General features: G+C 67.7%; 54 protein-coding genes and 1 tRNA gene. 31 read left to right on the top strand and 24 right to left on the bottom strand.

Translation table 11 applies throughout. The annotated features are described in order from the left end of the window. Positions 1-295: 295 nt before the first annotated feature. On the bottom strand, positions 296-1,813 hold the full coding sequence (locus tag G154_RS00585; RefSeq protein WP_023985988.1) for a bifunctional NAD(P)/FAD-dependent oxidoreductase/class I SAM-dependent methyltransferase: 1,518 nt from the start codon (positions 1,811-1,813) through the stop codon (positions 296-298). Positions 1,814-1,860: 47 nt separating this feature from the next. Here G154_RS00585 and G154_RS00590 point away from each other — a divergent pair, with 47 nt between their 5' ends. Then, a complete protein-coding gene (locus tag G154_RS00590) occupies positions 1,861-2,430 on the top strand; it encodes a helix-turn-helix domain-containing protein (protein ID WP_019513363.1) in 570 nt (189 codons plus the stop codon). A 4-nt stretch (positions 2,431-2,434) separates the two neighbouring features. On the opposite strand, the gene G154_RS00595 is transcribed toward G154_RS00590, so the two are convergent. Genes G154_RS00595 through cobC form a run of 4 tightly spaced genes read right to left on the bottom strand, consistent with a single transcriptional unit; the run spans position 2,435 to position 6,298 of the window. Next, the gene (locus tag G154_RS00595) at positions 2,435-3,493 is read right to left on the bottom strand and encodes a bifunctional RNase H/acid phosphatase (RefSeq protein ID WP_019513362.1); all 1,059 of its coding nucleotides are present in this window, start codon (positions 3,491-3,493) and stop codon (positions 2,435-2,437) included. Next, a complete protein-coding gene (locus G154_RS00600; RefSeq protein ID WP_019513361.1) occupies positions 3,490-4,218 on the bottom strand; it encodes a zinc ribbon domain-containing protein in 729 nt (242 codons plus the stop codon). Before G154_RS00600 ends, G154_RS00595 begins: the two co-directional genes overlap by 4 nt. Next, positions 4,215-5,345, bottom strand: a complete 1,131-nt coding sequence (locus G154_RS00605) for a Nif3-like dinuclear metal center hexameric protein (protein WP_019513360.1) — start codon at positions 5,343-5,345, stop codon at positions 4,215-4,217. Before G154_RS00605 ends, G154_RS00600 begins: the two co-directional genes overlap by 4 nt. Then, positions 5,342-6,298: an Rv2231c family pyridoxal phosphate-dependent protein CobC gene (gene cobC / locus G154_RS00610; RefSeq protein WP_234713150.1), complete on the bottom strand. Its 957-nt coding sequence runs from the start codon at positions 6,296-6,298 to the stop codon at positions 5,342-5,344. Before cobC ends, G154_RS00605 begins: the two co-directional genes overlap by 4 nt. A 107-nt stretch (positions 6,299-6,405) precedes the next feature. Here cobC and G154_RS00615 point away from each other — a divergent pair, with 107 nt between their 5' ends. Genes G154_RS00615 through G154_RS00625 form a run of 3 tightly spaced genes read left to right on the top strand, consistent with a single transcriptional unit; the run spans position 6,406 to position 8,454 of the window. Then, the gene (locus tag G154_RS00615; protein ID WP_019513358.1) at positions 6,406-7,092 is read left to right on the top strand and encodes an HAD-IA family hydrolase; all 687 of its coding nucleotides are present in this window, start codon (positions 6,406-6,408) and stop codon (positions 7,090-7,092) included. Next, positions 7,085-7,573: a low molecular weight protein-tyrosine-phosphatase gene (locus tag G154_RS00620; RefSeq protein WP_019513357.1), complete on the top strand. Its 489-nt coding sequence runs from the start codon at positions 7,085-7,087 to the stop codon at positions 7,571-7,573. The genes G154_RS00615 and G154_RS00620 overlap by 8 nt, the downstream gene beginning before the upstream one ends. Beyond that, the gene (locus G154_RS00625; RefSeq protein ID WP_019513356.1) at positions 7,570-8,454 is read left to right on the top strand and encodes an SURF1 family protein; all 885 of its coding nucleotides are present in this window, start codon (positions 7,570-7,572) and stop codon (positions 8,452-8,454) included. Before G154_RS00620 ends, G154_RS00625 begins: the two co-directional genes overlap by 4 nt. On the opposite strand, the gene G154_RS00630 is transcribed toward G154_RS00625, so the two are convergent. Continuing rightward, complete coding sequence (locus tag G154_RS00630) at positions 8,390-9,364, bottom strand: cobalamin biosynthesis protein (RefSeq protein ID WP_019513355.1); 975 nt, start codon at positions 9,362-9,364, stop codon at positions 8,390-8,392. The two genes, G154_RS00625 and G154_RS00630, sit on opposite strands and share 65 nt — an antisense overlap. A gap of 247 nt (positions 9,365-9,611) precedes the next feature. On the opposite strand from G154_RS00630, the gene G154_RS00635 reads away from it, so the two are divergent. Both G154_RS00635 and G154_RS00640 read left to right on the top strand, forming a co-directional pair. Then, positions 9,612-9,896 carry a hypothetical protein gene (locus G154_RS00635; RefSeq protein ID WP_019513354.1) on the top strand — a complete coding sequence of 95 codons (285 nt, stop codon included), beginning with the start codon at positions 9,612-9,614 and terminating at the stop codon, positions 9,894-9,896. 17 nt (positions 9,897-9,913) lie between these two features. Then, entirely contained in the window at positions 9,914-10,483 is a 570-nt protein-coding gene (locus tag G154_RS00640) for a heme-binding protein (RefSeq protein WP_019513353.1), read from the top strand. A gap of 7 nt (positions 10,484-10,490) precedes the next feature. Here the strand turns inward: G154_RS00640 and G154_RS00645 are convergent, their stop codons facing one another. Both G154_RS00645 and G154_RS00650 read right to left on the bottom strand, forming a co-directional pair. Further along, a complete protein-coding gene (locus tag G154_RS00645) occupies positions 10,491-10,769 on the bottom strand; it encodes a hypothetical protein (protein WP_059180859.1) in 279 nt (92 codons plus the stop codon). Then, positions 10,766-11,371 carry an MspA family porin gene (locus G154_RS00650; RefSeq protein ID WP_031601591.1) on the bottom strand — a complete coding sequence of 202 codons (606 nt, stop codon included), beginning with the start codon at positions 11,369-11,371 and terminating at the stop codon, positions 10,766-10,768. The genes G154_RS00645 and G154_RS00650 overlap by 4 nt, the downstream gene beginning before the upstream one ends. A 691-nt stretch (positions 11,372-12,062) precedes the next feature. Here G154_RS00650 and G154_RS00655 point away from each other — a divergent pair. The 3 genes from G154_RS00655 to G154_RS00665 all read left to right on the top strand — a co-directional run bounded on the left by G154_RS00655 (position 12,063) and on the right by G154_RS00665 (position 15,173). Then, positions 12,063-12,962, top strand: a complete 900-nt coding sequence (locus G154_RS00655) for a polyphosphate polymerase domain-containing protein (protein WP_019513350.1) — start codon at positions 12,063-12,065, stop codon at positions 12,960-12,962. A gap of 40 nt (positions 12,963-13,002) precedes the next feature. Beyond that, positions 13,003-13,680 carry a DUF4956 domain-containing protein gene (locus G154_RS00660; protein ID WP_023985990.1) on the top strand — a complete coding sequence of 226 codons (678 nt, stop codon included), beginning with the start codon at positions 13,003-13,005 and terminating at the stop codon, positions 13,678-13,680. A 101-nt stretch (positions 13,681-13,781) separates the two neighbouring features. Further along, the gene (locus G154_RS00665; protein ID WP_234713152.1) at positions 13,782-15,173 is read left to right on the top strand and encodes a CotH kinase family protein; all 1,392 of its coding nucleotides are present in this window, start codon (positions 13,782-13,784) and stop codon (positions 15,171-15,173) included. A gap of 20 nt (positions 15,174-15,193) precedes the next feature. Here G154_RS00665 and G154_RS00670 read toward each other — a convergent pair. From G154_RS00670 to G154_RS00685, 4 genes are all read right to left on the bottom strand, one after another. Further along, positions 15,194-15,268, bottom strand: a tRNA-Val gene (locus G154_RS00670). A gap of 86 nt (positions 15,269-15,354) precedes the next feature. Further along, positions 15,355-15,810, bottom strand: a complete 456-nt coding sequence (locus tag G154_RS00675; RefSeq protein WP_019513347.1) for a peroxiredoxin — start codon at positions 15,808-15,810, stop codon at positions 15,355-15,357. A gap of 2 nt (positions 15,811-15,812) precedes the next feature. Continuing rightward, positions 15,813-16,244 carry a DUF3052 domain-containing protein gene (locus G154_RS00680; RefSeq protein WP_019513346.1) on the bottom strand — a complete coding sequence of 144 codons (432 nt, stop codon included), beginning with the start codon at positions 16,242-16,244 and terminating at the stop codon, positions 15,813-15,815. Between the two features lie 155 nt (positions 16,245-16,399). Then, positions 16,400-16,978: a hypothetical protein gene (locus G154_RS00685; protein WP_234713147.1), complete on the bottom strand. Its 579-nt coding sequence runs from the start codon at positions 16,976-16,978 to the stop codon at positions 16,400-16,402. Positions 16,979-17,103: 125 nt separating this feature from the next. Here G154_RS00685 and aceE point away from each other — a divergent pair, with 125 nt between their 5' ends. From aceE to G154_RS00720, 7 genes are all read left to right on the top strand, one after another. Further along, positions 17,104-19,893, top strand: coding sequence for a pyruvate dehydrogenase (acetyl-transferring), homodimeric type (gene aceE, locus G154_RS00690; RefSeq protein ID WP_023985993.1), 2,790 nt, complete (start codon positions 17,104-17,106; stop codon positions 19,891-19,893). A 72-nt stretch (positions 19,894-19,965) separates the two neighbouring features. After that, positions 19,966-21,249 carry a CdaR family transcriptional regulator gene (locus G154_RS00695; RefSeq protein WP_019513343.1) on the top strand — a complete coding sequence of 428 codons (1,284 nt, stop codon included), beginning with the start codon at positions 19,966-19,968 and terminating at the stop codon, positions 21,247-21,249. Between the two features lie 131 nt (positions 21,250-21,380). Next, a complete protein-coding gene (locus G154_RS00700; RefSeq protein ID WP_023985994.1) occupies positions 21,381-22,289 on the top strand; it encodes an ACP S-malonyltransferase in 909 nt (302 codons plus the stop codon). Between the two features lie 71 nt (positions 22,290-22,360). Next, positions 22,361-22,657, top strand: coding sequence for a meromycolate extension acyl carrier protein AcpM (acpM, locus tag G154_RS00705; RefSeq protein WP_019513341.1), 297 nt, complete (start codon positions 22,361-22,363; stop codon positions 22,655-22,657). Continuing rightward, positions 22,654-23,904, top strand: coding sequence for a 3-oxoacyl-ACP synthase KasA (gene kasA, locus G154_RS00710; RefSeq protein WP_023985995.1), 1,251 nt, complete (start codon positions 22,654-22,656; stop codon positions 23,902-23,904). The genes acpM and kasA overlap by 4 nt, the downstream gene beginning before the upstream one ends. Positions 23,905-23,973: 69 nt before the next feature. Further along, complete coding sequence (gene kasB, locus G154_RS00715; protein ID WP_023985996.1) at positions 23,974-25,227, top strand: 3-oxoacyl-ACP synthase KasB; 1,254 nt, start codon at positions 23,974-23,976, stop codon at positions 25,225-25,227. 56 nt (positions 25,228-25,283) lie between these two features. Then, positions 25,284-26,705: an acyl-CoA carboxylase subunit beta gene (locus G154_RS00720; RefSeq protein ID WP_019513338.1), complete on the top strand. Its 1,422-nt coding sequence runs from the start codon at positions 25,284-25,286 to the stop codon at positions 26,703-26,705. An 87-nt stretch (positions 26,706-26,792) separates the two neighbouring features. On the opposite strand, the gene G154_RS00725 is transcribed toward G154_RS00720, so the two are convergent. Further along, positions 26,793-27,542: an SDR family oxidoreductase gene (locus G154_RS00725; protein WP_019513337.1), complete on the bottom strand. Its 750-nt coding sequence runs from the start codon at positions 27,540-27,542 to the stop codon at positions 26,793-26,795. A gap of 83 nt (positions 27,543-27,625) precedes the next feature. Between G154_RS00725 and G154_RS00730 the strand changes: the two genes are divergently transcribed. Continuing rightward, positions 27,626-28,495, top strand: a complete 870-nt coding sequence (locus tag G154_RS00730) for a LysR family transcriptional regulator (protein WP_019513336.1) — start codon at positions 27,626-27,628, stop codon at positions 28,493-28,495. A 1-nt stretch (position 28,496) separates the two neighbouring features. On the opposite strand, the gene G154_RS00735 is transcribed toward G154_RS00730, so the two are convergent. Then, positions 28,497-30,026: a glycerol-3-phosphate dehydrogenase/oxidase gene (locus G154_RS00735; RefSeq protein WP_023985997.1), complete on the bottom strand. Its 1,530-nt coding sequence runs from the start codon at positions 30,024-30,026 to the stop codon at positions 28,497-28,499. After that, positions 30,023-30,598, bottom strand: coding sequence for a TetR/AcrR family transcriptional regulator (locus tag G154_RS00740; protein ID WP_019513334.1), 576 nt, complete (start codon positions 30,596-30,598; stop codon positions 30,023-30,025). Before G154_RS00740 ends, G154_RS00735 begins: the two co-directional genes overlap by 4 nt. Before the next feature lie 50 nt (positions 30,599-30,648). On the opposite strand from G154_RS00740, the gene G154_RS00745 reads away from it, so the two are divergent. Beyond that, on the top strand, positions 30,649-32,217 hold the full coding sequence (locus tag G154_RS00745) for an FAD-binding oxidoreductase (protein ID WP_023985998.1): 1,569 nt from the start codon (positions 30,649-30,651) through the stop codon (positions 32,215-32,217). Continuing rightward, entirely contained in the window at positions 32,217-33,104 is an 888-nt protein-coding gene (locus G154_RS00750) for a diacylglycerol kinase (protein ID WP_023985999.1), read from the top strand. Before G154_RS00745 ends, G154_RS00750 begins: the two co-directional genes overlap by 1 nt. Before the next feature lie 43 nt (positions 33,105-33,147). On the opposite strand, the gene G154_RS00755 is transcribed toward G154_RS00750, so the two are convergent. From G154_RS00755 to G154_RS00765, 3 genes are all read right to left on the bottom strand, one after another. After that, a complete protein-coding gene (locus G154_RS00755; RefSeq protein ID WP_019513331.1) occupies positions 33,148-33,468 on the bottom strand; it encodes a PASTA domain-containing protein in 321 nt (106 codons plus the stop codon). A 122-nt stretch (positions 33,469-33,590) separates the two neighbouring features. Continuing rightward, complete coding sequence (locus tag G154_RS00760) at positions 33,591-34,103, bottom strand: DUF3145 domain-containing protein (protein WP_023986000.1); 513 nt, start codon at positions 34,101-34,103, stop codon at positions 33,591-33,593. Positions 34,104-34,213: 110 nt separating this feature from the next. Continuing rightward, the gene (locus G154_RS00765) at positions 34,214-35,038 is read right to left on the bottom strand and encodes a serine hydrolase (RefSeq protein WP_023986001.1); all 825 of its coding nucleotides are present in this window, start codon (positions 35,036-35,038) and stop codon (positions 34,214-34,216) included. A gap of 73 nt (positions 35,039-35,111) precedes the next feature. On the opposite strand from G154_RS00765, the gene G154_RS00770 reads away from it, so the two are divergent. From G154_RS00770 to G154_RS00785, 4 genes are all read left to right on the top strand, one after another. After that, complete coding sequence (locus G154_RS00770) at positions 35,112-36,197, top strand: S-(hydroxymethyl)mycothiol dehydrogenase (protein WP_019513328.1); 1,086 nt, start codon at positions 35,112-35,114, stop codon at positions 36,195-36,197. Further along, entirely contained in the window at positions 36,197-36,820 is a 624-nt protein-coding gene (locus G154_RS00775) for an MBL fold metallo-hydrolase (RefSeq protein WP_019513327.1), read from the top strand. The genes G154_RS00770 and G154_RS00775 overlap by 1 nt, the downstream gene beginning before the upstream one ends. 177 nt (positions 36,821-36,997) lie before the next feature. Beyond that, positions 36,998-38,137, top strand: a complete 1,140-nt coding sequence (locus G154_RS00780) for a beta-mannosidase (protein ID WP_081649895.1) — start codon at positions 36,998-37,000, stop codon at positions 38,135-38,137. An 83-nt stretch (positions 38,138-38,220) separates the two neighbouring features. Then, positions 38,221-39,582, top strand: a complete 1,362-nt coding sequence (locus G154_RS00785; protein WP_019512266.1) for a styrene monooxygenase/indole monooxygenase family protein — start codon at positions 38,221-38,223, stop codon at positions 39,580-39,582. Here the strand turns inward: G154_RS00785 and G154_RS00790 are convergent. Then, entirely contained in the window at positions 39,571-40,314 is a 744-nt protein-coding gene (locus G154_RS00790) for an SHOCT domain-containing protein (RefSeq protein WP_023986003.1), read from the bottom strand. The two genes, G154_RS00785 and G154_RS00790, sit on opposite strands and share 12 nt — an antisense overlap. Positions 40,315-40,395: 81 nt before the next feature. Here G154_RS00790 and G154_RS00795 point away from each other — a divergent pair, with 81 nt between their 5' ends. Beyond that, the gene (locus G154_RS00795) at positions 40,396-41,469 is read left to right on the top strand and encodes a hypothetical protein (RefSeq protein ID WP_019512264.1); all 1,074 of its coding nucleotides are present in this window, start codon (positions 40,396-40,398) and stop codon (positions 41,467-41,469) included. A gap of 10 nt (positions 41,470-41,479) precedes the next feature. On the opposite strand, the gene G154_RS00800 is transcribed toward G154_RS00795, so the two are convergent. Genes G154_RS00800 through G154_RS00810 form a run of 3 tightly spaced genes read right to left on the bottom strand, consistent with a single transcriptional unit; the run spans position 41,480 to position 44,668 of the window. Beyond that, positions 41,480-43,033: an acetolactate synthase large subunit gene (locus G154_RS00800; RefSeq protein ID WP_019512263.1), complete on the bottom strand. Its 1,554-nt coding sequence runs from the start codon at positions 43,031-43,033 to the stop codon at positions 41,480-41,482. After that, positions 43,033-44,115: a dihydrodipicolinate reductase gene (locus G154_RS00805; protein WP_019512262.1), complete on the bottom strand. Its 1,083-nt coding sequence runs from the start codon at positions 44,113-44,115 to the stop codon at positions 43,033-43,035. Before G154_RS00805 ends, G154_RS00800 begins: the two co-directional genes overlap by 1 nt. A gap of 10 nt (positions 44,116-44,125) precedes the next feature. Continuing rightward, on the bottom strand, positions 44,126-44,668 hold the full coding sequence (locus G154_RS00810; RefSeq protein WP_019512261.1) for a hypothetical protein: 543 nt from the start codon (positions 44,666-44,668) through the stop codon (positions 44,126-44,128). Positions 44,669-44,732: 64 nt separating this feature from the next. Between G154_RS00810 and G154_RS00815 the strand changes: the two genes are divergently transcribed. Together G154_RS00815 and G154_RS00820 are read left to right on the top strand one after the other, a co-directional pair. Further along, positions 44,733-45,473 carry an SDR family NAD(P)-dependent oxidoreductase gene (locus G154_RS00815; RefSeq protein ID WP_019512260.1) on the top strand — a complete coding sequence of 247 codons (741 nt, stop codon included), beginning with the start codon at positions 44,733-44,735 and terminating at the stop codon, positions 45,471-45,473. Beyond that, positions 45,473-45,880 carry a hypothetical protein gene (locus tag G154_RS00820; protein WP_019512259.1) on the top strand — a complete coding sequence of 136 codons (408 nt, stop codon included), beginning with the start codon at positions 45,473-45,475 and terminating at the stop codon, positions 45,878-45,880. Before G154_RS00815 ends, G154_RS00820 begins: the two co-directional genes overlap by 1 nt. A gap of 29 nt (positions 45,881-45,909) precedes the next feature. Here G154_RS00820 and G154_RS25425 read toward each other — a convergent pair whose 3' ends face one another. Then, complete coding sequence (locus G154_RS25425) at positions 45,910-47,604, bottom strand: hypothetical protein (RefSeq protein WP_019512258.1); 1,695 nt, start codon at positions 47,602-47,604, stop codon at positions 45,910-45,912. A 287-nt stretch (positions 47,605-47,891) separates the two neighbouring features. Between G154_RS25425 and G154_RS00830 the strand changes: the two genes are divergently transcribed. The 4 genes from G154_RS00830 to G154_RS00845 are packed head-to-tail and all read left to right on the top strand — an operon-like array spanning position 47,892 to position 53,186. Beyond that, a complete protein-coding gene (locus G154_RS00830) occupies positions 47,892-50,210 on the top strand; it encodes an AAA family ATPase (protein ID WP_045546626.1) in 2,319 nt (772 codons plus the stop codon). A 10-nt stretch (positions 50,211-50,220) separates the two neighbouring features. Then, on the top strand, positions 50,221-51,633 hold the full coding sequence (locus G154_RS00835; protein WP_019512256.1) for an NCS2 family permease: 1,413 nt from the start codon (positions 50,221-50,223) through the stop codon (positions 51,631-51,633). Next, a complete protein-coding gene (locus tag G154_RS00840) occupies positions 51,630-52,334 on the top strand; it encodes a TVP38/TMEM64 family protein (protein WP_019512255.1) in 705 nt (234 codons plus the stop codon). Before G154_RS00835 ends, G154_RS00840 begins: the two co-directional genes overlap by 4 nt. 48 nt (positions 52,335-52,382) lie before the next feature. Continuing rightward, positions 52,383-53,186, top strand: coding sequence for a transglutaminase family protein (locus tag G154_RS00845; RefSeq protein WP_019512254.1), 804 nt, complete (start codon positions 52,383-52,385; stop codon positions 53,184-53,186). On the opposite strand, the gene G154_RS00850 is transcribed toward G154_RS00845, so the two are convergent. Further along, on the bottom strand, positions 53,165-54,139 hold the full coding sequence (locus G154_RS00850; RefSeq protein WP_081649896.1) for a beta-propeller fold lactonase family protein: 975 nt from the start codon (positions 54,137-54,139) through the stop codon (positions 53,165-53,167). The two genes, G154_RS00845 and G154_RS00850, sit on opposite strands and share 22 nt — an antisense overlap. 223 nt (positions 54,140-54,362) lie before the next feature. Here G154_RS00850 and G154_RS00855 point away from each other — a divergent pair, with 223 nt between their 5' ends. Further along, positions 54,363-57,233, top strand: coding sequence for an RND family transporter (locus G154_RS00855; protein ID WP_019512252.1), 2,871 nt, complete (start codon positions 54,363-54,365; stop codon positions 57,231-57,233). Positions 57,234-57,279 lie beyond the last annotated feature (46 nt).

A 57,279-nucleotide genomic window follows, 5' to 3' on the forward strand; every position in this document is an offset into this window, starting at 1 on the left:
TCCTCGCAGTGCCGTGCGGTGACTTCGGCGATCGCGGCCAGCCGCCGGGCCGCCGCGGCCGCCTCGGCGCGGGTGGCATCGGTGACCTCGGCGATGAGCGCCTCATCGCTCAACTCCGACAGCCCCGACAGTTCGAACATATGTTCTATACTACCCGCGCACCCCGGCGGGGCAAGGCCGATCGAGGCGCCTGTGGATAACCCTGTAACGCCTGCTCAAGGTGCGGAATGGGCGTTGATCGGCATGGGATCGGCGGTCTGTGCGATGAGTCGTTGACTCACCGAAAGTGCGCGCGTCAGCGCCGGCGCAACACCATCACATTGTCGGTCAAATGCCCCGGTTGCCCGTCCGGTCCCACGGCGTCGCGGGCCACCGCCTCGATGCGCACCCGCTCCCAGTCCTCGCCGAGCTCCAGGCCGGCCACCACCTCCTCGGCCGACGGGAACTGGACATGCTGATGGTTCGACCACGGTGGCGCATCGCCGTGATCGACGATCAGCAGCACCCCACCCGGCGCCACCGCCTCGGCCGCCCGCCGCAACACCCGCACCCGATCCATCGGCAGCTTCGAATGCAGGAACTGGGCCGACACCAGATCGAACTGCCCCTCGGGGAAGCTGACCTCCAGATCGTGATGCTGAAAGTCGATGTGGCTCAACAGCTCCCCCGCATCCTGCTGCGCCCGCTCCAGCGCGACCTCCGAGACATCGGTGGCCACCACCGACCAGCCGCGCGAGGCCAGCCACATGGCATCGGCACCCTCGCCACACCCCAGATCCAACGCCCGTCCCGGCGCCAGCTCGGCGACGATCTCGGACATCCGGACGTTCACCCGGCCGCTCCAGACCCGGTCCCGCTGACCGTAATGCTGATCCCAATGCTGCTGGGGATCCGGAACCGGCCACGGCGGCACGGGCAGCCCGACGTCATCGGCAAGCAGGCTCTGCACGACGGCCGTTGCCGCCATGGACCCGCTCGCCACGGCCGCGGCCACCTGGGGCATCTGCACACTGACATCGCCCGCCGCGAATACTCCGGGCACGGTGGTGCGTTGGAACTGGTCCACCACGATGGCATCGGCGGACACCGGCGTGGGCGGTGCAAACGCCACTCCCAGGTGTGTCGCCAGCGACGAGCGCTGGTGCAGCGTCGCCGCCACCAACACGCCTCGGCGAGCCAGCGGCGCGCCGTCGGCGAACACGATTTCGGTCAGTTCACCGTTATCCGAACGGAATTCGGTCACCACCCGGTCGTCCACCACGATCCCGTCGGCGGCGGGCGCCGCCCCGCCATTGGTCAGCAGGACGATGTCTTCGCTCCAGCCGCGCAGCATCAGCGCCATGTGCACCGCCCGATCACCATCGGCGAGCACGGCCAGCGGCTGGTCTCGCATCTCCCAGCCGTGACAGAACGGGCAGTGGAAGGCCGAGCCACTCCACAGCGCGTCCAGTCCGGGGATCTTGGGCGGCCGGTATTCCATACCGGTCGCCAACAGAATGCGACGCGCACGTTCCCGGCCACCGTCGGCCAACTCGACGACGAAGTGCCCGTCGTGAGCGGTGGCGCCGACGACACGTGACGACCGGAACTGCACGCTCGAATACTTCTCCAGCTCTCGACGACCGTCGGCGTAGAGCTCGGCGGGCGGGCGCCCGTCATGGCCCAGCAGACCGCCGATACCGTGGGCGGCCAGGTTGCTCTGCTCACCCTCGTCGACCACCAGGGCGGCGCGGCGAGCCCGGCCGAGCACCAGTGCCCCACTCAGCCCCGCCGCTCCCCCGCCGACGACCACACAATCCCACACGTTGTCCATGGCATCGAGCTTGCCGACATCACCGCAAAATGCCAAGCTGGTTTGCCATGGAGGCAAACAGCGTCGATGAGACGGTCCGCCGTCGGCTGAAGGACCTGCGCACCCGACAGGGGTTGACCCTGCAGGACGTCGCCGGTCGCGCGAACATCGACGTATCTACCTTGAGCCGGCTGGAATCCGGCAAGCGCCGCCTCGCGCTGGATCACCTGCCGCGGCTGGCCACTGCACTGGCCGTCAGCACCGACGAACTGCTGCGCGAACCAGAATCGGAAGACCCGCGCGTCCGCGGCAGCTCACACACCCGCCACGGCGTCACGTATTGGCCACTGACCCGCGAGGGTGCCGTCGGCGGCAGGCACACCTTCAAGGTGCGGATCAGCACCAGACGCAGCACACCACCCACCGAGCTGCCGACCCACGAGGGCCAGGAATGGATGTACATCCTCTCCGGCCGCCTGCGGCTGGTACTGGGCGAACGGGACTTCATCATCAAACCCGGTGAGGCCGTACAGTTCTCTACCTGGACGCCACACTGGTTCGGGACCGTGGACGGTCCCGTGGAGGCGATCATGATCTTCGACGTCCACGGTGAACGCCTGCACCTGCACTCGGATTGAACGTCTAGAGATACGACGTCTGGTTCACCAGCCGCACCGAAGCCAGACCGTCGGGATAGAACTCGGCGATGCTCAACGACGCCAGATCCAGATGCAGCCGGTACAGGATTCCCGAGCCGCCATCGAGCGCCAGGCGCAGCAGGGTCTTGATGGGCGTCACATGCGACACCACCAGCACGGTGGAACCGGCGTACTCGGCGATGATGCGATTGCGCGCGTCCCGCACCCGCTCGGCGACAGAATCGAAGCTCTCACCCCCGGGCGGGGCCACGCTGGTGTCGCGCAACCATTGGCGGTGCAGATCCGGATCCTGTTGCGCGGCTTCGCTGAAGGTCAGACCCTCCCACGAGCCGAAGTCGGTTTCGATCAGTCCGTCGTCGACCGTCACATCCAGATCCAGCACCTTCGCCGCCGCCGCGGCGGTCTCCTGCGCGCGTTGCAGCGGCGAGGACAGCACTGCCGACACCGGGCCCAGGGTGCCCAGATACCGTGCCGCGGCGTCGGCCTGGGTTCGGCCCAGCTCGGTCAGCGCCGGATTGCCCCGCCCCGAATACCGTCGCTCGACCGACAATTCGGTCTGCCCGTGGCGTAAGAGCAGCATCTGCGTCGGCTCACCGCGCGCACCGCTCCAGCCCGGCGAGGAGTTCGGCACCGGCGCCGAATCCGCACCGTCCATCGCCTCGTTGGCCAATCGGTCGGCGTGCGCGTTCTGCGCCCGCGGGATCCACGCGTACTGCACATCGGCGAAGCGTCGTGCCGCCTGGGTTGCTTCGCGATGAAGTTCCAGCAGATCCGGGTGTTTGACACGCCAGCGACCCGACATCTGCTCGACGACGAGCTTGGAGTCCATGTACACCGCGACCTCGGTGGCGTCGAGTTCCGCGGCCGCTTCCAGACCGGCGATCAATCCGCGGTACTCGGCGACATTGTTGGTGGCACGGCCGATCGACTGCCGCCGCTCGGCCAGCACCGCCGAGCGGTCGGCGTTGAAGACCACCGCACCGTAGCCGGCCGGACCCGGGTTACCGCGGGACCCACCGTCGGCCTCGACGACAACCCTCACGGACGGAACCGCAGCAGGATCGCCCCGCATTCCGGGCAGCGCAGGACATCGTCGTCCGCGGCCGCGGTGATCCGGGCGATCTCACCGCGATCGATCTCGATACGGCATGCCCCGCACCGCCTGCCCTGTAACAATCCGGCGCCGGCGCCGCCGCCCGCGCGCACCTTCTCATACAGCGCCACCAGGTCGGGATCCAATTGGGACACCAGTTCCGCGCGGCGCGTTCCCGAGACCTGGCGAATGTTGTCGAGATCGACCAATGCCGCATCCCTGGCCAGCTGCGCGGCCGCCAGCGCATTCTGCAGGGTGTCGATGCGGGCCAGCTCCTCGGATTGCTTGCGCTGCAAATCCTCCCGACGCTCCATGATCTCCAGCAGCGACTCCTCCAACGAGGATTGCCTGCGCTCCAGGGTCTCCAGCTCGTGCTGCAGCTCGCTGAGCTGCTTGGCGTTCACCGTGCCGCCCGCCAGCAGCTCGCGGTCGCGGTCCTCACGCTGACGCACCGAGTCGATCTCGCTCTCCAGCTTGCCGATCTGGCCTTCGAGATCCTCCAATGCGATGGCCACCACGGCCAGTTGGTCATTGGCGGTCTGGTGTTCGGCGTGAATCCGGTCGAACTCCTGTTGCTCGGCGAGATTCTTCGCGCGATGCTCCACGCGACGCATCTCGGCGTCGAGCTCCACCAGATCCAGCAGCGAACGCTGCTGGGTGACTGCGGCTTTCATGATTGACGTCCTCCATCGATATTCCATGGATCGGTGCGCACGGAACTCACCCGCACCGGTAGATCTGTTCCGAAATGCCCGCTCAACAGGGCCGCGGCCTGGTGGCACCACGGGTATTCACTGGCCCAGTGGGCGACGTCGACCAATGCCACATCGGAGACCCGGCCGTGCTCATCGGCGGGGTGATGACGCAGATCGGCGGTCACGTAGGCCTGCACGCCGGCGCGGGCCACGGTGCTCAGCAGCGAGTCCCCGGCGCCTCCGCAGACGGCCACCCGGGACACCACGGCGTCGGCATCCCCGGCGGCGCGCACACCCCAGGTGGTCGACGGCAGCGTGCCGGATACCCGGGCAACGAAGGCCGACAACGTTTCCGGCTCCGGCAGCGAGCAGATCCGGCCGATACCCACATCGGCGGGCAACGGCGCCAGGGCGAACACGTCGAAGGCGGGCTCCTCGTAGGGATGCCCGGCCCGCAGCGCGGCGAGCACGCGGGCCCGCAGCCGCGCGGGTGCGATCACCTCGACGCGATCCTCGGTCACCTGCTCGACGGTGCCCACCGCGCCTATCGTCGGTGTCGCACCCTCGTGGGGCAGGAACTGGCCCGTTCCGGAGACACTCCAGCTGCAGCAGGAGTAGTCACCGATCTGACCGGCACCGGCGGCGAACAGCGAATCGCGCAGCGCCGCAGCGTGATCGGCGGGGACGAACACCACCCACTTGTCCAGGTCGGGACCCGACGGCGCCGGCGAGAGCACTTCCTCGACCACCAGACCCAGCGTGTCGGCCAGCGCGTCGGACACCCCGGGGGTGGCCGAATCGGCATTGGTGTGCGCGGTGAACAGCGACCGCCCGGTCCGGATCAGCCGATGGAGCAACGCTCCCTTCGCCGTGGACGCGGCGACGGTGTCCACCCCGCGCAACAGCAGCGGGTGGTGCGCCAGCAGGAGTCCGCCCCCGGGAACCTCGGCGGCCACCGCATCGGTGGCGTCGACGGCGATCGTCACCGAGGTCACCGGCTCGTCGGGATCACCGCACACCAGCCCGACCGAATCCCAATCGTGAGCCAGTTCGGGCGGATACGCGGCGTCCAGAACGCCCATCACCTCGGACAGCGGCACACTCATCCGAGTACCTCCTGCAGTTCCCGCACCAGCCGGGGCCACTCCGGGCGCACGGCCACGCGCAGGTAGCCGCTCTCGAGGCCGACGAACGTATCGCAGCGGCGCACCGCAATCCCCTTCTCATCGAGGTGCTTTCGCACCAGCTCGGCATCCGCGACGCGCAGCAACACGAAGGGCGCCCGGCCGTCGAGAACGTCGATACCGGCCGCGCACAGTCCGTGCACCATCTCGCTGCGCATCTGCGCGAGCCGCACCGCGCCGGCATCGGCTTCGGCGACCGCGGCCGGGGCACAGCAGGCCGTCACCGCCTCCAACTGCAGCGTGCCCAGCGGCCAGTGCGCGCGGCGCGAGGACAGCCGGGCGAGCACATCCGGGGCGCCGAGTGCGTAGCCCACCCGCAGGCCGGCCAGCGACCACGTCTTGGTCAGGCTGCGCAGCACCAGCACGTCGGGCAGCGACCGGCCCGCCAGCGACTCGGGCTCACCGGGCACGGCATCGGCGAAAGCCTCGTCGACGACGATGATGCGACCCGGGCGGCGCAACCCGAGAATGGCGTCGGCCGGGTGCAGCACCGATGTCGGGTTGGTCGGATTACCCACCACCACCAGATCGGCATCATCGGGCACGGTGCCCAACGCGAAGGGCGGGTCCAGCACGACATGGGTGAACGGCACCCCGGCCGCGGCCAGCACGGCCTCCGGCTCGGTGAACGACGGCGCGATCAGCGCGGCCAACCGGGGTTGCAGGTTCGGCAGCAGTGCGAACCCCTCCGCCCCGCCGGCCAGCAGCAGCACCTCGTCGCGCGGCCTGCCGTGCCGGGCCGCGACGGCGTCCACGGCGCGGCGCATATCGGTTGCCCTCGGATAGCGGCCCAGGTCGGTCAACCGGGAGGCCAGCCGCTCGACCAGCCACGGCGGCGGCCCGCCGGCCCGCACGTTGACCGCGAAGTCCAGCATCCCGGGGGCCACGGCCTCATCGCCGTGGTACCGCGCCGCCTGCCGGACCTCGTCTGCCACAGCACGACCCTAGTGCGCCGCCCAGGTGCACAGGTACATCGGCGACAATGGGATGCGTGACCGAGACCGTGCCAGAAACCGTGACCAGCAGTCCGCAGCTGGTGCTGTTCGATCTCGACGGCACCCTGACCGACTCCGCCGAAGGCATCGTCGCCAGTTTCCGGCACGCGCTGACCACGGTCGGGGCGACCGTTCCCGAGGGTGACCTGGCGGGCCGCATCGTCGGCCCACCGATGCATCACACGCTGAACGCGATGGGGCTCGGGGCGCGTGCCGAGGAGGCGATGGCCGCCTACCGGGCCGACTACACGACCCGCGGCTGGTCGATGAACCGGGTGTTCGACGGCATCCCCGAGCTGCTCGCCGACCTGCAGCGGGCCGGGATCCGACTGGCGGTGGCCACCTCGAAGGCACAGCCGACCGCCACGCGCATCCTCGCCCATTTCGGCCTCGACGAGAGCTTCGAGATCATCGCCGGGGCGAGCCCGGACGGCAGCCGGGCCGCCAAGCACGAGGTCGTCGCCTATGCCCTTGAACGGCTGAGCCCACTGCCCGAGCGGGTGCTGATGGTCGGCGACAGGTCCCATGACGTGGAGGGCGCCGCGGTGCACGGTATCGACACCGTGGTGGTCGACTGGGGTTACGGCGGCGGCGACTTCGACGGTCCGGACGCGCCTGCCCCGCTGCGCCGGGTGGCGACGATGGCCGAGCTGCGGGAGGTGTTGGGTGTCTGAGACTGCGCCGCTGCATGTGACGTTCGTCTGTTCGGGCAACATCTGCCGCTCCCCGATGGCCGAGAAGATGTTCGCCCACCAGATCGAGGGACGCGGGCTGGCCGACCGGGTGCGCGTCACCAGCGCCGGGACCGGCGGCTGGCATGCCGGCGACGGTGCCGATCGGCGCACGAATGCGGTGTTGCGTGCGCACGGTTACCCGACCACCCACCGCGCCGCGCAGCTCGCCGACGACCATCTGGCCGCGGATATGGTGGTGGCGATGGGTCGCAACCACGCACGATTCCTCGCCGATATGGGCGTCCCGCCGGATCGGCTGCGCATGATGCGGGCCTTCGATCCGCGGTCGGGCGCGCATCCGCTCGATGTCGAGGATCCCTACTACGGCGGCCCGGAGGATTTCGAGGCCGTCTTCACCGTCATCGAGTCCGCATTGCCCGGGTTGCACCAATGGGTCGACGAGCGGCTGGCGGCGCGATGAGGCGGTGGGCCTTCCTGTTCCGGCCGCAGTGGCTGGCGCTCTACGTCGTGGTCGCCGCCTTCGCCTGGTTGTGTTTCACGGTGCTGGCGCCCTGGCAGCTCGGCAAGAACACCACCACCTCGCGGGAGAACGCGCAGATCGCCGCCTCGCTGAACACCGACCCGGTGCCGGTGACCTCGTTTCTGCCGCAGCAGGATTCATCCGCCCACGAGCACCAGTGGCAGCGGGTGACGGCGAGCGGTCACTATCTGCCCGAGGCGCAGGTGCTGGCCAGGTTGCGTTCGGTGGACGGCGCACCGGCCTACGAGGTGCTGGTCCCGTTCGTCGTCGACGGCGGTCCCACCGTGCTGGTGAACCGCGGCTATGTGAAACCGGAGCAGGGCACGGCGGTGCCGCCGATCGCCGACGCGCCGACCGGTCGGGTCGACATCACCGCCCGGCTGCGCGATCCCGAAGGTGTGGTGCCGGGTAAGGATCCGCTTTTCGCCGAGGGTGCCCGGCAGGTCTACACCATCAACCCGGGGCAGATCTCCGAACTGACCGGGGTACCGCTGGCAGGCTCGTATCTCCAGTTGGTGGAGAACCAGCCAGGAGGTCTCGGGGCGATCCCGCTACCGATCCTGGATTCCGGCCCGTTTCTGTCCTACGGGATCCAGTGGATCGCGTTCGGCATCATCGCCCCGATCGGGGTGGGCTACTTCGTGATGTCCGAGGTGCGTATCCGGCGCCAGGAGAAGGCGGCCGCCGCCGCCAGGGAAGCCCCGGCGGCGACCACGACATCCGAGCCAGCGGGCACCGCCGAGGACGCCGGGAAACCTACCGAGGCACCGCCGCTGACCACCGAGCAGAAACTCGCCGACCGGTACGGTAAGCGACGCTGACCGCCAGCGCCGTCGCGCCGGCCTGCACTCTCTTGGACAACCTGCCCGCCCGGCGCAGGTCCGCCGCACCCGGCGGCGGCCCGTCACCGAGTGCCGGGCGCATCTCGAGGCGGTGTGCGTACTGGGTCGGCCCACCGAGAGTCACCCCGAGCGCACCGGCGAAGGATGCCTCCGCGACACCGGCGTTGGGGCTGGGATGCTTGCCGGCGTCGCGCTGCCACGCCCGCCACGCTCGGGTGGGCGCTCCAGACACCGCGACGGTGATCAGTCCGGTCGCCCGCGCCCCCAGATAGTTCACCGCATCGTCGAATCGGGCTGCCGCCCAACCGAAGCGCAGATATCGCGGTGACTTGTGCCCGATCATCGCATCGAGGGTGTTGGCGCCGCGGTACACCAGCAGGCCGGGCACCCCGGCCACCGCACCCCACAGGATGGGGGCAACCTGGGCGTCGGAGGTGTTCTCCGCCACCGATTCCAGTGCGGCGCGGGCCAGCCCGTCGGCGTCCAGCGCGGCCGGGTCACGGCCACACAGCGACGGCAACAGGCCGCGGGCACCGTCGATATCGTCGGCGTCGAGCAGATCCGCGAGCCGACCACCGGTGCGCGCCAATGAGGTGCCACCGAGCACGACGTAGGTCGCGGCGGCGGTGGCCGTCGCCGTCCATATCGGACCGCGACGCGCGGCGGCCCGCTCGATGACGGCACCGAGGGCGCCCAGCGCTGCGAGCAAGGTGGCGGTGTGCACGGCGCCCGCGGCGCGGTTGTCCGCATAGCTGCGTCGCTCGAGTGCCGCGGCGGCCGTGCCGAACAGGGCGACCGGGTGGCCGCGTTGCGGATCGGTGAAGATCAGGTCGGCCAGGTATCCGACGGCCAGACCAGCGGCACGGGCGGGACCTCGGTGCGCACACACGTCGGCAGCGTCTCACACCGCCGGTGTGCCCGTGCACACGGGCCGGTGCCCGCGGCACGAACGGGCTTCCGCACACAGGTTAACGCTCACGCCGTGACGCTGTCACGACTTTCATATCCGACGCATAGATCGACTAAATCGGTTCGACACCAACGTATTTGAGAATTATATGCGTCCATGTTCCGGCGGCGGCAGCGGCCATACGGTGAGAGTCGTAAGCCAGTTCCCCACCACTACAGGAGAAGTCATGAACACGTTCGCCTTCACCGCCGCCACCATCGCTGTCGCACTGACCCCGGCAATACCCCTGGCGGCCGGCGCAGCCGCCGCCGGCCCGACCGGATCGAGCGTCGCGCAGACGGTCGACGAACTGCGCGCTCAGGGCTACAGCGTCCAGGTCAACGGCGCAGGCCGCGGCGGATCGCTGGCCAATTGCTCGGTCAGTTCGATCCGTGAGCGCAAGAGCCTCGGCGCCTCGGTGAAATCCGTGTACGTCCACGTCAACTGCCCGCTGGGATACGACAACCGCTGAGTGGGTATCCCCCCGACATGCTCAACAGGATCATCCAGCTCGCCGAGGGTGTCGGCGGCATCGTCGGCATCAGATCGGGCACCGAGGAGCCTTTCTACCTGGTCGAAGGTCGTGTCGGCCGCGCCGAGATCCGGCGCTACGGGCCGCGCATCGCTGCTCAAACCGCCGTGTCCGGCGCTGGGCAGGACGCCCGCAGCACCGGATTCCGGCGGCTGGCCGGCTACATCTTCGGCGGCAACGACCGATCCGACAAGATCGCCATGACCGCCCCGGTCGCCCAGTCCGCCGCCGAGGGCGGCTCCATGATCCGCTTCTACATGCCGTCCAAATGGTCGCTGGACACCTTGCCCGAACCCGAGGACGGATCGGTCACCGTCGTCGAGATCCCCGGCGAACGTTATGCCGTGCTGAGCTTCACCGGTGATCGCAGCCCAGCGGCCGTCGCCGCCAAATCCGCCGAGCTGCTGGCCGATCTCGACGGCAGCGAGGTCAGCCCCGACGGCGAGCCCATCGCGTGGTTCTACGACCCGCCGTGGACGGTGCCGTTCCTGCGGCGCAACGAGGTCGCTGTGCGGCTTGTGGCGTGAGGACGACTCAGGGAGGCGAGCCCACCGGCACGATCGGCCCGGCTGGGGGCTCACCGTCGGGCAAGAAGGGCGGCCATCCGATCGTCGTCGGCGGCCACATCTCGATATCGCTGCCCGCCCTCGTACTTGAATCGGTCGTACTGGAACTCTTGGCCGAACCGTCGTCGTCATCGTCGGCGGCATGCGCGGCACCGCAGCTCACACCCACCCACAGCGCGACCGCGCCGAGCACCGGCAACAGCCCGCGCAGACCCTGCACGCATCGGGAAGCACCGTCATCGCTCACAGTGCGGACGCCGCCCCGTAGGCATTGAGGCTGTCATCCGAGGAATTCGTGCTGATCTTGGCGGAAGCAAACGTCCGCATCGTCACCGGACCCGCACATTCGGCGATCTGCACATGAGCATCATGCACGGCGATGGTCGCGGTTGTCGACCTCATCGACTTTGCTCCGAGCCCGACCACCGTGATGCTGCCCGCCTTCAACTTGGTTGCTATCTCGGGGAAGACGTTGAAATCGATGATGTCGCTCGAATTGAAGTCGAAAGAGTCGAGATCGGGATCGAAACCGAGCTCCAGCCCTTCGCTCACATCGGTCTGGCAGCCCAGCTGCACACCCAACACGAGATAGCCGGAGTCGACCGACACCTCGCCGTCGCCTTCGATGGTGGCGGTGGCCTTCGCGGTGACGAAGCCCTCCCTGGCGAATCGGGAGGTGGCCAGATTTGGCACCGCGTCCACCCGCAACTCGGTCATCGTCAACGTAAAACGCCAGCCGTCGACCGTCTCGGTGAACTGCGTGACGTCCGGTAGCAGAAGCCTTTCGGCCTGCGCGAGCGCCGTGCCCGCAGTGACCACCAGGCCGGCAGCAATGGTGGCGGAAAACACGGCCCGCACGTATGAGGTGGTGATTGCTCTTCTCCCTGGCACAACCGGACTTCACGGTCGAATCGGACGCACTGGTGCCGATTCGTCTCCGGCACAGCAGCTTTGATGCTGGCCGTCGCACCTTTGCGGACACTGTGAACAACTTTTGCTACAGATGTGCCTTCCTACACATTTCGTTCCCATGGTCATGACATCGAACGCTCATGGTTTGGACCTAGGTTCACAACCGTTGCCAGAGAACATGATCGAAGGAGGAGCAATGAAATCTGCGATGCTGAAGGCGGGAACAGTCGTTGGTGCTGCCGCTGTCTGCGGCGCCGTGACCCTCGGATTGGGTGCAGGCATGGCGGCCGCCGAGCCCCCGCCACCGCCGCCCGGTGGTCCGGGCCTCTGCCTGCCGTTACTTCCATGCCTCGGTCCACCACCTGCGCCGGGACCCGGCCCCGGCATAGGCCCTGGGCCGGGTCCCGGCGCCGGACCGATGGGACCCATGGGGCTACCGCCGCGCTGAGTCGCCTCGCCGCGGCGCCCTGTGCACCGACATCGGTGCACAGGGCGCCGTTGCATCGGCATCTTCCGGCCGAAGGCGCGGTCGATATCGCGCTGACAGCTCAGTCACAGCTGTTCCATAGCCACGCCTGTTTGCATCTGAACAGCGAGTGAACCGAACGGAAAGGAACGGCGAACCTACATGGGTTTTTTCACGCGGCTGGCCAAGTCAGCTCCGGGACCCCAGGACCTGCACCAGGATGTACCAACCCGCCCAACGGGCTACCAGCAGACCGCGAGCCGGCTGCACGCTTTCAACCGCTACGAGATCAAGTACCTGCTCGACGAGATGCACATCCCCGTGTTGCGCGACGCACTCACGGCCCGCATGAACACCGACCCTTTCTCGCCGCACGGCGGTTACCCCGTGACATCGCTGTACTACGACACCGCCGATCTCCGGTTCTATTGGGAGAAGATCGAAGGCCTGCGCTTTCGGCGCAAACTTCGCATGCGCCTGTACGGCAATCCCGCCGAGTGCACAGGTGAGACCCCGGTTCAGGTCGAAATCAAGCAGCGCGTCAACCGGGTGACGCAGAAACGCCGTGTCCCTTTGCCCTACGATACCGCGCTTCGATGGCTCGACAGCCGCCAGGAGATCGACTGCGAACCCCACCAGCGTGCGTTCGTGCATGAGGTGACGGCGCTGATCGGCAACCTCGATCTGCGGCCGATCGTCACCACCGGATACCTGCGTGAAGCGTTCGTCGGGCGCGACGCCGATCTGGGCCTGCGGGTGACCATAGATCACAAGGTGCACGGCCGTGACCGCGATTTCCACTTCGCCTCGGGCGCGGAGAACCGCTTCATCATCCCGCCCAAGCTCGCCATCGTCGAGATCAAGGCCAACGAGCGCGTGCCCTACTGGGTCACCGATCTCGCGGCACGCAGCGAGATGTCGGTGGTACGCGTCTCCAAATATTGCCAGTCGGTGCAGGCCTTCGAGCTGGCTCCGCGTTCCACCGTGGGCGCCCCGGAACTCAACGGGTTTCGGGCTGCCGATGCATCACCTGTCGGTGCGCTCACGACGAAAAACAATTGAACGCAACAACATTCATAGATTTACAAGAAAAAGGAAAACCGTGACAATAGATTTTCAAGACCTGAGCGGTACCTTCACCGTGTTCGACGTCTGCGTGTCGCTGGCGCTGTCCTTCGTGCTGGCGTCGATCATCGGCTGGGTCTACCGCTACACCCACAAGAACGTCTCCTACAGTCAGTCCTACGTACAGACGTTGGTCATGGTCTGCATGGTGATCTCGGTCATCATGCTGGTGGTCGGGTCGAACATCGCGCGGGCGTTCGCGCTCGTGGGTGCGCTGTCGGTGATCCGATTCCGCAATGCCATCAAGGAGACTCGCGATGTCGGGTTCATCTTCCTGGCCATGGCCGTCGGAATGACCACCGGTACACGCTTTTACACGCTTGCCGTCGCCGCCACCGTGGTGATCTGCCTGGTTCTGGTCATCATGTACCGCTTCAACTGGTTCAAGCTCGACGTCCAGCGTCAGGTGGTCAAGGTTCAGGTTCCGCCCGAGCCCGAGTACGCCAAGCGTGTGGAGGACGTGCTGATCGACTACTGCTCCGAATTCGAGTTGGTGTCCACCGAGTCAGCCCGAGCCGGCGCTCTCAACGAGCTGTATTACACCGCCCAGTTGAAGAAGAACCGTAAATCCGGAGATCTCGTCGCCGCTTTGGCGGAGGTCAACACCGGCCAGCGCGTGACGGTCCTGACCGGGTACGACCAGACCGACATCTGATGCCGGACCAGCACAGCGCGGCGCCCCCTGCCCGATTCGCCCATCGGATTCCCACCCGGTTGCGACAGTATTGGAAACTGCTCGCACTGTTCGTGACTGCGATGGTCGCCATGGTGATTCTGTTCGGGCCCAACCGCGTGCATCCGTACATCACCGGTGATACCGGCATCTTGTCGGCAGAGATCACCGACAACATCACAGGCACCGTCGACCTGTTCGACGCCGACGTCCCCCACTCGTTGACCATCGAACTCAGTCCTGCCGAGTACAACGACATGATCACCGCTTACGAGAAGGACGGTGCCAAGAAGTGGGTGACCGCCGATATCACGATCGACGAGACCCCGATCAGCGACGTGGCGGTGCGGCTGAAGGGCAACTCAACCCTGATGGGTCTGCGGCCCGCGGATGCGCGCCCGGGCGGAATGCCGCCCGCCGCCGGTGGGCCTGCCCAGCCCGCCGCCGACAACGGAGCTCAGCCGGCTGCCGACGCCGGCGCGATGGCCGCGCTGGCCGTGGCCTCCGCCGATGATCCCACCTCCCTGCCGCTGCTCATCAGTTTCGACAGAAATGCCGATGGCCGCGGATACCAGGGACTCACCGAGCTTTCGGTTCGGCCGGGAACACCGGTGCTCAACGAGGCGCTCGCGCTGTCGTTGACTGCGCAGACCGGGCAGCCCACTCAGCGGTACGCCTATGCCACGTACACCATCAACGGCGAGACCACGACGCGGCTACTGCTGGAACATCCGGACGATACCTACGCCAACACGTTGTTCGGCTCGGACGGGTACCTCTACAAGGCTGATGCCAACTCCCGGCTGGAGTACCGCGGTACCGACCAGTCCGAGTATGCCGATCAGTTCAAGGCGATCAACTCCGTGGACAACGGCAATCTCGCACCCATCATCAACTTCCTGAGATGGCTGGATCGGGCCGATGACACCGAATTCGACGAGCACCTCGCCGACTGGGTGGACGTCGATTCGCTCGCGCGGTATCTGGCCACCCAGAACCTTCTGGCCAATGCCGATGACATGGGTGGACCTGGCCAGAACTATTACCTCTGGTACAGCCTGGATACGAAAAAGATCACGGTCGTGTCGTGGGACCTCAACCTTGCCATGCAGGGTGATGCCGGCGTCGGGCCCACCGACGAGGTGCAGATTGGTCCTCCCCCAGCGCAAATGGCCGCCATGTTCGCCGACATGATGCCGCCGGGAGGCCAGGGCGGCGGCCCCCAGTTCGGAAATCCGCTCAAGACAAGGTTTCTCGAATCCGACGCCATGGCCGAGACGTACTTGGCGGCGTACTGGGATCTCTACGATCAGATGTACGGCGGCGGGCAGGCCCACGCACTGCTCGATGACATCGCCGCATCGGTTCCAGTGACCGACGGACTGAGCCAGGACGAGCTGAACACGGCAACCGCATCCATGCGGCAGTGGCTGGACGAGCGCACCGCGGCGTTGCAGGCCCTCCGCGAGGGGTGATCAGCACCTGCTGGTGTCGATGGTGGGCGCGGACGGTATCGAACCGCCGACCGCTGGTGTGTAAAACCAGAGCTCTACCACTGAGCTACGCGCCCCGTCGCAGGCAACTTACACGCCGTGCCCGCATGCGGAGAAATCCCGGCTTGCCGAGGTCCTAACCAGCAGTCCTGACCCAGAACGCCTAACCCAGCGCGGCCAGCGCCCGCCGCCAATCGGCCTGATCGCGCGCGACGCCCGGCTCCTTGCACTCGGCGAACCGGATCACCCCTGCCGAGTCGACGGCGAAAGTACCCCGGTTGGGATAGCCGGTGTCGGGATTGAACACCCCGTAGGCCTGCGTTACGGCACCGTGCGGCCAGAAATCGGCCAGCACCGGGAAGGTGAACCCGTTCTCGTTCGCCCAGGTCTTGTGCGTCGGGGGCGGCCCGACCGAGACGGTGAGCACAGCGCGGTCGTCGTTCTGGTAATCGGCCAGCCGCTGCTGGATCTCACCGAGTTCACCCTGACAGATCGGGGTGAAGGCCAGCGGGAAGAAGACCAGCAGGACGGCACGGGGACGCAGCGCGGACAACGTGACAGGACGGCCGTTGTGGTCCTTGAGCGTGAAGTCCGGTGCGGGAGTCCCGACCTGGAGCACGATTACCGCCTGCCGGCGGCCTTGGACTTGGGCTGCACCAGCCGGCTGGCGATCCAGCCGCCCAGGTTCGCCGACGAGGTCTGCATCAGACCCGCGGTGGGCGCGGACTCCGCGATCTCGGCGGGCTGCACATGACCGGGCTTACCGGTCTTGGGCGTCACCACCCAGATGACTCCGTCGTCGGCCAGCGGCGCGATGGCGTCCATCAGCCGGTCGACGAGGTCCCCGTCGTCGTCGCGCCACCACAGCAGCACCACGTCGACCACCTCGTCGGCGTCCTCGTCGAGCAGTTCACCCCCGCTGGCGTCCTCGATATCGGCCCGGATGTCGTCGTCGGTGTCCTCGTCCCACCCCAACTCCTGGACAACCTGGCCCTTCTCGATGCCCAGACTGCGGGCGTAATTGGGGTCAGATTCCTTCCCCGCCGCGACCACCTTTGTCCTCCTCCTGATGTTTGTTCTTCCGCACAAGCGCGTGACGCCTATCGTCGCACGTCGTGTCCCGTCAACCGCCCTCCTGGGCGCAACTTCGGGTCAACTTTTGATCAACTTCGTTCCGATACCCGTTACAAGACCCGTCTGAATGCCCGTCAATATGCGGCATCGCAGAGGTCCAGGGCCAGCGTTCGGGAGTCGTTCAGCCGGTTGATCGCGTCGTTGAACGAACTGGGACCGATATCGTCGGCGATCGCCGCGGACACCGCACGCGCGGCATCGGCCCAGCCCAGCAGCGCGTCGCGCAGGTCCGGGCGCAGCGGGTCGGAGATGCTGCCCTCCACCACGTCGGCGCTGGTGTTCAGCGCGGCGATCGCCGGCCGGGCCGAGCCCGCGACATCGGCATTGGCATTACGGGCGTCGACATAGGCATTGACCGACGTGATGGCATCGGCACTGCTGGAACTGACCGCCTCGCACGAGGTGTGCACGGCCTCGCGGGTGATCGACGACTGCCGCGACGCTTCCTTGGAACTGGACACCGAGGATGACTCGGCGGCCGACGCCGATACCGAGGCCTGGTAGACCGGCGCATCCGCGGTATCGACGGTGGCGGTACCACCGACGGTGCTGCTGCAGCCCACCATGCCGACCGCGGCTCCCAGCGCGCAGATTGTCGCGAGGCCACCCCGCCAACTCATCAGCATCGCCATCGAACCTACCGCGTCGCTCAACGGAGCGCCGGATCATTGCACGAGGCCACCCCGCACGGTGATGTCGGGCACGATAGGGGGAGGATATGAGATGCCACAAGCAACAGATCCACCCTGTGAAAGCACCTTCTACCGAGGAGCCGTAGTTGACCACCGAGTTCGCGCGCCAAGACCTGGCCCAAAACTCTGGCACTGCAGGCGAAACCGATCGGGTCCGCGTGATCCGTGAGGGCGTCGCCTCCTATCTGCCCGATATCGATTCCGACGAAACCGCCGAATGGCTGGAGTCGTTCGACCAGTTGGTCGAGCGGTCCGGCCCGGCCCGTGCGCGCTATCTGATGTTGCGTCTGCTGGAACGCGCGAGCGAGCAGCGTGTCGCCATCCCGGCGTTGACCTCCACCGATTACGTCAACACCATCCCGACCGAACTGGAGCCCTGGTTCCCCGGCGACGAGGACGTCGAACGACGTTATCGAGCCTGGATCCGGTGGAACGCGGCCATCATGGTGCACCGCGCGCAGCGCCCGGGAGTCGGTGTGGGCGGCCATATTTCGACCTATGCCTCGTCGGCCTCGCTCTACGAGGTCGGCTTCAACCACTTCTTCCGCGGCAAGGCCCACCCCGGCGGTGGCGACCAGATCTTCATCCAGGGCCACGCCTCCCCCGGTGTCTACGCCCGCGCCTTCCTCGAGGGCCGCCTCACCACCGACCAACTGGACGGTTTCCGGCAGGAGCACTCGCATTCCGGCGGCGGGCTGCCGTCCTACCCGCATCCGCGGTTGATGCCCGACTTCTGGGAATTCCCGACGGTGTCGATGGGCCTGGGCCCGATGAACGCCATATACCAGGCCCGGTTCAACCACTACCTGCACGACCGCGGCATCAAGGACACCTCGGATCAGCATGTGTGGGCGTTCCTCGGCGACGGCGAGATGGACGAGCCCGAGTCCCGCGGCCTGATCCAGGTCGCCGCCAACGAGGGCCTGGACAATCTGACCTTCGTGGTGAACTGCAACCTGCAGCGCCTGGACGGCCCGGTCCGCGGTAACGGCAAGATCATCCAGGAGCTGGAGTCCTTCTTCCGGGGCGCCGGCTGGAACGTCATCAAGGTGGTGTGGGGCCGCGAATGGGATGCCCTGCTGCATGCCGACCGCGACGGCGCGCTGGTGAACCTGATGAACACGACGCCCGATGGCGACTACCAGACCTACAAGGCCAATGACGGCGCCTACGTGCGTGATCACTTCTTCGGCCGCGACCCGCGCACCAAGGCGCTCGTCGAGCCGATGAGCGACCAGGAGATCTGGAACCTCAAGCGCGGCGGCCACGATTACCGCAAGGTGTATGCGGCCTACCGGGCGGCCATGGAGCACAAGGGTCAGCCCACCATCATCCTGGCCAAGACCATCAAGGGCTACACGCTGGGGCAGCATTTCGAGGGCCGCAACGCCACCCACCAGATGAAAAAGCTTGCGCTGGAAGACCTCAAGACCTTCCGCGATGTCACCAGGGTGCCGATCACCGACGCGCAGCTGGAGAAGGATCCCTACCTGCCGCCGTACTACCACCCCGGACCGAACGCCCCGGAGATCCGCTACCTGCTGGACCGCCGGCGCACCCTCGGTGGCTTCCTGCCCGAACGGCGCACCAAGGCCAAGCCGCTGACGCTGCCGGGCACCGACACCTACAAGGCGCTGAAGAAGGGCTCCGGAAAGCAGCCGGTGGCCACCACCATGGCGACCGTGCGCACCTTCAAGGAACTGTTGCGCGACAAGAACATCGGGCCCCGCATCGTGCCGATCATCCCGGACGAGGCCCGCACCTTCGGGATGGACTCCTGGTTCCCCAGCCTGAAGATCTACAACCGCAACGGCCAGCTCTACACGGCCGTGGACTCCGAGCTGATGCTGGCCTACAAGGAGAGCGAAGTCGGCCAGATCCTGCATGAGGGCATCAACGAGGCCGGTTCGACGTCCAGCTTCACCGCGGTGGGTACCTCGTACTCCACCCAGAACGAACCGATGATCCCGATCTACATCTTCTATTCGATGTTCGGGTTCCAGCGCACCGGTGACGGGCTGTGGGCCGCCGCCGACCAGATGGCGCGCGGGTTCGTCCTCGGCGCCACCGCGGGGCGTACCACGCTGACCGGTGAGGGGCTGCAGCACGCCGACGGGCATTCGCTGCTGCTGGCGTCGACCAATCCTGCGGCGGTCACCTACGACCCGGCGTTCGCCTACGAGATCGCCTACATCGTGGAAAGCGGCCTGAAGCGGATGTACGGGGAGAACCCGGACAACGTCTTCTTCTACATCACCATCTACAACGAGCCCTACGTGCAGCCCGCAGAACCGGAGAACTTCGATCCCGAGGGGGTGCTGCGCGGGATGTACCGCTTCCGGCGCGCGCCGGAGAAGCGCACCAGCACCGCGCAGATCCTGGCCTCGGGTGTGTCGATGCCCGAGGCGATCAGGGCCGCGGACATGCTGGCCGACAAGTGGGATGTGGCCGCCGACGTGTGGTCGGTGACCAGCTGGGGCGAGCTCAACCGCGATGGTGTGCAGACCGAGAAGCAGCGACTGCGCCATCCCGACCGCGAGGCACCGACGGCCTATGTCACCAAGGTGCTCGCCGATGCCACCGGACCGGTGGTGGCGGTATCGGACTGGATGCGGGCGGTGCCCGAGCAGATCCGTCCGTGGGTGCCCGGCACCTATCTGACACTGGGCACCGACGGGTTCGGTTTCTCCGACACCCGACCGGCGGCGCGGCGCTACTTCAACACCGACGCCGAGTCGGTGGTGGTCGCCGTGTTGGAGGCGCTGGCCCGCGACGGTGAGATCGACCCGTCGGTGGCGATCGCCGCGGCGAAGGAGTACCGCATCGACGATGTCCAGGCCGCCGAGGTCTCCTACGCGGACACCGGCAGCGCTTAGTTGTGGCGTGTGGAGCCCCGCCCGCAGCGAAAAAGGGCGGGGCTCCACAAACGCGACGGTAAAATTTTAGAGGTGCCCGACAATTCTTTCCCCGAGCCGCGTTCTCCGCTCACCATCCTGGAGGGCGTTCCGGAGTCGCTGCGCCGTCGACTGAAGCAGTACTCGGGCCGGCTCGCCACCGAGACGGTGCAGGCCATGCAGGAGCGGCTGCCGTTCTTCGCCGACCTGGAGGCCTCGCAGCGCGCGAGCGTGCAGCTGGTGGTGCAGACCGCCGTCGTCAACTTCGCCGAGTGGCTGCACGACCCGAGCAGCGATCTCGGCTACACCGCTGAGGCCTTCGCCCTGGTGCCGCAGGACCTGACCCGCCACGTCGCACTGCGTCAGACCGTGGACATGGTGCGGGTGACCACCGAGTTCCTCGAGGAACTGCTGCCGATGCTCGGCCGCAACGAGGAGCAGACCAAGGCCCTGACCGTCGGCATCCTGCGCTACAGCCGCGATCTGGCGTTCGCCGCCGCCGCGAGCTACGCCGACGCGGCCGAGGCGCGCGGGGCCTGGGACACCCGGATGGAGGCCAATATCGTCGACGCCATCGTGCGCGGCGACGCGGGCAGCGGGCTGCAGTCGCAGGCGGCCGCCCTGAACTGGGACGCGACCGCTCCGGCCACCGTCATCGTCGGCACGCCGCGTCCGGACCGCATCGACCTGGCCATCGGTGACGTGCATGCCGCAGGCAACCGGCACAACCGGGCCACCCTCTCCGATGTACACGGCACCTGGCTGGTGGCCATCGTGGCCGGATCGCTGTCGCTGACCGACCGCTTCCTGGCCGACCTGCTCACCGTCTTCGACGACGGACCTGTCGTCGTGGGTCCGACCGCGGCAAGCCTGTCCGGCCTGCACCGCAGTGCCGCGGAGGCGATCGCCGGCATGCATGCCGTCGCGGGCTGGAGCGGCGCCCCGCGGCCGGTATCGGCCCGCGAACTGCTCCCCGAACGAGCGCTGCTGGGTGACGAGAACGCGCTTGCCGCGCTGGAATCCGAGGTGATGCATCCCCTCGCCGATGCCGGCCCGGCGCTGACCGAAACGCTGGACACCTATCTCGATTCGGGTGGTGCCATAGAAGCGTGCGCCCGCAAATTGTTCGTTCATCCAAACACCGTGCGCTACCGACTCAAACGTATCGCCGATTTCACCGGGCGTGATCCCACCGTCCCCCGCGATGCGTACGTCCTGCGCGTCGCCACCACGGTCGGACGACTACAACGTGACCTGGGCCACTTCAACACGACAAATAGCAGTACAACGGGGCCCGTGGGGCCGCTGGGGACCCGATGGTTGGGACCTCTGCGGTAAGTGGATATCGCGCCGAGGTAACGCGCAGGTCGCTTCACGTGCTGTTTTGTGGAAACTCCACAAAAGAATAAGACAAGGTTCATAATCTCTTACACGGCGCTATGAGCGACTCACAGTGTTTTCTTAATCCCGTGCTTGCTTTGCTTGCTCCCGGCCAGGGATCCCAGACGCCCGGCATGCTGACCCCGTGGGTCGAGCTGCCCGGCTCCGTCGACCGTCTGACCACATGGTCGGACATCAGCGGACTGGACCTCGTCCGCCTGGGCACCACCGCCACCGCCGAGGAGATCACCGATACCGCGGTGACGCAGCCGCTGGTCGTGGCCGCCACCCTGCTCGCCTACGAAGAGCTCATCAAGCGCGACGGCCTCGCCGGTAAGGATGCGGTCGTCGCCGGGCATTCGGTCGGCGAGATCGCCGCGTACGCCATCGCAGGCGTCATCTCCGCCGATGACGCGGTCAAGCTCGCGGCCACCCGTGGCGCCGAGATGGCCAAGGCCTGCGCGCTGGAGCCCACCGGTATGGCCGCCGTGCTCGGCGGCGACGAGGCCGAGGTACTGGCGCGGCTGGAATCCCTCGATCTGATCCCCGCGAACCGCAATGCCGCCGGCCAGATCGTCGCCGCCGGCGCCGTCGCCGCGCTGGAGAAGCTGGCCGAGGATCCCCCGGCCAAGGCGCGGGTGCGGGTGCTGGCCACCGCAGGCGCGTTCCACACCCACTACATGGCACCGGCCGCCGAGGGTTATGCCGCCGCCGCGGCCCAGGTTACGACCGCCGAACCGACCAGGACCCTGCTGTCCAATGCTGACGGCAAGCCGGTGGCCGATGCCGCCGACGCCATGACCAAGCTGGTCGCCCAGATGACCCGCCCGGTGCGCTGGGACCTGATCAACGAGACGCTGCGCGGTATGGCGGTGTCGGCGCTGGTCGAGTTCCCGCCGGCCGGAACACTGGTCGGCATCGCCAAGCGCGAGCTCAAGGGCACGCCGACCAAGGCCATCAAGGCCCCCGAAGACCTGGACGGGCTCGCCGAGCTCTGACCCGGAGTAGGAACGAATACAGACTCGAACCATCCCGACAGCCGGGATGGCCAAACAAAGAAGGAGCCATCGTGGCCGCCAGTCAAGAAGAAATCATCGCCGGTCTCGCCGAGATCATCGAAGAGGTCACCGGCATCGAGCCTTCCGAGGTCACCCCGGAGAAGAGCTTCGTCGACGACCTGGACATCGACTCGCTGTCGATGGTCGAGATCGCCGTCCAGACCGAGGACAAGTACGGCGTGAAGATCCCCGACGAGGACCTCGCCGGTCTGCGCACCGTGGGTGACGTCGTCGGCTACATCCAGAAGCTCGAGGCCGAGAACCCCGAGGCCGCTGCCGCCCTGCGCGAGAAGTTTGGCTCGGAATGACCAAACCTTCCACTGCTAACGGCGGGTTCCCGAATGTCGTGGTAACCGCCGTCACGGCGACCACGTCGCTGGCACCGGACATCGAGAGCACGTGGAAGGGCTTGCTGGCCGGCGAGAGCGGCATCCGCAAGCTCGAGGACGACTTCGTCGAGAAGTGGGACCTGGCAGCCAAGATCGGTGGGCACCTCGCGGAGCCGCTCGATCCGCTGATGTCACGTCTGGAAATGCGACGGATGTCCTACGTGCAGCGGATGGCCAAGTATCTCGGCAACCAGCTCTGGGAGACCGCGGGCAAGCCGGAGGTCGATCCCGACCGTTTCTCGGTCGTGATCGGCACCGGGCTCGGTGGCGGCGAGAAGATCGTCGAAACCTATGACGCGATGAACGAGGGCGGGCCCCGCAAGGTGTCCCCGCTGGCCGTTCAGATGATCATGCCCAACGGTGCCGCCGCCGTCGTCGGCCTCGAACTCGGGGCCCGTGCCGGCGTCATCACCCCCGTCTCGGCGTGTTCGTCGGGCTCGGAGGGCATTGCCCACGCGTGGCGTCAGATCGTCATGGGTGACGCGGACTTCGCGGTCTGCGGTGGCGTCGAGGGTGCCATCGAAGCGCTGCCCATCGCGGCGTTCTCGATGATGCGTGCGATGTCGACCCGCAACGACGATCCCGAGGCTGCCTCGCGTCCGTTCGACAAGGACCGTGACGGCTTCGTCTTCGGCGAGGCGGGTGCGCTCATGATCATCGAGACCGAGGAGCACGCCCTGGCCCGTGGCGCCAAGCCGCTGGCCCGCCTGATGGGTGCCGGTATCACCTCGGATGCGTTCCACATGGTGGCACCGGCCGCGGACGGCGCTCGCGCCGGCCAGGCCATGAAGCGCGCCATGGAGACCGCGGGGTTGTCGCCCAAGGACATCTCGCATGTCAATGCGCACGCGACGTCCACCTCGATCGGCGACGTCGCCGAGGCGAACGCCATCCGGGTCGCCGGTGTGGAGCACGCCGCGGTGTACGCGCCGAAGTCGGCGCTGGGCCACTCGATCGGTGCCGTCGGTGCCCTCGAGTCGATCCTGACGGTGCTGGCCCTGCGCGACGGTGTCATTCCGCCCACGCTCAACTACGAGACCCCCGATCCTGAGATCGATCTCGATGTTGTCGCGGGTGAGCCTCGTTATGGCGACTACCAGTACGCCATCAACAACTCGTTCGGTTTCGGTGGCCACAATGTGGCTCTGGCCTTCGGCCGGTACTGAGAACGAGCGTTACTGAGGCTTCAGAAGACAGGCCTTTGGAAGATCGCAGTACATGAGGTGGGGAACGGCTTGAACAAGCTGTCAACGGGGAACGGTTTGCCCAACGTGGTCGTCACTGGCATCGCCATGACGACCGCGTTGGCCACCGATGCCGAAACAACGTGGAAGAAACTGCTCGCCGGTGAGAGCGGCATCCGTCGGCTCGACGACCCGTTCGTCGAGGAATACGACCTGCCGGTCCGCATCGGTGGTCACCTGCTGGAGGATTTCGAGGACGAGCTCAACCGCGTCGAGAAGCGGCGGCTGTCCTACCTGCAGAAGATGGCGACCGTCATCGGCCGCCGGGTATGGGAGAACGCCGGCTCCCCCGACGTCGACCCCAAGCGGTTGATGGTCTCGATCGGGACCGGCCTCGGCTCGGCGGAGGAACTCATCTTCGCCTACGACGGTATGCGGGCCAAGGGTCTGCGTGCCGTCTCCCCGCTGGTCGTCCAGATGTACATGCCCAACGGTGCCGCCGCGGCCGTCGGCCTGGAGCGCAAGGCCAAAGCCGGTGTGAACACCGTCATCTCGGCCTGTGCATCGGGATCGGAAGGTATCGCCAACGCGTGGCGCAACATCGTCTTCGGTGAGGCCGATATCGCCATCTGTGGTGGTGTGGAGACCAAGATCGAGGCGGTGCCGATCGCCGGGTTCGCCCAGATGCGCATCGTGCTGTCCAACACCAACGACGACCCGCCCGGCGCCTGCCGGCCGTTCGACGTCGACCGCAACGGGTTCGTCTTCGGTGAGGGCGGCGCGATGATGGTCATCGAGACCGAGGAGCACGCCAAGGCGCGCGGCGCCAACATCCTGGCGCGCATCATGGGCGCCAGTGTCACCTCCGACGGTTTCCACATCGTGGCTCCCGATCCCAACGGAGAGCAGGCCGGCCACGCGATGAGCCGGTCCATCGAGCTGGCAGGGCTGCAGCCCTCCGATATCGACCATGTCAACGCGCACGCCACCGGCACATCCGTCGGTGACGTCGCCGAGGGGGTGGCGATCAACAACGCCATGAAGGGCCACCAGCCCGCGGTGTACGCGCCCAAGTCCGCGCTGGGCCATTCGGTCGGGGCGGTGGGTGCGGTGGAGTCGATTCTCACCGTGCTCGCCTTGCGTGACGGGGTCATCCCGCCCACGCTGAACCTGAAGAATCTGGATCCCGAGATCGACCTGGACGTGGTGGCTGGCGAGCCGCGCACCGGCAACTACCAATACGCGATCAACAATTCGTTCGGATTCGGTGGGCACAATGTGGCGCTCACCTTCGGAAAGTACTGAACCAAAGTAAGACCCGAGGGCGCCGGTCACCATCCGACGCGTAAGAGGAGGACTGGATGACCATCATGGCTCCCGAAGCGGCCGCCGAGTCGCTCGACCCGCGTGATCCGCTGCTGCGGCTGAGCACATTCTTCGACGACGGCAGCGTCGCGCTGCTGCACGAGCGCGACAAGTCCGGTGTGCTCGCCGCCTCCGGCACGGTCAACGGCGTGAAGACCATCGCGTTCTGCACCGACGGCACCGTGATGGGCGGCGCGATGGGCATCGAGGGATGCGCGCACATCGTCAACGCCTACGACACCGCCATCGAGGAGCAGAGCCCGATCGTGGGCATCTGGCATTCCGGTGGTGCGCGGCTGGCCGAGGGCGTCAAGGCGCTGCACGCGGTCGGCCTGGTCTTCGAGGCGATGATCCGCGCCTCGGGCTACATCCCGCAGATCTCGGTGGTCGTCGGCTTCGCCGCCGGCGGTGCCGCCTACGGACCCGCGCTGACCGACGTCATCATCATGGCCCCGGACAGCAAGGTCTTCGTGACCGGCCCCGACGTGGTGCGCAGCGTGACCGGCGAGGACGTCGACATGGTGTCCCTCGGCGGCCCGGAGGCCCATCACAAGAAGTCCGGCGTGTGCCACATCGTGGCCGATGATGAGCTCGACGCCTACGAGCGCGGCCGTCGCCTGGTCGGATTGTTCTGCCAGCAGGGCCATTTCGACCGCAGCAAGGCCGAGTCCGGTGATGTCGACCTCAAGGCCCTGATGCCCGAGTCGGCCCGCCGTGCCTACGATGTGCACCCGATCGTCGAGGCGCTGTTGGACGCGGACGCGCCGTTCGAGGAGTTCCAGTCCCGCTGGGCTCCGTCGATCGTGGTCGGCCTCGGCAGGCTCGCCGGGCGCTCGGTCGGCGTGATCGCCAACAACCCGCTGCGCCTCGGCGGCTGCCTGAACTCCGAGAGTGCCGAGAAGTCGGCGCGGTTCGTGCGGTTGTGCGATGCGTTCGGCATCCCGCTGGTGGTCGTGGTGGACGTCCCGGGTTACCTGCCCGGCGTCGATCAGGAGTGGGGCGGCGTGGTCCGCCGTGGCGCCAAGCTGCTGCACGCCTTCGGTGAGGCCACCGTCCCGCGCGTCACACTGGTGACCCGAAAGATCTACGGCGGCGCCTATATCGCGATGAACTCCCGCTCGCTGGGCGCCACCAAGGTCTTCGCCTGGCCGGACGCCGAGGTCGCCGTCATGGGCGCCAAGGCCGCCGTCGGCATCCTGCACAAGCGCAAGCTCGCCGCCGCGGCGGACCACGAGCGCGACGCGCTGCACGAGGAGTTGGCCGCCGAGCACGAGCGGATCGCCGGTGGCGTGGACAGTGCCATCGAGATCGGTGTGGTGGACGCCAAGATCGATCCCGCGCACACCCGCAGTGTGATCACCCAGGCGCTGGCCGAGGCGCCCGCCCGGCGCGGACGACACAAGAACATCCCGCTGTAACCTTCAGCTGAGCCGAATGGCCGGTTATGACACGCTCTCCCCGGAAAGCCGTGTCATAACCGGCCATTCGCCGTTTCAGCCGGTGGTTCAGCGGGTGGTGTAGCCGCCGTTGGCGAAGACGGTCTGCCCGGTGATCCAATGTCCCTCGCCGGCAAGGAACAACACCAGTGGGGCAATGTCCTCGATGCGCGTCAGACGCCCGCCCATGCCCTGGGATTTGTGGAACTCCACCCGCTCAGGAGTCTCCTGACCGTAGAAGAACGGTGTGTCCATCGGTCCGGGGCCGATGTTGTTGACGTTGATCCCGCGCGCCGCGAACTCCTTGGCGGCCGCGCGGGTGAAGTGCTCGACCGGGCTCTTGGCGCCGGCATAGGTGGAATAGCCGTCGGTGAATGCGGCCAACAGGGCGGTGACGATGGTGATGACCGAGCCGTTGTCGGCGAGGCGACGCCCCGCCTGCTGCAGGAAGAAGTAGGCCGCCTTGGCATTGATGTCGAACATGGAGTCGTATTCGGCCTCGGTGGTCTCCACGATGGGCTTGCGCAGCACCTTGCCCACGGTGTTGATCGCGATATCGACTCCCCCGAACGCATCGACGGCGGTGTCGAACAACCTCTCGACGTTGGCGGGCACGGTCAGATCGCCCTGCACCTTGATGGCCTTGACGCCGGCCCGCTCGGCCTCGGCGACCGTCGCATCGGCATCGGACTCGGTCGCCGAACTGTTGTAGTGCACCGCGACATTGACACCGCGCTGGGCCAGACTCCGGCTGATAAGGCCCCCGAGGTTCTTGGCACCGGCGGCGACGACTGCTGACTTTCCCGTGATTTCGCTCATGTATCGCACGCTATCCATCGCTCAAACAAATGAAAAACAGTTATAAGCTTAATATCCACAAGTGGAGCTTGTAGATTGATCGGATGACTCTCGACCTTCGGCGACTGGGCCACTTCGTCGCCGTGGCCGAGGCCGGTAGCTTCACCGCCGCAGCGACCACCCTGCACATCACCCAGCAGGCGCTGAGCCAATCGGTCCAACTGCTCGAAAAAGAGCTCGGTGCCGAGCTTTTCACCCGGTCCGGGCGCCGCATCACCCCGACCGCGGCCGGCGCACAACTGCTGATCGAAGGACGGGTACTGCTGGCCGCCGCCGATACCGTGGCCAACCGGGTGTCGCGGACCGCCGAGGACAGCCCCGAGGTGTTCGTGGTGGGACACACCCCCGCACTGAGCTCGGCCGAGGTGTACACCAGGCTCGAACCCGCGATCGACAGCTTCACCCACCTGTCGGTCACCTGCCGCCAGATGTATCCCGGCGAGCTGCTGCGCGAGATCCTCGACGGCACCGTGCACCTGGGGCTACGCCGCGGCATCGCGCCCACCGCCGAATTGTCTTCAGCCACCATCGGTTACGACCGGGTCCGGGTCGCCGTACCTCGTGAGCACCGGTTGGCCGACGCCACGGTGATCGACATCCGCGAACTGGCCGGCGAGCAGATCGCCCTGTGGGCACCGCCGGGCGCGTCGTACTACAGCGACTTCCTGATGGGCGCATGCCGGCGAGCGGGTTTCGAGCCCGACTTCGTCGTCAGCCGCGTCCAGGGCTCCGCGACGGTCGCCGCGCCGCTGACCACCGGGGCGCCGGCGTTCGTCACCACCCAGGCCGGGCCGGCGATGGGTGGCCGGGTACGGGTCATCGAACTCGAACCCGATCTCCTCGTCGGCGTGCAGGCACTGTGGCAGCGGCACACCCGGTCGGCATTCCGCGACTCCGTTCTCGCGGCCCGCTGAGTCAGACGAACTCGGCCGCCGCGGCCTCGGCGCGCTCCCGGTCGGCGGCGACCAGGCCGATCCGGGTTCGCCGGTCCAAGATGTCCTCGACGCTCAGTGCCCCCTCATGGGTCACCGCATACTCGAATTCGGCACGCAGCACGTCTATTCCGTCGGCCACCCGCTCAGTGGGTCGATCACAGCTCGCCACGGCGAGGACATTGGCCGCCTCGGCGCCGTAGCGGGCCGTCAGGGACGCGGGCATCGCGATGGATGCGGCTGGAGCGGCGATCGGGTTGGCGGGTGCGCCGACCAGCGGCAGGTCACGAGTTCGGCAGGGCCCCGCAGACAGCCCGCGCCGGGCGATCGCCTGGTTCACCACATCCTCTGCCATGTAACGGTATTCGGTCAGCTTGCCACCGACCACACTGATGACGCCGTCGGGCGACTCGGTGACGGCGTGATCACGCGACAGGTCGGCGGTCTCACCCGCACTCTCGATCAGCGGGCGCAGCCCGGCGTAGGCGCCGCGCACATCGCCTTCGGTCAGTGCGGTGTCCAGCGCGGTGTTGACGGTTTCGAGCAGGAAGCGCACCTCGGCCGGGGTCGGTTCTGGTACATCGGGTATCGGCCCGGGGGCATCCTCGTCGGTGAGGCCCAGGTACACCCTGCCGAGCTGTTCGGGCATCGCGAAGACGAACCGGTTCAGCGCACCGGGGATCGGGATGGTCAGAGCGGCGGTGGGATTGCCGAACGCGGCCGCGTCGAACACCAGATGCGTGCCGCGGCTGGGTCGCAGGCGGATGGTCGGGTCGACCTCCCCCGCCCACACCCCGGTGGCGTTGACGACGGCACGCGACCGCAACGTCATAGCCTGCCCGGTGAGCGCATCGGTCAACGTCACCGAATCACCCTGTACACCTGCGGCATTCGCCTGGGTCAAAATGATCGCACCGTGTTGGGCCGCGGTGCGCGCCACCGCCGTGACCAGCCGGGCGTCGTCGATGAGCTGACCGTCATAGGCCAGAAATGCCCCGTCCAGACCGTCGCGGCGCACGGTCGGAGCCAGATCGACGGCCTCGCCCGCACCGACCCGTCGAGAGCGCGGCAGTACCGATGCCGGCGTACCCGCCAGCCTGCGCAGCCCGTCACCGGCGAGGAATCCCGTGCGGACCAGCGCGCGCGCCGGGCGGCCCATCGCCGGCAGCAGGGGCACCAGCTGCGGCATGGCGTTCACCAAGTGAGGTGCCGTGCGCATCATCAGGATTCCGCGTTCGACGGCACTGCGGCGGGCGATACCGATATTGCCCGAGGCCAGGTAGCGCAATCCGCCGTGCACCAGTTTGGAGCTCCAGCGGCTGGTCCCGAAGGCGAGGTCGTGCTTTTCGGCCAGCACCACACGCAGGCCACGCGATGCGGCGTCGAGGGCGATTCCGGTACCGGTGATCCCGCCACCGATGACCACCAGGTCCACGACGCCACCGTCACCGAGCGCGCTCAGTTCGGCGCTGCGGCGGGTCCGGTTGAGGGCGCTGTCGCGCACTGGGCTCATGGGGTCAGGTATCCGTTCAGTGCGTGGGTGAGTTCCTCGGCGAGCGCGTCGGCACCCAGGATCGGTTCGACCATCTGGGCGGACTGCACGGTGGACTGGGTGATGAGCAGGCACATGGCGGCCAGCCGGCGGGGGTCGCCGGCGCGGACACTGCCGTCTTCCTGGGCCAGCTTGAGCTGCCCGGCCACGGCGTCGATGAGGATCTGCTGGCTGGTGCCGAGCCGCTCGGCGATGTAGACCATGGCCAGTTCGGGCGCGTCGTGCAGCACCGACATCACGATCTGATCGTCGCGCAGCCGGCGTGCCACCCCGACGATGCGGGCCACCAGGGCGCGGCGGCCGGTCTCGGTGTCCCCCGCGTCGTCGAGTACCCGCACCACTCGCGCGGTCAGCAGCGCCGCCAGGATCGACTGGGTGTCCGGGAACCGGCGATACACCGTCGGGCGGCTGACACCGGCGCGCCGGGCGATCTCGGCGAGTGTCACCCGCTCCACCCCGAAGGCGAGCACGCAGTCGGCGGCCGCGTCGAGAATCCGGTCGCCGACCGAATCGTCGTTACTGATTGACACCATATGTAATACTGTAACGCATGACGCAAGCCCGCACCGACCTGCAGCCCCCGATGAAGTGGAACGCCTGGGGCGATCCGCAGGCGGCCAAGCCGCTGTCCGACGGTATTCGCGGCCTGCTCAAGCAGGCCCTCGGCATCGACGGGCCTGCCGATCCAGAACTCGCGGCCGAAGACGTGCGACTGCGGCCGTCGGCGCTGCGCGATGCCGACCGCGAGGCCCTGCAGGCCGTCATCGGCACCGAATACGTCCGCACCGACCAACACAGCCGGTTGTTGCGCGCGGGCGGTAAGTCGACACCAGATCTGCTGCGCCGCAAGCGCACCGGCGAACAAGATGCGCCCGATGCCGTGCTGCTGCCCGCCGATGAGGCCGCCGTGATCGAGGTGCTCAAGGTCTGTGGCGAACGGGGTATCGCCGTCGTCCCGTTCGGCGGTGGTACCAGTGTGGTCGGCGGTCTCGACCCGCTGCGCGGCGAGTTCGCCGCCGTGGTGTCGGTGGACCTGCGTCGACTCGATGCGCTGCACCATCTCGACCCGATCTCCGGAGAGGCCGAACTCGGTGCCGGCGTCACCGGCCCCCAAGCCGAGGAAATGCTTGGCACACAGGGCTTCTCACTCGGGCACTTCCCGCAGAGCTTCCAGTTCGCCACCATCGGCGGCTTCGCCGCCACCCGGTCCTCGGGTCAGGATTCCGCAGGCTACGGCCGATTCGACGATATGGTGCGCGGGCTGACCGTGGCCACCCCGGCCGGCGTACTCGACCTCGGGCGAGCCCCGGCCTCGGCGGCCGGCCCCGATCTGCGGCAGCTGATCGTGGGCTCGGAGGGGGTGTTCGGCATCATCACCCGGGTCCGGGTAAGGGTGCATCCGGTCCCCGAGACCACCCGCTACGAGGCATGGTCGTTCCCCGATTTCGGCACCGGCGCCGCGGCGCTGCGCGCGGTGGTGCAGACCGGCACCGGGCCCACGGTGATCCGCCTGTCCGACGAGGCCGAGACCGGAGTGAATCTGGCGACCACCGAGAGCATCGGCGAGCAGACCATCACCGGCGGATGCCTGGCCATCACCGCGTTCGAGGGGTCCGCGGCGCACACCGAGAGCCGCCACGACGAAACCGCGGCCGTTCTGCGTGCACACGGTGGCACCTCACTCGGCGACGGCGCGGCCCGGGCCTGGGAGCACGGCCGGTTCAACGCGCCGTATCTGCGCGATTCCCTACTCTCGGCCGGCGCGTTGTGCGAGACCCTGGAGACCGCGACGAACTGGTCGAATATCGCCGCGCTCAAGGCCGCGGTCACCGAGGCGCTCACCGAAACGCTGGGCCAGGCCCTGGTGATGTGCCATATTTCGCACGTGTACCCCACCGGAGCGTCGCTGTACTTCACGGTGGTCGCCGCCCAGCAGGGCGACCCGATCGAACAGTGGCGGCGGGCCAAGACCGCCGCGTCGGAGGCGATGGTGCGGACCGGGGCGACCATCACCCATCATCACGCCGTGGGCGCCGATCACCGGCCGTGGATGCGGGCCGAGGTGGGTGACCTCGGTGTCGAGGTCCTGCGGGCGGTCAAGTCCGTGCTCGATCCGGCCGGAATCATGAACCCGGGCAAGCTGATCCCGTGATCAAGCGGGTCACCGTCCTGACCAACCCGGCGTCGGGACACGGCAGCGCTCCGCATGCCGCCGAACGCGCCGTCGCACAGTTGCACCGGCGCGGGGTCGACGTGGTGGCCGTCGCGGGCCGAGATCCCGCTCATGCCCGTCAGCTCGTCGAGGGCGCCCTCGAACGCGGGATGGACGCGCTGGTCGTGGTGGGCGGTGACGGGATCATCTCGCTGGCATTACAGGTTCTGGCCACGACCGGTATCCCGCTCGGCATCATCCCGGCGGGCACCGGTAACGACCACGCCCGCGAGTTCGGCATTCCGACAAAGGATCCCGAGGCCGCGGCCGATATCGTCGTCGACGGCCGGGCGGCGACGGTGGATCTGGGACGCATCGTCGGTGCCGACGGGACCCAGCGCTGGTTCGGCACCGTCATGGCCGCCGGTTTCGACTCGCTGGTGACCGACCGGACCAACCGGATGCGGTGGCCGCACGGCCGGATGCGCTACAACCTCGCAATGGTCGCCGAGATCTCTGCCCTGCGGCTGTTACCGTTCCGACTGATATTCGACGGTGTCGAGGTGCAGACCGACCTCACGCTGGCGGCGTTCGGCAACACCCGCAGCTACGGCGGAGGGATGCGGATCTGTCCTGGCGCTGATCCGACCGACGGGCTGCTCGATGTCACCATGGTGGCGTCGGCATCACGAACCCGGCTGATCCGCCTGTTCCCCACCGTCTTCCGGGGCACCCATGTCGATCTCGACGAGGTGCAGACCCGGCGGGCCCGGGTGATCACGGTCGACTGCCCGGGAATCAACGCCTACGCCGACGGAGAGTTCGTCTGCCCGTTACCCGTCGAGGTGTCCGCGGTACCGGGTGCGCTGACGGTGCTGAGACCCTGACGCGGACCCCGCGGACCCGAAGAAGACCCCGGGGATCAGCCGATCAGCACTCGCCGTGTTCGTTGACCGACACCCGCGGGACCGTGTGCGGGGCGATCTCGCTTCCCGGGTCGGGCGACTGGGAGCAGACATCCCACATCGCCGGCGCCACGATCTTCCACGACGCGACCTGCTTGTTGACGTACTTGAGGGTGGGCCCGTTGCCGCCGACCGCCTCGGTGTACAGAGCCTGAGCCTTCTCCAGGTTCATCCCCTGCAGCGAGGGCATGGTCCAGGTGGGTTCTGCTGCCGCAGTGGGCATTCCGGCAGCGGACAGAACAACCAGTGCGGCACCGGCCGCGGCGAACGCTGTCTTCGACTTCATAGCGCGAAGAGTAGCCAGCGTTTCTGCAAGGAAGCTGGATCCCAGGCGTGACTCTCCTGTAAGCCGTGAAAAGCGTTTCCGGGCAACCAAAATCAACCGGACAGCCGGCTTCTTGGTGTGACTCAGCCCACTCCGCGGTTGAGCCAGGTGACCTCGCCGGTGTCGCCGCCACCGCGGTAGGGCTCCAGCGACTCGTCCCACGCGGTGCCCAGGACCGAATCCAGATCGGCGGCCAGTGCGTCGGCACCGGAGGCCATCAGGGCGCGCAACCGCTGTTCGCCGACCATGACGTCACCGTTGGCACTCATCGCTCCGCTCCACAGCCCGAGCTGAGGCGTGTGGCACCAGCGGTGCCCGTCGACGCCCTCGCTGGGATCCTCGGTGACCTCGAAGCGCAGCACCGACCACGACCGCAGTGCGTTCGCCAACTGAGCACCGGTACCCACCGGGCCCACCCAGTTGGTGACGGCACGCAGCTGTCCGGGCATGGCGGGTTGGGGCGTCCACTTGAGGTTCGCCCGCGCCGACAGGGTCGACGAAAGAGCCCACTCCACGTGTGGGCATACCGCCGCGGGCGAGGCGTGAACGTAAACCACGCCAGTTGTCGCCTCGGCGAACTGGTTCGACGCACGCATACTTTTGCTCCTTCGGCTCCACGAGGGACGTCTTCCCCAACGACCTGGCGTTACCGAAATGTGCAGTTGTTTCGTGCGTGTCTATTGTGCCTTGTGAGACGCGTGTTGCGCTAGTGTGCGCCGAATTCTCTCAGGACTCCATCAGAGATCGCCGGCCACAGCTCGTATGCCCAGTCCCCGAAGTCGCGGTCGGTGAGCACCACCAGGGCCAGCTCGGCGACGGGGTCGACCCACAGAAACGTCCCTGACTGGCCGAAATGCCCGAACGTCGATGGTGAGTTCGCGGCGCCGGTCCAGTGCGGCGACTTGTGCGAGCGCAGTTCGAACCCCAGCCCCCAGTCGTTGGGACGCTGCGAGCCGAATCCAGGCAGCACGCCGTCCAGACCGGGAAACTGCACCGTCGTCGCCTCGGCGTGCAGTTCCGGTGTGACGAGCACCGGCCGCAGCAGATCACCGGCGAAGCGCACCAGATCGTCGACGCAGGATCGGCCACCATGACCGGCGGCATCGGCCCCGCCCGCCGACGACGAACCGGCCATACCCAGCGGTTCGAACACCGCCTCGCGTAGGTAATCGGAGAACTCGATCTCGGTCGCGTCCTGCAGCGCATCGGCCAGCAGGGCGAAGCCGTAGTTGGAGTAGATCCGCCGGCTGCCGGGTGCGGCCAGTTGATCGGGCCCCTGCATGCTGACCCCCGAGGCGTGCGCCAGCAGGTGGCGCACCGTCGCACCGGGCGGACCGGCCGGGGTGTCCAGGTCGAACGCACCCTCTTCGACGGCAACCTGGGCTGCACGGGCGACAAGGGGTTTGGTGACCGAGGCCAACCGGAAGCGCTGAGCGGTGTCCCCGCGGCGGGCGAGCACACCATCCGGGCCGACCACCGCGGCAGCGACCGTCGGGACCGGCCAATCGTCGAGAAGTTCGAGGGCACCCACGCGCAGGATGCTACCCACGCACAAACTGGACACCTGTCCGGCGAGGGCGGGTGTCGCGTATTAGGTTATAGGCATGAGTCAGACAGTGCGCGGTGTGATTTCCCGGTCCAAAGGTCAGCCCGTCGAGTTGGTCGACATCGTCATCCCCGATCCCGGTCCGGGTGAGGTCGTGGTCGCGATCCAGGCCTGCGGTGTCTGCCATACCGATCTGACCTACCGCGAGGGCGGTATCAACGACGACTACCCGTTCCTGCTCGGCCACGAGGCCGCCGGGATCGTCGAGAGCATCGGCGAGGGCGTCACCCATGTCGAGGTCGGCGATTTCGTCGTCCTGAACTGGCGTGCCGTCTGCGGTGAGTGCCGGGCGTGCAAGCGTGGCCGCCCGCACCTGTGCTTCGACACCTTCAACGCCACCCAGAAGATGACGCTGACCGACGGCACGGAGCTGTCCCCCGCGCTGGGCATCGGCGCCTTCGCCGACAAGACCCTGGTCCACCAGGGCCAGTGCACCAAGGTCGATTCCACCGCCGACCCGGCCGTGGCCGGCCTGCTGGGTTGTGGCGTCATGGCCGGTATCGGTGCGGCGATCAACACCGGGGCGATCAACCGCGACGACACCGTGGCCGTCATCGGTTGCGGCGGCGTGGGTGATGCCGCCATCGCCGGCGCCGCCCTGGTCGGTGCGCGGCGGATCATCGCCGTCGACGTCGACGATCGCAAGCTGCACACCGCCCGCGACTTCGGCGCCACCCACACCATCAACGCCAAGGATCTCGATGCCGTGGCGACGATTCAGGACCTCACCGACGGGTTCGGCGCCGATGTCGTCATCGACGCCGTCGGCCGCCCAGAGACCTGGAAGCAGGCCTTCTACGCCCGCGACCTGGCCGGCACCGTGGTCCTGGTCGGTGTGCCCACCCCGGACATGAAGCTGGAGATGCCGCTGGTCGACTTCTTCTCCCGCGGCGGATCGCTGAAATCGAGTTGGTATGGCGACTGCCTGCCCGAGCGTGATTTCCCCACCCTGGTCAGCCTGTACCTGCAGGGGCGCCTGCCGCTGGAGAAGTTCGTCTCCGAGCGCATCGGCCTCGATCAGGTCGAAGACGCCTTCCACAAGATGCATGCCGGTGAGGTCCTGCGCTCGGTGGTGGTCTTCTAGTGGGCAACGTAGAGCGCGTGGTCACCAGCGGCACCTTCGAACTCGACGGCGGTAGCTGGGATGTCGACAACAACATCTGGCTCGTCGGCGATGACTCCGATGTGATCGTCTTCGACGCCGCCCACACCGCCGAGCCGATCATCGAGGCCGTCGCCGGACGCAATGTCGTCGCGGTGGTGTGCACCCACGGCCACAACGACCACATCACCGTCGCGCCGGAACTGGCCAAGGCCCTCGACGCCCCGGTGTTCCTGCACCCGGCCGATGAGATGCTGTGGCGCGTCGTGCACCCCGAGGCGGCGTTCCGCACCGTCGACGACGGGCTGGTGCTGACCGCCGGTGGGATCGAGCTGCACGCCCTGCACACACCCGGGCACTCCCCTGGATCGGTGTGCTGGTCGGCACCGGCACTGAATGCCGTCGTCTCCGGAGACACGCTCTTCCAGGGTGGCCCGGGCGCCACCGGGCGGTCCTATTCGGACTTCCCGACCATCCTGGAATCGATTTCCACGCGGCTGGGCACCCTGCCCGACGAGACCGTCGTATACACCGGCCATGGTGACACCACCACCATCGGGGGTGAGCTCGTGCACTATGACGAGTGGGTCAAGCGGGGCCATTAAGGTCCCGGCGACCCGCCGGACGGGATTTGCGGGCGGACGAATTTTTGTTTGCTGAGATTGCATGTCCATGCGACATTTCGCCAAATTGACGCGCATTTTCCCTGGTGCCGAGTTGCTAAAACTGCAGTAGCTGAATTGTTGTCCGGAGCGGGTGTTCGGCGGGGTTAAAGTCAGCTCATGGCCCGCCCGTGGTTGCGTACCCTCACGGCGTGTATCACCGTGGCGCTGACCGCTGCGTGCTCGGTCCAGTCACCCCAAGGGTCGATCCCCACCAGCTCGGGCGCACCCCAACCGTTGGCCGCCACGACCTCGACAACGGCCACCCTGGGCGTCGAGGGAACCACCCTCACCCTCGATGGGAAGCCGTGGTGGCCGATCGGCCTGAACGCCTATCAGCTGGGCACCGACTGGTCCATCAACGCCGGCTGCGGTGCGCAGGTCGACCTCGACACCTATTTCAGCCGGCTCCCACCGCATTCGCTCACCCGGTTCAACGCCTTCTCCAGCCTTGCCGTCAACAAGTACACCGGGATGCTCGACTTCACCGCGTTGGATGCCGTCGTGCGTGCCGCCGAGCGGCACGGTCAGATGCTGATCGCCGTGCTCTCCAGCAACGAGGGCAGCTGCGAGGACGACACGTTCAAGGAATACGGCTGGTACACCGACGGCTGGGACACCGATCGGCCCCCGGGCACGACGCTGACCTTCGCGCAGTGGCTGGACACCGCAGTCAAGCGGTGGGCGGCCTCACCCGCGGTGGCCGGTTGGACCGCCGTCGGCGAGCCGGAACCGTCGTTGTGCACCGACGACGGGTGCACCTGGCAGGCACGGTCCTGCCCGCCCGATGCGGCGCAGGTGTTGCGCCAGTTCTACGACGCGACCGGTGCCCGCATCCACGAACTCGACCCGGGCACCACCGTGTTCAGCGGGCACGCCGGCGGCGGCCAATGCGGTTCGGCCGGCGACTCGTTCGAATACGTGAGCGCCTCACCAGGGATCGACGTCCTGGAGTACCACTTCTACGAGTCGACCGACTCGCTGCCCGGCAACGAGTACGACGGGCTGGCCCGCCGGGTCCAGCAGGCCCGGGCGCTCGACAAGCCACTGGTGATCACCGAGGTCGGCATGGAGGCCGGATCGTGCGGTTCGGTCGGCGATCGTGAGCAGGTCCTGCGGGAGGCCTTCGGCGAGATGCGCGATCAGGGCGCCGCCGGGGTCATGTTCTGGTCCTACGTCCCCGACCCGCGGCCCGGCGAGTGCACGCTGGACATCGGACCCGCCGATCCGCTGATGCGGCTCGTCGGCACCACCACGTAGCGCACACCGCATAGGCCCCGCTTTTGCGATCAGGCTGAGCCTGTCGCTTTCTGTCCCGCGCCGCGGCACCGATAGTGGTTGCCATGACGACTTCGAACGGACGCTCCGCCGCCATCATCGGTGCCGGCCAGACCGGTGTGACGGCCGCACTCGGACTGCTGGACAACGGATTCGACGTCACCCTCTACAGCGACCGAGACCAGCACGCCCTGCGCAACGATGTGCCCGCCACCGGAACCGCGCTCATCTTCGGCAAGGCCCAGCGGGCCGAGGAGAGCCTGGGACTGAACACCTATCTGGCGACCGCGCCCACCTCGACCGGGCAGAGCGTCCGCGTCGTCGCCGACGGCGCCGAGGCGATCGCCTTCGACGGTTGGTTCGACGGGGCCCGCGGTGTCGCGGTCGACACCCGGCTCAAAGCCGACGACCGGTTGACCCTCTTCGGTCGCCGCGGCGGCCATTTCGTGGTCGAGTCGGTGGACCCACAACGACTCGACGCCATCGCCGCCCGAGCCGACCTGACGTTGGTCGCCACCGGCCGCGGCGGGCTCTCGGCACTGTTTCCCGTCGATGCGGACCGCAGCGCCTACGACACGCCCCAGCGCTCGCTGCTGGCATTCTCGGTCACCGGTCTCGGATACGGCCCCGACGTCTTCGCGCACCGGGGTTCCGGCGGCGGCAGTCACCACGCGTTCACCGTCGTCGCCGGCCAGGGCGAATCATTCTGGGGCCCTTACCTGCACAAGGACGCCGGCCCGAGCTGGGCCTTCCTGGGCTGGGCGCATCCCGGCAGCGACTGGGATCGACGCTTTTCCACCGTGACCGACGCGGCAGCTGCACTGCGAATCGCCACCGGCCTACACCGCGATTACATCGACTGGGACCTCCCGGAGGTCAGCCGACTGCGGGTCATCGACGAGGATCCGCACTCCTGGCTGACCGGGGCCGTCACCCAGGTGGTCCGTAAGCCGGTGGGCACCACGGCCTCCGGGCATCCGGTGCTGGCCCTCGGTGACACCGCGATCTCCTATGACCCGATCGCTGGACAGGGCGCCCAGGGCGGCCTCATCCAAACCGCCGACCTGGTGCGCAGCGCCGCGTCGCACGACGGGCCGTTCGACACCGAGTGGCTGACAGCGGCATTCGAGGATTTCTACCGACAGCGCGGCCGCGCCGCCCAGCGTGTCACCCGATTGTTCCTGTCCGACCCTGCCTTCGCCGACTACGGCAGCCTGTTCTTCGCCGCCGCGAGCGCCAGCCCGCGCTTCGCCGGGAAGCTGGTCGGCCTGCTCGACGACCCGGCGCCCTTCGAGCCGGTGACCTCCGAGGACGCCGCCAAGGCGCTCATCACCGAATTCGCCGGCGAGCCCGCCGACGACGTGTTGTCCAGGTTCCGGCCGGCGGGCCGGTTCGAGCGGTCGCAGCTGGTGCGGTCAGCCGCCTAACAGCCTGCGTTTCTCGGATTCGAACTCGGCCTCGGTGAGCGCGCCGGAGTCGCGCAGTGCCGCCAGCGTCTTGAGATTTTCCAGGCGGATCCCGTCCTCGGTGGGGATTGTGACGGTGGGGAAATTTTCGGTGGAGATATGGGCGGCCGGGACCTCGCCGAGGGTGAACGTCGGCGAGATCGACCGTGACCGCGCGCGCGACCGCGCGGCCCAGACCCTGGCGATGACCAGATCGATCAGTCCGAGACCGAACACCGCGGCACACCACCACGGCGCGTGCCCCAGCGGACTACCGTGCCCGAACGCCAACCGCGGGCTGACGAAGGCGGTGACGTCACCGTCGGTGCGCACGGTGTAGGTACCCGCCTCGGCAACCTTGGCCACCCAGACCCGGACCCGGGCATCGCTGTTGACACTCGTTGTGCCGCCGATATTCTCGACGACCTCCGGCTCGGGAACCCCGGCCGGCGGATCGATGGCCATCCGCATGTCCGGGATCGGCAGGCCCGCGCCGCCGGCACTGCCGATGATCTGGGTGTGGAAGCTGATGTTCACCTCGCCTGCCGGCAGCTGCAGCTCGGCCCGGCCGGGGATCGGCACCTCACCGTAGGCGTCGTACCGGTCCAGCACGAAGGCGTTGAGGATCAGGGTGGTGATGAAACCGATCCCGGCGGCCACCATGACCAGCACGGCGACAACCGTGAGCAGCCGGGGCGCGGTGGCGGGACGCATGGCAGGAAGTGTGGCACGCCCGGCGTCACCACTGCCGGACATCGGCGGCGCACAACGGCCGACGGTACTAACCTCACGAGAATGCCCGAGTCCAGTGTCGTGGTGCGGCCGATCCCGGTCGGCAGCGGTGACTACAGTGCCAGTTCTCGGTTGCAGGCCGCCGGGCTCAAGCGGGCGATAGGGCTCTTCGAGGAGGCCGCCGCGGCGGTGCCGATTCCACAGCCACCGCTGCCCATCGTCATCGCCGACTACGGTGCGGCCAACGGCCACAATTCGCTGCTGCCGCTCAACGCCGCGATCACCACGCTGCGCGGGCGCACCCGGCCAGAGCACTCGATCCTGGTGACCCACACCGATGTACCGGAGAATGATTTCAGCGCGTTGTTCCGGGTGCTGCGGGAGGACCCGGACAGTTACCTGCGCCGCGATCCGGCGACCTTCACCTCTGCGGTGGGACGGTCGTTCTACAGCCAGATCCTGCCGTCCAACACCGTCAACCTCGGCTGGTCGGCCTGGTCGATCCTGTGGCTGAGCAGCATTCCCGCCGTGGTGTCCGACCACATCCAGGCCTCGTTCAGCACCGACGGCACCGCACGACTGGCGCATGACCGGCTGGCCGCGCGGGACTGGCATGAGTTCGTCGCCTACCGCGGCCGGGAGCTGTGTCCGGGTGGGCGCGTCGTGGTGATGACGATGGCGATCTCCGAGGACGGCGAGTTCGGATACCGGGCACTGTTCGGGGCACTGATGGCCGAGCTCGCCGAACTGGCGGCACGGGAGGTGATCACGGCCGACGAACTGACCCGGATGTCACTGCCGATCGCCGGTCGCCGCACGGCCGATTTCACCACCCCGTTCGCCCCCTCCGGGCGGCTGGAACAGCTGACGATCGAGCACCTCGAGGTGTTCGACGCCGAGGACAGGTTCTGGCGTCAGTACCAGAAGGACGGGGATGCAGCGGCTTTCGGGGCGCAGTGGGGTGATTTCCTACAGGCCGCGGTGATCCCGGTGTTGACCGGTTTCGTCGCCGAGCAACGCCGATCGGTGTTCGGCGCGGCGCTGCAGTCCGGGGTGGCTGCCAGGATGGCGGCCGAACCTCAGGAGACCCAGATCCCGATGGCCCAGATCGTCCTGCACAAGAAGCCGCGCGGCTAGCCCGGCCAGATCACATGAAGGCGGGGACCGCCGCGTCGATCAGGTGCGGTCCCGGCTCGGCCAGGGCCGCGCTGAACTGGGCCGCCAGCTCCTCGGCGGTGGTGGCACGGGTGGCCGGCACCCCGAAACCCTGCGCGATCGCGACGAAGTCGATATCGGGGTTGCCGATGTTCAGCAGGGATCGAGCCTTTTCGCCGCCACTGCCCTCGCCGGCGTTCGCCCCCACCCTCGCCAGCTCCATCTGCAGAATCGCGTAGGCATGGTTGTTGAGGATGACCACGGTGATGTCGAGGTTCTCCCGTGCCATCGTCCACAGCGCCGAAATCGTGTACAGCGCACTGCCATCGGCCTGTAACGCGATCACCGGCCGGTCCGGGGCCGCCACCGCAGCGCCGACGGCCACCGGCAGTCCTTGCCCTATCGCGCCGCCGGTCAGCGTCAGCACATCGTGGGCCGGCGCACCGGCGGTGGACGCCGGCAACAGCATCCCGCTGGTATTGGCCTCATCGGAGATGATGGCGTCCGGCGGTAACAGCGCACCAATGACCTGCGCCCAATTCGCCACCGTCAGCGGCCCTTCCGGGAGTTCCGGCCGAGGTATATCGGGCAGCGCCAGTGGCCCGGCACCGAGTTGATCGGCCAGGTCTGCCAGTTCGTCGGGTGCCATCACGTGGGTCTGCACGCCGATGGGGACCAGACCGCTGGGCTTGCCGGGATAGGCGAAGAACGCCACCGGCGCCCGCGCCCCGACCAGCACGAGGTGCGAGGCACCGGCGAGTTGCTGTTCGGCCTGCTCGGCCAGATAACCGAGCCGTTCGACCGCAGGTATCCCCTGGCCGCGGCGCAGGCGGGCCGGGAAGGTTTCCACCAACATGCGCGCGCCGGTCGCGGCGGCGATGCGGGCCGCGGCGGCCAGCCCGGCCTCCGTCGTCGCCGCACCGCCGAGCAGCAGCACGGTCTCGGGGCCGTGCGCGCGCAACGCCTCCAGGGCCGCCTCGGCACCGGAGCGCGCGTCGTTGCCCGTCGCGGCGGTCGGCGTGACGAGTTCGCCGGGGGTCTGGGCGGTGCTCCACGAGTAGTCGGCGGGCAGAATGACCGTCGCGACGCGCCCGGGTGGTCCGGCCGCGGCGGCAATGGCGGCGTCGACGGCCGGGGCCAACTGCGCGGCCGATTCCGGGCGGAACACCACCCCGTCCGGCCAGCCGGCCAACGCCTCGATATCGGACTGCAGCGGTGCGTCGAATTCGACATGGTGGGTGGCGTGGTCGCCGACGATGTTGACCACCGGGGTGTGGGCGCGGCGCGCGTTGTGCAGGTTGGCCAGCCCGTTGGCCAGTCCCGGTCCGAGGTGCAACAGCGTGGCGGCCGGGTGCCCGGCGATGCGCGCGTACCCGTCCGCAGCGCCGGTGGCCACCCCTTCGAACAGACAGAGCACGGCCCGCATCCGCGGTGTGTTGTCCAGTGCGGCAACGAAATGCATCTCCGAGGTGCCCGGGTTGGCGAAGCACACGTCCACCCCGCCGTCCAGCAGTCGTTGCAGGACGGTATCCGCACCGGAGGCCATCAGCGAATGGTACCGGCGCCGGGGATGAGGGGAAGATCCAGTGCGGTCACCCAGCCCGGCGGGAGATCGTTGACGGCCGGGACGGCGTTCAGCGCCCGCAGGCCCGTCGCCAAGCACCCCGCCGCGGCGGCGTCCCGGCCGGAACCGTCGGTGAACCGGAACGCGGTCTCCTGGGAGATGCTCGGTGTGCCTTCGATATCGACGCGGTAGACGTCGTTGTCGTTACCGGTCGGCCAGTGCGGGGCGGCGTCCAGGCCGATCCGGTTGACATGCTCGAGCTGGATGCGGGTCGCGCCCCGGTAGCGGCCGTTGATGGTGAACCGGACGGCCGCGACGTTGCCTGCCTCGATGACACCCTTGGCCGAGGGCCGGTCGGTCGGGGTCACCCATTTGTCCCAGGTCGTGGTGATCTCGTCGAGGGTGATGCCTGCGGCGTGGGCGATCATCGGAACCGTTGCGCCCCAGGCCATGATCAGGATATCCGGGCTCTCCAGCAGCGGACGGTACTGCGGCGGGCGCCCGATGCCCATCTCGAACTCGTAATCGCCGGTGTAGTTGGTGTAGTCGAGCAGCTCCGAGGCCCGCACCGTCCTGACCTCCGAGCACAGTCCCATCAGGGTCAGCGGGAACAGGTCGTTGGCGAAACCGGGGTCGATCCCGGTGGTGAAACAGGACGCTCCCCCGGCCACGCAGGCGTCGGTGATGGGCTGGATCCAATTCGGCGGGTTGAGATGCATCGTGGGCCAGACCCACGGGGTCATGGCCGTGGAGACGACATCGATTCCCGCGCGCAGGAAGCGACCGATCACGTCGATGTTGGCATCGGCCTGTACGGCGGTCGGCCCGTAATGCACCAGCGCATCGGGCCGCAACGCGATCAGGGCGTCGACATCGTCGGTGGCGATGATGCCGAGCTGGCTGCCCAGCGCGCAGATGTCACCGACATCGCGCCCGACCTTCGCCGGATTGCTCACCCCGACACCGACGAGTTCGAAGTTCGGGTGGGTGACGATCTCGCCGATCACCATCGACCCGACGAAACCGGTACCCCACACCACCACCCGCTTGGGTGACGCGCTCATCGCGGCAGCCCTAGAAGCACCGGCGCAGGCCGCCCGGCTCGCAGATCAGCGGGTACTGGGTGATCGGGATGGGCAGCGGCCGCACGTAGGTCAGGGTGAACGGGAACTTCTCCAGCGTGGCGTTCAGCCCACACACCTGATTGTGCGACACGGTGCGCACGCCGGTCATGGTGATGGTGTTGAACGCGAACGTCTCGAACAGCGCGGCATTGCTGCCGTCCGGACAGGTCAACCCGTCCACCGAGTTGATGTTGTAACTCCACTGCCCGCCCACCAGTTTCGCGATGCCACCCTTGGCGACGGAATTCGGTGTGGAACTCACGGTCAGCTGGCAGGCGACCGGGTCGCGGATCTCGGCGCGCAGGTCGCCCACGACGGGCACGCAGACCGGGTAGATCGACCATGCCGCGTCGGGCAGGCCCTCCTGTTTGAAGGTGTAGACCCCCTCCAGCACCTGCTGTTGCGGGTTCGCCCCGGCCGGTGCGGCCGGACCGATCATCGCCACGCCGGCGGCCAGCAACACGGCACTGAACAATCCGCGAAGTATGTTCACACGTCGCAGTATTGCAGGGCGCTTCTGACCCGTCCGGCGTTTGCCCCGTGAGAGGGTGCCGGGTATGACCTCATTGGACGGAAAAGTCGCATTGATCACCGGGGCGTCGGCCGGACTCGGCGCCGCCACGGCCACGCTGTTCGCCGAACGCGGGGCCACGGTGTACGGCGTGGCACGAGACACCGACCGGATGGCCGAGGTGTTCGGCAACGTGCCCGGCGGCCGGTTCGGCTCGTATGACATCGCCTCCGCCGAGGCCTGCGCACAGGCGGTGGCCGACTGCGTCGAGGCGTTCGGGCGCATCGACGTGCTGGCCAATGTGGCGGGGTTTCACCAGATGCGGCGCACCGCCGGGGTGACCGATGCCGACTGGGCAACCGATCTCGCGGTCAATCTCAACGGGCCGTTCTATCTCAGCCGTGCGGCCCTGCCGCACCTGCTGAGTTCCGGCGGCAACATCGTCAATGTCGCGTCGGTGGCCGGGGTCGAGGGCGAGGTGTACTCGGCGGGGTACTGCGCGGCCAAGCATGGGCTCATCGGGTTGACCCGGGCGATGGCCGTGGAGTTCACCAGGGAGACGCTGCGCGTCAATGCGGTCTGTCCCGGTGGGATGCTCACCGCGCAGGTCACCGACTTCTCGGCGCCCGAGGATGCCGACTGGGATCTGATCATGCGGATCGCCGCACCGCGCGGAATGATGGATCCGGTCGACGTCGCCAAGACCATCGCCTTCCTGGCCAGTGACGACGCCGCCGCCATCCATGGCGCGGTCTACCGGGTCGACAACGGAAAGGGCGCCGACTGATGAGTGAGATCGATACCGGCACACAGTCGGTCGGCACCGTCGGCAGCACCGAGGTGGAGGGCTCCATCGGCACGGTCGGGAGCACCGCGGTGGTCGGCTCGATCGGCACCGTCGGCAGCGCCGGGGTCGCCGGGTCCATCGCCACGGTCAACAGTGCGGGCGTCGCGGGTTCCATCGCGACCGGTGGAAGTGCCGGGGTGGCCGGCGGATTCGCCGTCGTCGGGACCGCCTTCTCGGTGTTGTGCGCGGCGCTGGTGGGCTGCGTGGCCTGCATAGCGTGCGTGGCCTGTCGCAAGTGCGCGGCGTGTGTGGCCTGCGCGGGCTGCGTCGACTGCGTCGGCTGTGTCGGCTGCGTGAACTGCTCGGGCCTGCGCGGCGCGGTCGGTCTGCGCGACGTGCACGCCTGAGACGCCGAGTGGCCGACTGACCCCGGCGGCTAGATCCTCCGCCGACGCCCCAACAGCGCGGCCCCGCCGACGGCGCCGAGGCTCAGCACCGCGCACGCGACCGCCGCGGTGATCAGCGCCGTCTGGCTGCTCCCCCCGGTGGCCGGAGCCTCCTCCGCGGCCAGCCGCAGCCGGTAGTCACCGGGCAGCGGACCTTCCCGCGGTTCGTCGAGGCCCGGGTACTGCTGGGTCCGGTGCACCTCGAACATCCGCTCGCCGCCGGCGCTCTGCTTCCACACGCCCCAGGCCGGCGTCGCCCCGTCGAGCAGCACGCGGCGCTCGCCGTAGCGCGTGTCATCGCCGATATCGACGATGCGCTGGACGCGGAACGGCTCGTAGACCGCGTCGGAGTAGCGCACCTGCACCGGCACATTGTCGTAGCGGAACAGCGGCGGCGGAGGCGGCGGCGCGATCGCCCCGATGTTGGCGATGGTCGGGATGAACCCGCCGCCGAAGAAGCTGCCGACGGCCACCCCGACCGCGGTACTGACCACGGTGTTGACCGTGTTGAGCACCACCGCGGTGAAGCTGTAGGCCGCCAGGTCGGCCACGTACATGACCATCCGCTGCAGCGGCGGGATCGTCACCACGCGCGGTTCGTTCTGGTACTCGTAGACGATGCGCACCGGATCGCGATAGGGGTTGACGATCATCGGCCGGTAGAACTCGTCGTACTGCACCCAGTCCGGGCTCCACTGCCGAACCCGGTTGTCCCAGTCGCGCTGGTCGGCGCGCAGCTCACGCTGATCCTCACGCAGCTGGCGCTGGCCCTCAAGAAGGTCGCGCTGATCCTCGCGCAGCTCGCGGCGCTCCTGTGCCAGCCGGTCGCGCTCGTCGGCGAGACCGACCAGCGACGACAGCGCAGCGAGGTCCTCGACCTTGGCGGGTTCCGGTTTGACCTCCACCGGGGCGGCCTTGCTGGCCAGCACGACATCATCGGCGGGAGCCTCCAACACCGCGGGCTTCACCGTCTCGATGACGCGGGCCATCGGCTCGACCTGCTCGGTCTCGGTGGGCTGCTCGGTCTCCCCGGTCGCCTCGGCAGGTGCCCCGGTTGTCGAGGTGGCCGGCGCCTCGACCGACGAAGTGGCCGCGGGCGCGGTGCTTGTCGAGTCGCTCGGCGCCTCGCTCGACGGGGTCGGGGTCTCGGTGCGGGCCTCCTCGGTGCGCGGCTGCTGGGTGGCGGGCTCTTGGGTGACTGGCGCGGCGCTGGTCTCCGGCGGGGCGACGGAGGTGGTCGTCACCTGCGTGCTCGACCGGGTGGTGGTCGTCTCGCGTGCGCGGGTGGGCTGCGGGGCAACCGTTTCCGGCGCGGCGGGCACAGGTTCCGGCGCCCGGGTCGGCTCGACGGCCTCGGTAGGCACCGGCGTCGGCGCAGGAGCTTGCGTCACCGCCGGGGCCTGCGTCGGCGCGGGAGCGACCGCGGTCGTGGCGGCCTGGGCGGGAGCCTCGGCGGTGACGGCGGGCTCGGCCTCGGAGCGGCCGCCCGAAACGGCACCACCGCCGCCGGCGGAGGGCGAGGGTTCCTCGACGACGGTCGTCTCCACGACACCGGTCTCGCCGGAACCGGGCTCGGCCAGCGCGGGAGCGATCCCGACGGTCAGCGCGGTCAAGGACATCACCACGGTGGACGCCACGCCTGCCACCAGGCTGCGTCGCAGGAACTCGTCACGTGCGGCACTCATGGTGCATCGACTCCTCGAAGATCAGGAGCAGGGCAATTCTCAGCCACTACTGCGGTTCGCAGTCATCTCCCCCGACACCGGCCGTACGGCCCAGCAGCTGTCTCGCATGGTTCATCGCTGTGGGCGCCCCAGCGTTACATCCGGAGCTACCTGGATCCCGAGATTCACATCACGTACGTCGTGGCACCGGATGACGTACCTGATGTGAATCTCGCCGGAGCGGCGTCTGACACCATCGTCGGGTGCCGCCCCGCGAATTCGTCCTCACCGACGAGTTCCGCGATGCCATGGAGCTGCTCGCCGGCGGCAGGCATCTGTTCCTGACCGGCAAGGCGGGCACCGGCAAGTCGACGCTGATCCGCCGGTTCATGGCGCAGACCGACCGCACCGTCGTGGTGGCCGCCCCGACCGGGATCGCCGCGCTCAACGTCGGCGGCTACACCATCCATCGGCTGTTCGGCTTCACGCCCACCACCAGCCTGGCCGATATCCGGACCGGCGGGTACTACCCGGGCCGGTTCGCCCGGACGGTCAAGGGCCTGGACACCCTGATCATCGACGAGGCCTCGATGGTCCGCGCCGACCTGTTCGACAAGATGGCGGCCGCACTTCAGCGGTACGGCCCCGATCCCGGTACCCCGTTCGGCGGCGTCCAGCTGGTCCTCGTCGGTGATCTGTATCAGCTGCCACCGGTGGTCACCGAGGCCGAAACCGATTTCTTCACCGACCGCTACCCCACCCCGTACTTCTTCTCCGCGGACAGCTTCGACCGTGACGCGTTCCCGATGGTCTCACTGACCACGGTGTTCCGTCAGCTCGGCGACGACCGAATGACGGCCATCCTCAACGAGATCCGCGAGGGCGTGCTGCTCGGGCACGCGCTGGCCGAGCTGAACACCCGCACCGACCCGGAGTTCGTGCCGCCCGCCGACGAGTTCTGGTTGACCCTGGCGCCGACGAACCGGCTGGTGTCGGCCCGCAACCGGCGGCAGCTGGAGCTGCTGGCCGGTGACGAGATCACCCACCACGCGCGCCATACCGGCGACCTGAGCATGTTCGACCCGCCCGCCGAGGAGATCCTGCGCTTCAAGGTCGGCGCGCAGATCATGATGCTGACCAACGATCCCGCCGACCGTTGGGTCAACGGAACCCTCGGCAGGATCATCGCGCGGGTCAGCGACGGAACGGGAGTCGTCGTCGAATTCACCGACCGCAGCCGCGCCGAGGTCACCCCGTTCACCTGGGAGGCGACGCGGCCCGTCGTCGACGGCGGATCGCTGCGGCACGAGGTGTGCGGCACCTTCACCCAGCTGCCGTTCGCGCTGGCGTGGGCGATCACCATCCACAAGAGCCAGGGCCAGACGCTGGACCGGTTGGTCGTCGACCTCACCGGCGGGATGTTCTCCTACGGCCAGCTCTACGTCGCGCTCAGCCGATGCACCTCGATGAACGGACTGGTGCTCAAACGTCCGGTGCTGCCCAAGGACCTGAAAACCGACCGTCGGATCGCCCGGTTCCTGCGCAGCGCCGAGGCCGATGACGGAAGTGCCCGGCGCTACTGCGGTATCGGGATCGTCACCGTCGGCGAGGAGGGCAGGATGTCGCGGCCGAGGCCCGTCGAGCTCGCCGTGGCCTTCGACGATGGCACCGCGGTGAGCACGCTGATCAATCCCCAGCGCGATCTCGCCGACGCGCGATCGGCCTACGGGATCAGCGTCGCCGACATCCTGCTGGCCCCGACCCTGGCCGAGGCGTGGGGTGTGATCGCCCCGATGCTCACCGGTTGCACCCCCGTCGGTCCGCGCATCGACGAGACGCTCGGATTGATCGACTTCGAGCTCAAACGGCTCGGGCAGACGGTGGTGATGCCACTCGGGGTCGACATGCCCCGGGCCCACCCCACCGGCAGCACCGCACTGCGGCGTGCCACCGACGACCTGACCGCCTTCACCGAATCCGGTCTGGCGGCAACCGGTTCCACGCCGTTCGGCGATCCACCGGAATCGCTGACCGGCCATCTGCTGACCCGTGATCCGGCCGCCACCCCGATGTCGGCCCGGCTGCCCGCGCTCTCGGCGCTGCTCGATGTCAGCAGGCACATCGGGCCCGCGCTGCTCGGCCTGCCCCCGGCCGCGGCACCTCCGCCGGATACCCCGTGGACCCACGCGGCCCGTCATTCGGTGGCCGCTCAGTTGCGCGCGGCGGCCGGCCGGGTCCAGCTGACCGAGCAGGTGTGGCGCCGCCTGCACGACGTCGAAGAACTCCTCGGCGTCGAGATCCTCGACCCGGCACTGCAATCAACGGCAGCGAGCCCCGATATCGAGACGGTCCTGGAACCGGGAGCCCGGGTGTGCTTCACCGGAACCGCGCTCGACGACACCGGCCGGGAGATGTCGCGGGAGGAGATGATGCGCATCGCCGAGGAGGCCGGCCTGACCCCGGTGAAGACCGTCACCAAGACCCGCTGCGAGGTGGTGGTGACCGCCGAACCCGGCAGTCAGTCCGGCAAGGCCCGCAAGGCGCACGAACTCGGCAAACCCGTGTTCACCGCGCAGGACTTCCTGCGATGGGCCCGTCGCCGCTCGTCATCGCCGCGCACACCTTAAGGTCGAACCCGTGAACCGGCTGGACCGCTTCTTCGAAATCACCGCCCGCGGCTCGACGATCTCCTCGGAGCTGCGCGGCGGTGTCGTCACCTTCATCGCGATGGCCTACATCATCGTGCTGAACCCGATCATCCTGTCCGGGACGCCCGACGTCACCGGCAACCAGCTGGGCTTCACCCAGGTGTCGGCGGTGACCTCGCTGGCCGCCGGGGTGATGACCATCCTGTTCGGCGTCATCGCGCGATTGCCGTTCGCATTCGCTGCAGGCCTGGGCATCAACTCGTTCTTGGCCTCCTCGGTGGTCGGCGAGCTGACCTGGCCCGAGGCGATGGGCCTGGTGGTCATCAACGGCATCATCATCGTGCTGCTGGCGGTCACCGGGTTGCGCAGGCTGATCTTCGATGCGGTGCCCATCCAGCTGAAGCTGGCCATCACCGCGGGCATCGGGCTGTTCATCCTGTTCATCGGGCTCGTCGACGCGGGCTTCGTCGCCTCCACCGGTGGCCCGTCACCACCGGTCGGGCTCGGAAGCGGTGGTGCGGGGTCGATCAGCAGCATCCCCACCGTCGTCTTCGTGTTCACCCTGCTGCTGACCGGCATCCTGGTGGCCCGCAAGATCCGCGGCGGCATCCTCATCGGCCTCATCACCGGCACCATCGTGGCGGTCGCCGTAGAAGCGATCTGGCATCTGGGATCGGCCACCGAGAAGCCCGGCGGCTGGGGCCTTTCGGTGCCGACGTTGAGCGGCTCCCCGTTCGCGGTGCCCGATCTGTCGCTGGTGGGCGAGTTCAGCCTCGACAGCGTCGGCCGGATCGGCATCCTGGCAGCCGTCATGCTGGTGTTCACGCTGGTCTTCACCAACTTCTTCGACGCCATGGGCACTTTCACCGGGTTGTCCAAACAGGCCGGCGTCGCCGATGACAAGGGCAACTTCCCCCGCCTGCAGTCCGCGCTCGTCGTCGAGGGTGCCGGCGCGGTCGTCGGCGGCGCGGCATCGGCCTCGTCGAACACGGTGTTCATCGAGTCCGGGGCCGGTATCGGCGAGGGCGCCCGCACCGGGTTGGCCAGCCTCGTCACCGGCGCCCTGTTCTTGGCCGCGATGTTCCTGACACCGCTGGCCGCGATCGTGCCCACCGAGGTGGCCGCGGCGGCGCTGGTGATCGTGGGCGCGATGATGGCCTCACACCTGCGCGATATCGACCTCGCCGATTTCTCCATCGCGCTGCCGGTCGTGCTGACGGTGGCGGTGATGCCGCTGAGCTACTCGATCGCCAACGGTATCGGCGTCGGTTTCATCTCCTGGGTGGTCGTGCGGACCGCGGCGGGCAAGGGTCGCGAGATCAGCCCGCTGCTGTGGGTCGTGGCCGCCGGGTTCCTGCTGTACTTCGCGCGTGGGTGGATCGATTCGCTGATCGGGGTATGACCGTCGACGTCGAAAGATCGACCCGGCGAACGCATCTCATCCGACTGGGTTTGCTGGCGGCGTTCCTGCTGGGCCTGTGGTACCTGATCGGCATCGAACGGGTCATCGATCTGGAGCAGATCCGCGCCGCGGTCGCGGCCACCGGGCCCATCGCCCCCTTGGTCTACATCCCGGTGTCCGCGGTGCTCGGTAGCCTGTTCGTGCCCGGTCCGTTGCTGGCGGCGGGTAGTGGGTTGCTGTTCGGCCCCGTGGTCGGCGTGTTCGTCACCCTCGGCGCCACCGTCGGCACCGCGACCATCGCCAGCATCGGCGGCCGGCGGGCGGGCCGGGACAGCACGCGGGCGCTACTGGGCGCCGAACGGGCCGACCGGATGGACGCGCTGATCTCCCGTGGTGGCCTGTGGGCCGTGGTGGGCCAACGCTTCGTCCCCGGCATCTCCGATGCCGCCGCCTCCTACACCTTCGGCGCCTTCGGAGTCCCGTTGTGGCAGATGGTGATCGGCTCGTTCATCGGCTCGGCGCCGCGCGCCTTCGTCTACACCGCGCTCGGGGCGTCCGTCGGTGATCTGTCCTCGCCGCTGGTCTACGCCGCGATCGGGGTGTGGTGTGTCACCGCGGTGATCGGCGCTTTCGCCGCACATCGCGGTCTGCGCGGCTGGCGGGCGTCGCGTACGCGCGGCGAACACCCCGAAAACGAATGATTCGGTCCTCGATTCGCACAATGGCCGCTTCTACCGCATGATCGGTCCATGAAGCGCGATGTCGGTGCCGAGCTCGAGGTCGACATCACCGCCCCCACCACGCTGGAATTCCAGATCGCGGTGGCGCCGCACCCGGGTGCCGAGGTCTACGAGTCGTTGAGCTTCGTGCTGGATGGACAACCGATCCAGGCCCAGGAGATCTCCGGAACCCACGGCAACCGCATCCACAAATTCGACGCGGGCACCGGCCATCTCCGGGTCGATTACTCGGCCACGGTCATCGGCTATGCCGATCCGCCTCCGGTCACCGACCACGACCTTTCGGTGTATCTGCGCCCCAGCCGATACGCCGAGGCCGACAAACTGTTCGGTTTCGCCGGTACCGAATTCGGCGACCAGGCCGAGCCGGCCGAGCTCCTGGAGCGCATTGCCGGCTGGGTCGGCCGCCGCCTGCAGTACGTCCCCGGCTCCAGCGACCCGATCGACGGTGCGGTGGACACCATGCTGGCCGGTGCCGGAGTCTGCCGCGACTACGCGCATCTGGTGGTGGCGCTGCTGCGCGCGGTGAAGGTGCCGGCGAGGCTGGTCTCGGTGTACGCGCCGGGCTTGTATCCCATGGACTTCCACGCCGTTGCCGAGGCGTTCGTCGACAATCAGTGGCGGGTGGTCGATGCCACCCTGTTGGCCCCGCGCGAGAGTCTGGTCCGCATCGCCACCGGTCGCGACGCCGCCGACACCGCGTTCCTGGACAACCACAGCGGTGCCATCAACCTGAGCCTGCTCTCGGTGCGCGCCATCACCGACGGGGTGCTGCCGACCGATCAGATCGATCAGCTGGCCACCCTGCGCTGACGCCAGAAGTGCTCGACGCCATAGGTTTCGGCGCTCAGTTCGGCCAGCACCGCAATGCTGTTGCCGCTTCCCGTCGCCACGTAGACCACATCACCGTCGGGATGCGCGGCGATGGCCGACGGGTTTCCACCCACCTTCGCGGTACGGACGACGGTCCTGGTGGCCGCGTCGAGCAGCGATACCGTGCCATCGCCGCGGTTGGCGACGAACACCGTCGCACCGTCCGGACCGACAGCGATCTCGGTGGGCCCCGAACCGACCGCGACCACATCGGTGACGGTGCGTGAGCGCGCGTCGATGACGGCCACGGTCGCCTTACCCGGCGAGCCCGCACCGGCGTAGACGGTCGCTCCGTCCGGGCTGATGGCGACCGCTGCGGGCTCGTTGCCGACCGGGATGGTCGCGGTCACCGCACCCGCGCGCACGTCGATCACCGACACCGTGCCGTTGCAGCGGTGCGAGTACCCGCTGTTGGCCACCCAGAGGCTGTCACCGGCCGGGCTCACGACCGCCTTGCGCGGCGCGGCCCCCACGGCGATCGTCGCCGAGACGGTCATCGAATCGGTCCGGTACACCTTGACCGCGCCGGCGGTGTCACAGACCGCGTAGAGCCGCTCCCCGCCGGGGGCGATCGCCAGCGACACCGGTTGCGGGTCCTGAGCGATATCGGCCACGACCGCGCCGGAGACGGTGTCGATCACCGAGATGAACCCGTCGCCGGGGCGTGCCAGGTAGGCCCGGTCGCCATCGGGGTGTACGACGATCGACACCGGATCCGAGTCCAAGGTGACCGTGCGCAGCATGGTGTCCTCGGCCCTGGAGACCACCGATACATCCGAGCTGTTGACGTTGGCCACGTAGATGGTGTTCCCGTCGGGGGCGATCACCAGATCGCGGGGATGACTGCCGACCGGGATGCTGGTGACGACGCTGTACATGGAACGGCTGTACATGGAACCCCTTCCGGCCTACGGTGGCGCTGCAGGGGCGCCACGGCATCGACTCTGCCGCCGTCGCGGTTCCCGGCGGTGAGTAGCGAGGTACTTGTTTTCGCCGCGGGAGCGCAGACGAGATTGCCGTCACAGCACCGCCGGTTAGGGCAGCCTGTCCTGCCGAATCGCTGCCAAATCTGGTAAGAACGAAGCACCTCTAACATGTCAGGAGGAGAGACCGGACGTGCCCGACTCTTCGGCGGCGACGGTCGTCACTTCCCAGCAACACCGCGGCGGGATCGCCAAGTTCATCCGCAGATATGCGGTGCTGGTCATCATCGGCTGGATCGCCGTGGTCGGCATCATCAGCGCCACCGTGCCGCCGTTGGAGACCGTGGGTCAGATGCGCTCGGTCTCGATGAGCCCCGACTACGCACCCTCGGTGATCGCGAGCAAGCGCATCGGTCAGGTCTTCGACGAGTACCGCTCGGACAGCCAGATCATGATCGTGTTGGAGGGCGAGGAAAAGCTCGGCGCCGACGCGCACTACTTCTACAACGATCTGGTCGACCGCCTCGAGGCCGACACCCGCCATATCGAGCACGTCCAGGACTTCTGGGGTGATCCGCTCACCGAGGCCGGCGCGCAGAGCGCCGACGGCAAGGCCGCCTACGTGCAGGTGTTCCTGGCCGGCAACATGGGTGAGGCGCTGTCGAACGAATCGGTCGAGGCGGCGAAACAGATCGTCGCCGAGGTGCCGCCGCCTGCCGGGATCAAGGTTTACGTCACCGGCGGGTCGGCTCTGGTGGCCGACCAACAGATCGCCGGTGACCGCAGCGTCAAGGTGATCGAGAGCGTCATCTTCATCGTCATCATCACGATGCTGCTGCTGGTCTACCGGTCCATCCTGACCACCCTGCTGGTGCTGGTGATGGTGGTGCTCAGCCTGTCCTCGGCCCGCGGCGTGGTCGCTGTCCTCGGTTACCACGAACTGATCGGTCTCTCGACGTTCGCCACCCAGATGCTGGTGACACTGGCGGTGGCATCGGCGACCGACTACGCCATCTTCCTGATAGGCCGATATCAGGAGGCCCGATCGGTCGGAGAGGACCGAGAATCGGCCTACTACACGATGTTCCACGGCACCGCGCATGTGGTGCTCGGTTCGGGCATGACGATCGCCGGCGCCATGCTGTGCCTGCATTTCACCCGACTGCCCTACTTCCAGACGTTGGGTATCCCGATGGCGTTCGGCATGGCGACCGTGGTGCTCACGGCGCTGACGCTGGGGCCCGCGATCATCAGCGTCGCCAGCCGCTTCCGCAACCTGCTCGAACCCAAGCGCGCCATGCGCATCCGCACCTGGCGACGCATCGCCGCCGGCGTCGTGCGGTGGCCGGGCGCGGTCCTGTTCGCGACCATCGCACTGTGTCTCATCGGCCTGGTGGCGCTGCCGGGCTACCGCACCAACTACAACGACCGCAACTACCTGCCCGAGAACCTGCCCGCCCAGGAGGGTTTCGCCGCGGCCGAACGGCACTTCTCGGTGGCCAGGATGAACCCCGAGGTGCTGCTCGTCGAGACCGACCGCGACCTCCGCAATCCGGCGGACTTCCTGGTGATCGACAAGATCGCCAAGGGCATCTTCAAGGTGCCGGGGGTGGGCAACGTCCAGGCCATCACCCGACCGCAGGGTGAGCCGCTGGAATTCAGCACCATTCCGGCGCAGATGAGCATGAGCGGGGCAAGCCAGCAGATGAACAAGGCGTACATGGAGGACATGTTCGCCAACATGCTGGCCCAGGCCGACGATATGCAGTCCAGCGTCGACACGATGAGAAACATGATGGCGCTGATGACGGAGATGAGCGCCACCACGCAGAGCATCGTGACCAAGTCCAACGAAATGGCTGTCGACATCGCCGAACTGCGGGACGACATCTCCAATTTCGACGACTTCTTCCGGCCGATCCGCAATTACTTCTACTGGGAACCGCACTGTTACGACATCCCGATCTGTTGGTCGATGCGGTCGGTGTTCGACGCCCTGGACGGCACCGACCGACTGACGACGCAGTTCGAGGAGGTCCTGCCCGACCTGAACCAGATGGCCGCACTGATGCCGCAGATGCTGGAGGTCATGCCCGCGCAGATCGAGGCGATGGAGTCCTCGCGGGACATGATCCTGCGGATGTATCAGACCCAGAAGGGCATCCAGGATCAGGGCATGGAGATGTCGGAGAACCAGAGCGCCATGGGTGAGGCGTTCAACGACGCCAAGAACGACGACACGTTCTACCTGCCGCCGGACATCTTCAACAACGAAGACTTCAAGCGCGGTATGAAGAGCTTCATCTCCCCCGACGGAAAATCGGTGCGGTTCATCATCTCTCACGCCGATGACCCGCTGACCCCCGACGGCATCAAGCTGATCGACCAGATCAAGACCGCGGCCAAGGAGTCGATCAAGGGCACTCCGCTGGAGGGTTCCAAGATCTACATGGCCGGCACTGCCTCGGCGTTCAAGGACATGCAGGAGGGCAACAACTACGACCTCATCATCGCCGGGGTCGCGGCGCTGAGCCTGATCTTCATCATCATGCTGCTGATCACCCGCAGCCTGGTGGCCTCGGCGGTGATCGTCGGCACCGTGGTGATCTCGTTGGGCGCATCGTTCGGCCTGTCGATCCTTATCTGGCAGCACATCCTGGGCATCGAGCTGTACTTCATGGTGATGGCGATGGCGGTGATCGTGCTCCTTGCCGTCGGCGCGGATTACAACCTGTTGTTGGTCGCGCGGATGAAGGAAGAGGTGCACGCCGGGCTGAACACCGGGATCATCCGGGCGATGGGCGGCACCGGATCGGTGGTGACCGCGGCCGGGTTGGTGTTCGCGTTCACGATGATGTCGATGTTCGTCAGCGAGATGGTGGTGGCGGCTCAGGTCGGCACGACGATCGGCCTGGGCCTGTTGTTCGACACCCTGGTGATTCGCTCGTTCATGACGCCGGCGATCGCCGCGCTGCTGGGCAAGTGGTTCTGGTGGCCCCAGGTGATCCGGCGTCCTGCGCCGGCTTCTCCCCCGCCGACACCGCAGGAAACCGCCTCAGTCTGAGCCCGGCGCGTCGCCTCCGCGCGAAAACTTCGGTCAGCAAATATTT

The sequence above is a fragment of the Mycobacterium sp. VKM Ac-1816D genome (genome assembly GCF_000416385.1).
GTDB lineage: Bacteria > Actinomycetota > Actinomycetes > Mycobacteriales > Mycobacteriaceae > Mycobacterium > Mycobacterium neoaurum_A.

Excerpts from the sequence above, each read along its gene's own strand:
- G154_RS00730 (WP_019513336.1), top strand. The coding sequence starts at position 27,626 with ATGACTCTCGACCTTCGGCGACTGGGCCACTTCGTCGCCGTGGCCGAG.
- G154_RS00805 (WP_019512262.1), bottom strand. The coding sequence starts at position 44,115 with ATGAGCGCGTCACCCAAGCGGGTGGTGGTGTGGGGTACCGGTTTCGTC.
- G154_RS00755 (WP_019513331.1), bottom strand. The coding sequence starts at position 33,468 with ATGAAGTCGAAGACAGCGTTCGCCGCGGCCGGTGCCGCACTGGTTGTT.
- G154_RS00590 (WP_019513363.1), top strand. The coding sequence starts at position 1,861 with ATGGAGGCAAACAGCGTCGATGAGACGGTCCGCCGTCGGCTGAAGGAC.
- G154_RS00625 (WP_019513356.1), top strand. The coding sequence starts at position 7,570 with ATGAGGCGGTGGGCCTTCCTGTTCCGGCCGCAGTGGCTGGCGCTCTAC.
- G154_RS00635 (WP_019513354.1), top strand. The coding sequence starts at position 9,612 with ATGAACACGTTCGCCTTCACCGCCGCCACCATCGCTGTCGCACTGACC.
- G154_RS00820 (WP_019512259.1), top strand. The coding sequence starts at position 45,473 with ATGAGTGAGATCGATACCGGCACACAGTCGGTCGGCACCGTCGGCAGC.
- G154_RS00790 (WP_023986003.1), bottom strand. The coding sequence starts at position 40,314 with ATGCGTCCCGCCACCGCGCCCCGGCTGCTCACGGTTGTCGCCGTGCTG.
- G154_RS00770 (WP_019513328.1), top strand. The coding sequence starts at position 35,112 with ATGAGTCAGACAGTGCGCGGTGTGATTTCCCGGTCCAAAGGTCAGCCC.
- G154_RS00745 (WP_023985998.1), top strand. The coding sequence starts at position 30,649 with ATGAAGTGGAACGCCTGGGGCGATCCGCAGGCGGCCAAGCCGCTGTCC.
- kasA (WP_023985995.1), top strand. The coding sequence starts at position 22,654 with ATGACCAAACCTTCCACTGCTAACGGCGGGTTCCCGAATGTCGTGGTA.
- G154_RS00720 (WP_019513338.1), top strand. The coding sequence starts at position 25,284 with ATGACCATCATGGCTCCCGAAGCGGCCGCCGAGTCGCTCGACCCGCGT.
- G154_RS00585 (WP_023985988.1), bottom strand. The coding sequence starts at position 1,813 with ATGGACAACGTGTGGGATTGTGTGGTCGTCGGCGGGGGAGCGGCGGGG.
- G154_RS25425 (WP_019512258.1), bottom strand. The coding sequence starts at position 47,604 with ATGAGTGCCGCACGTGACGAGTTCCTGCGACGCAGCCTGGTGGCAGGC.
- G154_RS00795 (WP_019512264.1), top strand. The coding sequence starts at position 40,396 with ATGCCCGAGTCCAGTGTCGTGGTGCGGCCGATCCCGGTCGGCAGCGGT.
- G154_RS00655 (WP_019513350.1), top strand. The coding sequence starts at position 12,063 with ATGGGTTTTTTCACGCGGCTGGCCAAGTCAGCTCCGGGACCCCAGGAC.
- cobC (WP_234713150.1), bottom strand. The coding sequence starts at position 6,298 with ATGCTGGACTTCGCGGTCAACGTGCGGGCCGGCGGGCCGCCGCCGTGG.
- G154_RS00725 (WP_019513337.1), bottom strand. The coding sequence starts at position 27,542 with ATGAGCGAAATCACGGGAAAGTCAGCAGTCGTCGCCGCCGGTGCCAAG.
- G154_RS00605 (WP_019513360.1), bottom strand. The coding sequence starts at position 5,345 with ATGAGTGTGCCGCTGTCCGAGGTGATGGGCGTTCTGGACGCCGCGTAT.
- G154_RS00800 (WP_019512263.1), bottom strand. The coding sequence starts at position 43,033 with ATGGCCTCCGGTGCGGATACCGTCCTGCAACGACTGCTGGACGGCGGG.
- G154_RS00615 (WP_019513358.1), top strand. The coding sequence starts at position 6,406 with ATGGGATGCGTGACCGAGACCGTGCCAGAAACCGTGACCAGCAGTCCG.
- G154_RS00850 (WP_081649896.1), bottom strand. The coding sequence starts at position 54,139 with ATGTACAGCCGTTCCATGTACAGCGTCGTCACCAGCATCCCGGTCGGC.
- G154_RS00665 (WP_234713152.1), top strand. The coding sequence starts at position 13,782 with ATGGTCGCCATGGTGATTCTGTTCGGGCCCAACCGCGTGCATCCGTAC.
- G154_RS00840 (WP_019512255.1), top strand. The coding sequence starts at position 51,630 with ATGACCGTCGACGTCGAAAGATCGACCCGGCGAACGCATCTCATCCGA.
- G154_RS00640 (WP_019513353.1), top strand. The coding sequence starts at position 9,914 with ATGCTCAACAGGATCATCCAGCTCGCCGAGGGTGTCGGCGGCATCGTC.
- G154_RS00740 (WP_019513334.1), bottom strand. The coding sequence starts at position 30,598 with ATGGTGTCAATCAGTAACGACGATTCGGTCGGCGACCGGATTCTCGAC.
- G154_RS00845 (WP_019512254.1), top strand. The coding sequence starts at position 52,383 with ATGAAGCGCGATGTCGGTGCCGAGCTCGAGGTCGACATCACCGCCCCC.
- G154_RS00815 (WP_019512260.1), top strand. The coding sequence starts at position 44,733 with ATGACCTCATTGGACGGAAAAGTCGCATTGATCACCGGGGCGTCGGCC.
- G154_RS00785 (WP_019512266.1), top strand. The coding sequence starts at position 38,221 with ATGACGACTTCGAACGGACGCTCCGCCGCCATCATCGGTGCCGGCCAG.
- G154_RS00780 (WP_081649895.1), top strand. The coding sequence starts at position 36,998 with ATGGCCCGCCCGTGGTTGCGTACCCTCACGGCGTGTATCACCGTGGCG.
- G154_RS00735 (WP_023985997.1), bottom strand. The coding sequence starts at position 30,026 with ATGAGCCCAGTGCGCGACAGCGCCCTCAACCGGACCCGCCGCAGCGCC.
- G154_RS00600 (WP_019513361.1), bottom strand. The coding sequence starts at position 4,218 with ATGAAAGCCGCAGTCACCCAGCAGCGTTCGCTGCTGGATCTGGTGGAG.
- G154_RS00760 (WP_023986000.1), bottom strand. The coding sequence starts at position 34,103 with ATGCGTGCGTCGAACCAGTTCGCCGAGGCGACAACTGGCGTGGTTTAC.
- G154_RS00830 (WP_045546626.1), top strand. The coding sequence starts at position 47,892 with ATGGAGCTGCTCGCCGGCGGCAGGCATCTGTTCCTGACCGGCAAGGCG.